The organism is Rhodococcus sp. OS5 (genome assembly GCF_056837585.1).
Map to the genome: position 1 here is coordinate 4,360,001 of NZ_CM166368.1, position 57,671 is coordinate 4,417,671.

46 protein-coding genes (2 of these 46 running past the window's edge) are annotated in these 57,671 nt (G+C 63.6%); 20 read left to right on the forward strand and 26 right to left on the reverse strand.

The annotated features are described in order from the left end of the window. Together ACVZUB_RS20185 and ACVZUB_RS20190 are read right to left on the reverse strand one after the other, a co-directional pair. A protein-coding gene (locus tag ACVZUB_RS20185) for a sigma-70 family RNA polymerase sigma factor (protein WP_003945115.1) crosses the window boundary here: on the reverse strand, window positions 1–778 show its 5' portion. The gene continues 197 nt to the left of window position 1, outside the view; the window shows 778 of its 975 coding nt (coding positions 1–778); the start codon lies at window positions 776–778; its stop codon lies beyond the left edge, outside the window. A gap of 53 nt (window positions 779–831) precedes the next feature. Beyond that, entirely contained in the window at window positions 832–1,563 is a 732-nt protein-coding gene (locus ACVZUB_RS20190; protein WP_007732221.1) for a GNAT family N-acetyltransferase, read from the reverse strand. Window positions 1,564–1,778: 215 nt separating this feature from the next. Here ACVZUB_RS20190 and ACVZUB_RS20195 point away from each other — a divergent pair, with 215 nt between their 5' ends. Next, on the forward strand, window positions 1,779–2,552 hold the full coding sequence (locus ACVZUB_RS20195; protein ID WP_482627699.1) for a hypothetical protein: 774 nt from the start codon (window positions 1,779–1,781) through the stop codon (window positions 2,550–2,552). A 559-nt stretch (window positions 2,553–3,111) separates the two neighbouring features. Further along, window positions 3,112–8,595: an ATP-binding protein gene (locus tag ACVZUB_RS20200; RefSeq protein ID WP_482628543.1), complete on the forward strand. Its 5,484-nt coding sequence runs from the start codon at window positions 3,112–3,114 to the stop codon at window positions 8,593–8,595. 69 nt (window positions 8,596–8,664) lie between these two features. Here ACVZUB_RS20200 and ACVZUB_RS20205 read toward each other — a convergent pair whose 3' ends face one another. Genes ACVZUB_RS20205 through ACVZUB_RS20215 form a run of 3 tightly spaced genes read right to left on the reverse strand, consistent with a single transcriptional unit; the run spans window position 8,665 to window position 13,486 of the window. Next, window positions 8,665–8,946 carry a hypothetical protein gene (locus tag ACVZUB_RS20205; protein WP_030536904.1) on the reverse strand — a complete coding sequence of 94 codons (282 nt, stop codon included), beginning with the start codon at window positions 8,944–8,946 and terminating at the stop codon, window positions 8,665–8,667. Between the two features lie 11 nt (window positions 8,947–8,957). Next, window positions 8,958–13,061: a cation-translocating P-type ATPase gene (locus ACVZUB_RS20210; protein WP_482627700.1), complete on the reverse strand. Its 4,104-nt coding sequence runs from the start codon at window positions 13,059–13,061 to the stop codon at window positions 8,958–8,960. Further along, window positions 13,061–13,486 (reverse strand): hypothetical protein, encoded by a 426-nt coding sequence (locus ACVZUB_RS20215; protein WP_042450317.1) that lies wholly within the window; start codon window positions 13,484–13,486, stop codon window positions 13,061–13,063. The genes ACVZUB_RS20210 and ACVZUB_RS20215 overlap by 1 nt, the downstream gene beginning before the upstream one ends. A gap of 183 nt (window positions 13,487–13,669) precedes the next feature. On the opposite strand from ACVZUB_RS20215, the gene ACVZUB_RS20220 reads away from it, so the two are divergent. Further along, complete coding sequence (locus tag ACVZUB_RS20220) at window positions 13,670–14,617, forward strand: aldo/keto reductase (protein WP_054781662.1); 948 nt, start codon at window positions 13,670–13,672, stop codon at window positions 14,615–14,617. Window positions 14,618–14,619: 2 nt separating this feature from the next. Here the strand turns inward: ACVZUB_RS20220 and ACVZUB_RS20225 are convergent, their stop codons facing one another. Further along, window positions 14,620–15,390, reverse strand: a complete 771-nt coding sequence (locus tag ACVZUB_RS20225) for a hypothetical protein (protein ID WP_003945109.1) — start codon at window positions 15,388–15,390, stop codon at window positions 14,620–14,622. A gap of 136 nt (window positions 15,391–15,526) precedes the next feature. Continuing rightward, the gene (locus tag ACVZUB_RS20230) at window positions 15,527–16,756 is read right to left on the reverse strand and encodes a hypothetical protein (RefSeq protein WP_050656661.1); all 1,230 of its coding nucleotides are present in this window, start codon (window positions 16,754–16,756) and stop codon (window positions 15,527–15,529) included. Between the two features lie 104 nt (window positions 16,757–16,860). On the opposite strand from ACVZUB_RS20230, the gene ACVZUB_RS20235 reads away from it, so the two are divergent. Beyond that, window positions 16,861–18,207 carry a DUF5691 domain-containing protein gene (locus ACVZUB_RS20235; protein WP_158171017.1) on the forward strand — a complete coding sequence of 449 codons (1,347 nt, stop codon included), beginning with the start codon at window positions 16,861–16,863 and terminating at the stop codon, window positions 18,205–18,207. Window positions 18,208–18,265: 58 nt separating this feature from the next. On the opposite strand, the gene ACVZUB_RS20240 is transcribed toward ACVZUB_RS20235, so the two are convergent. From ACVZUB_RS20240 to ACVZUB_RS20260, 5 genes are all read right to left on the reverse strand, one after another. Beyond that, the gene (locus tag ACVZUB_RS20240; protein WP_030536908.1) at window positions 18,266–19,396 is read right to left on the reverse strand and encodes an acyl-CoA dehydrogenase family protein; all 1,131 of its coding nucleotides are present in this window, start codon (window positions 19,394–19,396) and stop codon (window positions 18,266–18,268) included. Window positions 19,397–19,404: 8 nt separating this feature from the next. Continuing rightward, a complete protein-coding gene (locus ACVZUB_RS20245; RefSeq protein WP_007736177.1) occupies window positions 19,405–20,580 on the reverse strand; it encodes an acyl-CoA dehydrogenase family protein in 1,176 nt (391 codons plus the stop codon). A gap of 107 nt (window positions 20,581–20,687) precedes the next feature. After that, on the reverse strand, window positions 20,688–21,134 hold the full coding sequence (locus tag ACVZUB_RS20250; RefSeq protein ID WP_007736175.1) for a hypothetical protein: 447 nt from the start codon (window positions 21,132–21,134) through the stop codon (window positions 20,688–20,690). 68 nt (window positions 21,135–21,202) lie between these two features. Further along, window positions 21,203–23,737, reverse strand: coding sequence for an ABC transporter permease (locus ACVZUB_RS20255; RefSeq protein ID WP_058228428.1), 2,535 nt, complete (start codon window positions 23,735–23,737; stop codon window positions 21,203–21,205). A 4-nt stretch (window positions 23,738–23,741) separates the two neighbouring features. Further along, complete coding sequence (locus ACVZUB_RS20260) at window positions 23,742–24,515, reverse strand: ABC transporter ATP-binding protein (protein ID WP_003945134.1); 774 nt, start codon at window positions 24,513–24,515, stop codon at window positions 23,742–23,744. A 262-nt stretch (window positions 24,516–24,777) separates the two neighbouring features. Here ACVZUB_RS20260 and ACVZUB_RS20265 point away from each other — a divergent pair, with 262 nt between their 5' ends. The 4 genes from ACVZUB_RS20265 to ACVZUB_RS20280 all read left to right on the forward strand — a co-directional run bounded on the left by ACVZUB_RS20265 (window position 24,778) and on the right by ACVZUB_RS20280 (window position 29,411). Beyond that, window positions 24,778–26,340 (forward strand): long-chain-fatty-acid--CoA ligase, encoded by a 1,563-nt coding sequence (locus tag ACVZUB_RS20265; RefSeq protein WP_003945105.1) that lies wholly within the window; start codon window positions 24,778–24,780, stop codon window positions 26,338–26,340. Window positions 26,341–26,362: 22 nt separating this feature from the next. Then, window positions 26,363–26,773 carry a YchJ family protein gene (locus ACVZUB_RS20270; protein ID WP_064689334.1) on the forward strand — a complete coding sequence of 137 codons (411 nt, stop codon included), beginning with the start codon at window positions 26,363–26,365 and terminating at the stop codon, window positions 26,771–26,773. A gap of 56 nt (window positions 26,774–26,829) precedes the next feature. Further along, window positions 26,830–27,420, forward strand: a complete 591-nt coding sequence (locus ACVZUB_RS20275; protein WP_019749302.1) for an AMIN-like domain-containing (lipo)protein — start codon at window positions 26,830–26,832, stop codon at window positions 27,418–27,420. A 92-nt stretch (window positions 27,421–27,512) separates the two neighbouring features. Beyond that, window positions 27,513–29,411, forward strand: coding sequence for an ABC transporter ATP-binding protein (locus ACVZUB_RS20280; protein WP_482627701.1), 1,899 nt, complete (start codon window positions 27,513–27,515; stop codon window positions 29,409–29,411). A gap of 102 nt (window positions 29,412–29,513) precedes the next feature. On the opposite strand, the gene ACVZUB_RS20285 is transcribed toward ACVZUB_RS20280, so the two are convergent. After that, window positions 29,514–31,289: a DEAD/DEAH box helicase gene (locus ACVZUB_RS20285; protein WP_003945121.1), complete on the reverse strand. Its 1,776-nt coding sequence runs from the start codon at window positions 31,287–31,289 to the stop codon at window positions 29,514–29,516. A 102-nt stretch (window positions 31,290–31,391) separates the two neighbouring features. Here ACVZUB_RS20285 and ACVZUB_RS20290 point away from each other — a divergent pair, with 102 nt between their 5' ends. The 4 genes from ACVZUB_RS20290 to ACVZUB_RS20305 all read left to right on the forward strand — a co-directional run bounded on the left by ACVZUB_RS20290 (window position 31,392) and on the right by ACVZUB_RS20305 (window position 35,653). Then, window positions 31,392–32,219, forward strand: a complete 828-nt coding sequence (locus tag ACVZUB_RS20290; RefSeq protein WP_007736163.1) for a carbon-nitrogen hydrolase family protein — start codon at window positions 31,392–31,394, stop codon at window positions 32,217–32,219. A gap of 55 nt (window positions 32,220–32,274) precedes the next feature. Continuing rightward, window positions 32,275–32,901, forward strand: coding sequence for a phosphoribosyltransferase (locus ACVZUB_RS20295; protein ID WP_007736162.1), 627 nt, complete (start codon window positions 32,275–32,277; stop codon window positions 32,899–32,901). 126 nt (window positions 32,902–33,027) lie between these two features. Further along, complete coding sequence (locus ACVZUB_RS20300) at window positions 33,028–33,726, forward strand: hypothetical protein (RefSeq protein WP_003945151.1); 699 nt, start codon at window positions 33,028–33,030, stop codon at window positions 33,724–33,726. Window positions 33,727–33,865: 139 nt separating this feature from the next. After that, on the forward strand, window positions 33,866–35,653 hold the full coding sequence (locus ACVZUB_RS20305; protein WP_482627702.1) for an AMP-dependent synthetase/ligase: 1,788 nt from the start codon (window positions 33,866–33,868) through the stop codon (window positions 35,651–35,653). Window positions 35,654–35,709: 56 nt separating this feature from the next. On the opposite strand, the gene ACVZUB_RS20310 is transcribed toward ACVZUB_RS20305, so the two are convergent. The 3 genes from ACVZUB_RS20310 to ACVZUB_RS20320 form a co-directional block, all read right to left on the reverse strand. Further along, window positions 35,710–36,705 (reverse strand): NAD-dependent epimerase/dehydratase family protein, encoded by a 996-nt coding sequence (locus tag ACVZUB_RS20310; RefSeq protein ID WP_482628544.1) that lies wholly within the window; start codon window positions 36,703–36,705, stop codon window positions 35,710–35,712. Window positions 36,706–36,783: 78 nt separating this feature from the next. Next, window positions 36,784–38,154 (reverse strand): FAD-binding oxidoreductase, encoded by a 1,371-nt coding sequence (locus ACVZUB_RS20315; RefSeq protein WP_482627703.1) that lies wholly within the window; start codon window positions 38,152–38,154, stop codon window positions 36,784–36,786. Beyond that, window positions 38,151–38,852: a FadR/GntR family transcriptional regulator gene (locus tag ACVZUB_RS20320; RefSeq protein WP_030536920.1), complete on the reverse strand. Its 702-nt coding sequence runs from the start codon at window positions 38,850–38,852 to the stop codon at window positions 38,151–38,153. Before ACVZUB_RS20320 ends, ACVZUB_RS20315 begins: the two co-directional genes overlap by 4 nt. 92 nt (window positions 38,853–38,944) lie before the next feature. Here ACVZUB_RS20320 and ACVZUB_RS20325 point away from each other — a divergent pair, with 92 nt between their 5' ends. Further along, entirely contained in the window at window positions 38,945–39,562 is a 618-nt protein-coding gene (locus ACVZUB_RS20325; RefSeq protein WP_030536921.1) for a cysteine hydrolase family protein, read from the forward strand. 5 nt (window positions 39,563–39,567) lie between these two features. On the opposite strand, the gene ACVZUB_RS20330 is transcribed toward ACVZUB_RS20325, so the two are convergent. Then, complete coding sequence (locus ACVZUB_RS20330) at window positions 39,568–40,209, reverse strand: alpha/beta hydrolase (RefSeq protein ID WP_003945142.1); 642 nt, start codon at window positions 40,207–40,209, stop codon at window positions 39,568–39,570. A gap of 83 nt (window positions 40,210–40,292) precedes the next feature. On the opposite strand from ACVZUB_RS20330, the gene ACVZUB_RS20335 reads away from it, so the two are divergent. After that, window positions 40,293–43,736 (forward strand): TM0106 family RecB-like putative nuclease, encoded by a 3,444-nt coding sequence (locus ACVZUB_RS20335; RefSeq protein ID WP_482627704.1) that lies wholly within the window; start codon window positions 40,293–40,295, stop codon window positions 43,734–43,736. A 29-nt stretch (window positions 43,737–43,765) separates the two neighbouring features. Here the strand turns inward: ACVZUB_RS20335 and ACVZUB_RS20340 are convergent, their stop codons facing one another. Both ACVZUB_RS20340 and ACVZUB_RS20345 read right to left on the reverse strand, forming a co-directional pair. Continuing rightward, window positions 43,766–44,941, reverse strand: coding sequence for an amino acid deaminase/aldolase (locus ACVZUB_RS20340; protein ID WP_166502483.1), 1,176 nt, complete (start codon window positions 44,939–44,941; stop codon window positions 43,766–43,768). Between the two features lie 70 nt (window positions 44,942–45,011). After that, a complete protein-coding gene (locus ACVZUB_RS20345) occupies window positions 45,012–45,659 on the reverse strand; it encodes a TetR/AcrR family transcriptional regulator (RefSeq protein WP_020908434.1) in 648 nt (215 codons plus the stop codon). Between the two features lie 78 nt (window positions 45,660–45,737). Between ACVZUB_RS20345 and ACVZUB_RS20350 the strand changes: the two genes are divergently transcribed. Then, the gene (locus ACVZUB_RS20350) at window positions 45,738–47,051 is read left to right on the forward strand and encodes a D-arabinono-1,4-lactone oxidase (RefSeq protein ID WP_054781623.1); all 1,314 of its coding nucleotides are present in this window, start codon (window positions 45,738–45,740) and stop codon (window positions 47,049–47,051) included. Between the two features lie 3 nt (window positions 47,052–47,054). Here the strand turns inward: ACVZUB_RS20350 and ACVZUB_RS20355 are convergent, their stop codons facing one another. The 4 genes from ACVZUB_RS20355 to ACVZUB_RS20370 all read right to left on the reverse strand — a co-directional run bounded on the left by ACVZUB_RS20355 (window position 47,055) and on the right by ACVZUB_RS20370 (window position 50,930). After that, the gene (locus ACVZUB_RS20355) at window positions 47,055–48,020 is read right to left on the reverse strand and encodes an adenosine deaminase (protein WP_003945144.1); all 966 of its coding nucleotides are present in this window, start codon (window positions 48,018–48,020) and stop codon (window positions 47,055–47,057) included. Between the two features lie 7 nt (window positions 48,021–48,027). Next, on the reverse strand, window positions 48,028–48,789 hold the full coding sequence (locus ACVZUB_RS20360) for a crotonase/enoyl-CoA hydratase family protein (RefSeq protein WP_166502484.1): 762 nt from the start codon (window positions 48,787–48,789) through the stop codon (window positions 48,028–48,030). A 35-nt stretch (window positions 48,790–48,824) separates the two neighbouring features. Then, the gene (locus ACVZUB_RS20365; protein WP_058037452.1) at window positions 48,825–50,018 is read right to left on the reverse strand and encodes a class I adenylate-forming enzyme family protein; all 1,194 of its coding nucleotides are present in this window, start codon (window positions 50,016–50,018) and stop codon (window positions 48,825–48,827) included. A 93-nt stretch (window positions 50,019–50,111) separates the two neighbouring features. Beyond that, on the reverse strand, window positions 50,112–50,930 hold the full coding sequence (locus tag ACVZUB_RS20370) for an enoyl-CoA hydratase/isomerase family protein (protein WP_371746444.1): 819 nt from the start codon (window positions 50,928–50,930) through the stop codon (window positions 50,112–50,114). Between ACVZUB_RS20370 and ACVZUB_RS20375 the strand changes: the two genes are divergently transcribed. Beyond that, the gene (locus ACVZUB_RS20375; protein WP_209909298.1) at window positions 50,911–52,311 is read left to right on the forward strand and encodes an FAD-binding oxidoreductase; all 1,401 of its coding nucleotides are present in this window, start codon (window positions 50,911–50,913) and stop codon (window positions 52,309–52,311) included. The genes ACVZUB_RS20370 and ACVZUB_RS20375 overlap by 20 nt on opposite strands. Here ACVZUB_RS20375 and ACVZUB_RS20380 read toward each other — a convergent pair. Both ACVZUB_RS20380 and ACVZUB_RS20385 read right to left on the reverse strand, forming a co-directional pair. Continuing rightward, complete coding sequence (locus tag ACVZUB_RS20380) at window positions 52,271–53,755, reverse strand: DHA2 family efflux MFS transporter permease subunit (protein WP_003945132.1); 1,485 nt, start codon at window positions 53,753–53,755, stop codon at window positions 52,271–52,273. The two genes, ACVZUB_RS20375 and ACVZUB_RS20380, sit on opposite strands and share 41 nt — an antisense overlap. 2 nt (window positions 53,756–53,757) lie before the next feature. Then, window positions 53,758–54,381, reverse strand: a complete 624-nt coding sequence (locus ACVZUB_RS20385; protein WP_003945150.1) for a PadR family transcriptional regulator — start codon at window positions 54,379–54,381, stop codon at window positions 53,758–53,760. Between the two features lie 126 nt (window positions 54,382–54,507). On the opposite strand from ACVZUB_RS20385, the gene ACVZUB_RS20390 reads away from it, so the two are divergent. Together ACVZUB_RS20390 and ACVZUB_RS20395 are read left to right on the forward strand one after the other, a co-directional pair. Further along, window positions 54,508–55,197, forward strand: a complete 690-nt coding sequence (locus ACVZUB_RS20390; protein WP_003945114.1) for a GNAT family N-acetyltransferase — start codon at window positions 54,508–54,510, stop codon at window positions 55,195–55,197. A gap of 23 nt (window positions 55,198–55,220) precedes the next feature. Next, complete coding sequence (locus tag ACVZUB_RS20395) at window positions 55,221–56,255, forward strand: glutathione S-transferase family protein (protein WP_482627705.1); 1,035 nt, start codon at window positions 55,221–55,223, stop codon at window positions 56,253–56,255. Between the two features lie 11 nt (window positions 56,256–56,266). On the opposite strand, the gene ACVZUB_RS20400 is transcribed toward ACVZUB_RS20395, so the two are convergent. After that, window positions 56,267–56,677, reverse strand: a complete 411-nt coding sequence (locus tag ACVZUB_RS20400) for a VOC family protein (protein ID WP_003945129.1) — start codon at window positions 56,675–56,677, stop codon at window positions 56,267–56,269. Between the two features lie 154 nt (window positions 56,678–56,831). On the opposite strand from ACVZUB_RS20400, the gene ACVZUB_RS20405 reads away from it, so the two are divergent. Together ACVZUB_RS20405 and ACVZUB_RS20410 are read left to right on the forward strand one after the other, a co-directional pair. After that, window positions 56,832–57,581 carry a hypothetical protein gene (locus tag ACVZUB_RS20405; RefSeq protein ID WP_482627706.1) on the forward strand — a complete coding sequence of 250 codons (750 nt, stop codon included), beginning with the start codon at window positions 56,832–56,834 and terminating at the stop codon, window positions 57,579–57,581. A 68-nt stretch (window positions 57,582–57,649) separates the two neighbouring features. Then, window positions 57,650–57,671, forward strand: partial view of an ABC transporter ATP-binding protein gene (locus ACVZUB_RS20410; RefSeq protein ID WP_007736138.1) — the start only. The gene runs 980 nt beyond the window's last position; only the first 22 of its 1,002 coding nucleotides appear in the window; the start codon lies at window positions 57,650–57,652; its stop codon lies beyond the right edge, outside the window.

A 57,671-nucleotide genomic window follows, 5' to 3' on the forward strand; every position in this document is an offset into this window, starting at 1 on the left:
CGTCGGCCGGGCATTTGGTTCCGATGAGTTGCCCGATTGCCTCGGGGCCCTGGTACCAACCCTCGAACGGAGGCATCTCCCAGATGGCTTCGCGCGTGAACAGTTCGACGATGGCCTCGACGTCGTAGCTCTCGAAGCTGTGCACGTAGTCGCGAAGCAACTTCCGGGCAGCCTCGGTAGTCGGTTCCACGAGATCGTCCTCGGTGGGTCCGATGTGATTGATCTGCGCGCGAGCCCGCTGCAGCAGGCTGTTTACCGCAGTGGTTGTGGTGTCCAGCGCCTCCGCAACTTCCGACGCCTTCCACTGGAGAACGTCACGTAGAACCAGAACCGCACGTTGGCGCGCGGACAAGTGCTGCAAAGCGGCAACAAGGGCGAGCCTGACCGAATCGCGATTGACGACCATGACGGCCGGATCATTGACGTCGCCCAACGCAGAATCGGCAATCGGTTCCAACCAGGCAATCTCGTTGCGCTCGATCAAATCGTCGGCCGGGTCCGAACTAGGTGCGCCGAGGCCGGTCGGGAGGGGACGCCTCGATCTCCCCTCCAGCGCGGTCAGGCAGGTATTCGTCGCGATGCGGTAGAGCCAGGTCCTGAGAGATGACTGGCCCTTGTAACCGTCAAACCCGCGCCAAGCCCGGATGAACGTCTCCTGGACCTGGTCTTCGGCGTCGTGAATCGACCCCATCATGCGATAGCAGTGCGCCAGCAACTCGCGGCGGTACGGATCGGCAAGAGTGAGGAAATCACTGTCCAACGCCTGATCGACTGTCATTTGTTCAGACTAGTGGCCGAGCGCCCGAAACACAGGCGTCGGCGAGAATTCGATCAGGCAGGCGCCTGCACCGCAGTCAACCTGGATCTCTTCCGGAGAACGAACCCCAGCGATTCGTAGAGTCTGATCGCATTCGTATTCGATTGCACTGCATGGAGAAATGGCAACTCGCCGCGCTCGCGAATCCCGGCAGCGACGGCACGGATCAGCGTCGTACCCAGGCCTCGACCCCGAAAGTCGCTGTCAGTGCACACCGCACTGATTTCCGTCCATCCCGGAGGGTGCAACCGCTCCCCCGCCATGGCAACAAGTCTTCCGTCGACGCGAATGCCGTAGTAACTGCCCATCTCGACGGTACGAGGAAGAAACGGTCCTGGCTTGGTGCGCTCGATCAATGCCAGAATTTCGGGAACGTCGCCCGTTCCGAGAAGTTCGACCGACGGATCAACGGAGACTTCGAGTGCGGATCCGTCCATCTGCACCGAGCCGAACTGATCCACAATGCGCCACCCTTCCGGCGGGCGGTGATCAAATCCTCGCAAACCTACGGTGCCGCCAGGACCTACGAGTGTGAGTAGGTTCTCCCAGTCCTCGGCGTCCAACTCGGGCGGATGACCGACAAACGGCGCGACCGTCGGGTCGTATCGCGCAACTCTCCCTGCCCAGCGAGCGAATTGCGCATGATGTCCGCGAAGTCCTTGTCGCACAGGATCGTCCAGCGGATGGGTGTCGACATCCGTGTCAACTGTCTCGACAAACGACGCCAGGGTCGCCTCCGTGGTCATCGAACCTCTTCCTGCCCTATTTGCCTGTGATGGAGGCGAACGAACCTCCCCGCCCACCTCTATGACAACGCTAGGAACACTTGCTGTCGTAGTCGCCGGATAGAATCAAGATGATTCTGACCTCGACCTGTATTTCCGGCGTCAATCAGGGCTCGATTGCAGATCTGCACCAGGACATTCGTCGCGACGCCTCACCAACCGGAAGGCTATTTGGCATGAGCAACTCCGACCCGATCAGGTCTGCATTCGACCAGTTGCCCCTGAAGGAGATGGACGCTGCAACGCTGGTCTTCGCCATCGAGAGCGCCGTCGACGAGCTGGCGATCTCGGGTGAAACCCTACGGCTCGCCATGGAGGTCGCGACCCTTGCGCACCTCGATCAGTTCAGAAAGAACGGGATCAAGTCCGACGAGGATCCCTACATCGTTCATCCCCTACGAAATGTATTGCGGCTGCTTCGGTACGGGTGCTCCGATGTCGAGATCCTGAGCGCAACCGCGCTTCACGACACGGTCGAAGACCGACCACACGCCGTCATCGCGCTCCTCGGTGGCCAGACTGCAGACGACATGTCCGCATCCGAAGCGCAGGAACGTGCGTCAACACTCATCGCCTCGCGCTTCGGCCTCAGAATCTCCGAACTTGTTGAGGCAGTGACCAATCCAATCGACTACCCATGCGACAACACCACCGCCGGATATCAGGATCACGTCATCCGCGCGATAGCGGATCCCGCAGTGTTCCTCGTGAAGTTCAGTGACTTCGTCGACAACGCGGGAAGCGTGAAGTACCTGAGCGAGACCGACAGGCTGAGACTGGTCACGAAATACGAACCACTCGTGGAGCACTTCAAGCGGACTTCACTTGCTCTCGGCAACGGATTGCACCTCCCTCCCTCAGGACTCGACGCGATCGCAAAGCACATCGCAACCATCGAAGGCGATTTCTCGAATACGGTCCGACCGGACATAAAAAATACTCGCCAGTAGTACTGATCAGTAATAATCGAGCAACCCAGAGAATTCTCCGAATATGCGATTTTGTTACCAGTGAGTATTCACTTTCTTGCCGATTTCATTACCATCGTGATCCGTGTCACAAGTCCGAATTCGATTGCACCGCAATGATTTAACGCCATATGTGTAACCGTGGTTCACGTTGACTAATATTCTTCAATTCGCCCAGGTGACATGAGCGTCGACATACTGCATTCTTAGATAAACCAGGGATTCCCTGGAAGCAGACACAATATGTTGCTGATTCGTGATTGGAGCGGTTCTGAGTCCACGCCTGCAGGGTGGCGCACAAGGCACACAGTGCCTCAGAGCACACAGCGCTTCGGTGCACACAGTGCTTCCGCGCACACAGTGCTTCAGCGCAGGGGACTCGACGAACCGGAAGGGCAATCACTTGCCGACGCGCAACCGGGGGAAACACAGCGCATCGCGGCTTAGTTCACGAACCGGGGAATCCGGGTACGTGGGACACGGTCGGCTCATATCGCAACGTACGTGACGAAGAATCTCATCAAGGACGGTGGCAGTGACAATGTTCAAACGAATCGCAGTGGTCAATCGAGGTGAGGCCGCGGTCCGGCTGATCAGGGCTGTACGCGAACTGAACGCCGAACACGACTACGGCATTCGCGTCATTGCGCTGCACACCGAGGCCGAGCGCCGCGCCATGTTCGTCCGCCAGGCCGATGAGGGCGTGACCCTGCGCAGCACCGGCTCCGGTAGCCCGTACCTCGACTACGCCGAACTCGAGCGAGCACTGCTCGCAGCCAAGGCCGACGCAGTCTGGGTCGGCTGGGGCTTCGTGGCCGAGGATCCCGCCTTCGCGGAGATCGTCGCGAAACTGGGCATCACGTTCATCGGCCCGAGCGCCGACGCGATGCGCCTGCTCGGCGACAAGGTTGCCGCCAAGATCCTGGCCGAGAAGGTCGGCGTACCGGTCGCCCCGTGGAGCGGCGGACCGGTCGAAACGCGCGCCGACGCTCGTCGTCATGCTCAGTCCATCGGATATCCCCTGATCATCAAGGCCCGAAGCGGCGGCGGCGGACGCGGTATCCGCAAGGTCTGGGCCGAAGACGAACTCGAAGTTGCACTCGAGCGCACGCAGGGCGAAGCAGAGCGGTCCTTCGGCGACCCCGTCGTCTTCCTCGAACGCCTTGTCACCGATGCACGCCACGTCGAGGTACAGGTCATCGCCGACAACCACGGCAATGTCTGGGCTCCGGGCGTTCGCGACTGCTCGATTCAGCGTCGCAACCAGAAGGTCATCGAAGAATCCGCCTCCCCCGTCCTGACCGAAGAACAGTCGGACCACCTCAAGAAGGTGTCGGCCGAACTGGTCAAGGCAGCCGGGTACCAGGGCGCAGGCACGGTCGAATACCTCTACCAGCCCGAGAACAAGCTCTTCACGTTCCTCGAGGTCAACACCCGCCTGCAGGTCGAGCACCCGATCACCGAGGTCACCACCGGAATCGACCTCGTCAAACTGCAGATCCTGGTCGCCAGTGGTGACGAATTGGTCGGTGACTGCCCGCCCGCATTCGGCCACGCCGTCGAAGCCCGCCTCAATGCCGAGGACGCGGACAACGATTTCGCGCCGGCACCCGGCACCGTTCAACTCCTCAAGTTTCCGCTCGGCTCCGGCATCCGGGTCGACACCGGCATCGCTGCCGGGGACGTCATTCCGCCCGACTACGACTCGATGGTCGCGAAGGTCATCGCGTGGGGCCGCAACCGCTCCGAGGCACTTGCGCGTCTGCGCACTGCCCTTCGTGAAACCACTGTCGTACTCGACGGCGGCACTACCACCAAGTCGTTCCTCCTCGATCTACTCGATCGCGACGAGGTCATCTCGGCATCCGCGGATACCGGCTGGCTCGACCGCACGGGCGCCCTCACCGGCACCACTCGCCGCGCGGACGTCGCGCTGATCGCCACCGCCATCGATGCTTACGACGCCGAGGAGTCCCTCGAGCGTGCGGCCTTCCTCGCCTCGGCACGTGGCGGCCGCCCACGCGCCAATCACGCGATCGGCCGTACCGTCGAGCTCAACTACCAAGGTCAGGCATACAAACTGACCGTCGGGCGTATCGGCCCGCACCGCTACCGCGTCGACGGAGACGCCGGCGACATCGAGGTCGACGTCGATCGTCTCGGCGACTTCGAGTCACGGCTGGTGATCGGTGATCGGCGCTTCCACGTCGTTTCCGTCGTGAGCCCGGCTCGCTATCTCGTCGAGGTCGACGGCATCAGCCACCAGATCAGCCAGGACGACGCCGGAGTGGTCCGCGCGCCGGCTCCCGCCGTAGTGGTAGCAGTACCGGTCGCGGTCGGCGACGACGTCGAAGCCGGATCCACTCTGGTCGTGCTCGAATCCATGAAGATGGAGACCGCGGTTCGCGCTCCGTACGCGGGCAAAGTGCGTGAGGTTCTCGCTACCGTCAACTCCCAGGTCGATGCCGGCGCACCGCTCCTGCGCGTCGATCAGGTCAGTGAGGAAGCTGTCACGGAGAAGGCTCCGCGAGTCCAATTCGATCTTCCCGCAGCAACTTCCGGATCCGATACCCGCGCAGATGCATTGGCACAGCTGGAAGCACTGACCGCGATGATCAGTGGCTACGACGTCAGCGGCAAGCACGCAAACGCTGTTCTGGCCGAATACGACGCACTTCGCAGCGCACTCGAATCCGAGGACCGCGAACTGGTCCAGGCAGAACTGGCTGTGCTGACCACCTTCGCCGACATCTGCGAACTCTCGCGCAACAAGCCCACCTCGGGCGAGTCCGCGAAGGACGAGTCCGTCCACAGCCCCCGCGAGCACTTCCACACCTTCCTGCACTCACTCGACTCCGAGCGCGAAGGTTTGCCGGCGTCGTTCCGCACGAGACTCGAACGGGCACTTCGCCACTACGACGTCACCGATCTGGAAAATCGCCAGGCCGTCGAGGAAGCGGTGTACCGACTCTTCCTGGCTCTGCAGCGCATGGAAGCCCAGATCCCGGTCATTGCAGCACTTCTCGAAGGCTGGCTCGTCGGCGACAAGGCTCCCGGTTGCTCGGCGCAGGAGCTCAACGAGGTTCTCGATCGACTCATCGTCGCGACGCAGGTCCGCTACCCCGTCATCGGCGACGTCGCCCGCAACCTTCGCTTCCGGTTCTTCGACGAGCCGCGCATCCGCAAGGTTCGCGAAGACGTCTACGACGGAGTACGCGGCAACCTCGCCTACCTCGAAGAGCAGCCGGACGCTGCAGATTTCGACGAGCGAATCGCCAATCTCGTCGCCACTCCCGAACCGCTCCTGGACCTGTTGGGTCGAAAGATCGGCCTTGGCAACCGCGATGGCGGCCCTCTGCTCGAGGTCATCACGCGTCGCTACTACAAGATTCACTCCTTCGAAGACGTCCGCGTTTTCGAGCACGTCGACCGCCGTTTCGTGACCGGTAACTTCGACCTCAAGGGCGACGGGCTACATCTGGTCTCGACGGTGGCCGAATTCGACGCTCTCGGTACGGCTCTCGACGATGTCGCCACGATCGCGCAGGATGCTCCATCCGGTCGCGGGCTGGTAGTCGACATCTACCTCGACTGGCCTGATCAGCCCGCCGACGGCGACGCGCTCGTCGAGACGCTGCGCACCGAACTCTCGCGCAACGAGACGATCACCCGGTCTCGCCGCGCGACGGTGATCATCTGCAACCCGAACGGGGATCCGGTCCGGTGGGTCACCTTCCGCCCCGTCGACGGCGAACTGGTCGAGGACCACATCATCCGCGACATGCATCCGCTCACGGGTCAGCGTCTGGACATGTGGCGCCTGAAGAACTTCAACGGAAAGCGCCTCCCGGCTCCGGAGAACACCTACCTGTTCCACCTCTCGGCCAAGGAGAATCCGAAGGACGAGCGCCTGATCGCTCTGGCCGAAATCCGCGACGTGACACCGCAACTCGACGACGAAGGTCAGATGGTTGCACTCCCGGCCATCGAGCGCACGCTCGCTGCCTGCCTCGACGGTATCCGTCGTGCGCAGTCCCAGCGCGGCGACAAGCGTCGACTCGCAGCCAACCGCGTCGTGCTCTACGTGTGGCCGGTCGCCGACGTTCCCAGCGAGCGCTTCTCGGTGATCGCTCAGAACGCAGCCCGACTGACCGTCGGCGCCGGGCTCGAAGAGATCACGCTCATCACTCGGCTGAAGGACCGAAAGGGCGGCGCGCCCAAGGAAGTTGCGCTGCGATTCTCCTACCGCGCGGGTGCCGGTGTGGTCATCAACAAGACCACACCTCCCACCGAACCGCTGCTCCCCCTCGACGCGTACGCCCAGAAGGTCCAGAGTTCGCGGGCACGCGGAACTGTGTACCCGTACGAGCTGATTCCACTCCTGACCGGCACCAAGGGCACCTTCGTCGAGCACGACTTCGACGAAGCGGGCGTCCTGTCACCTGTCGAGCGTCCGTACGGTCTCAACAAGGCCGGCATCGTCGTCGGCCTCGTGAACACGCCGACGCCGCGCTATCCCGAGGGAATGACCCGTGTCGCGCTATTCGGTGACCCCACCAAGGCGCTCGGTACCGTCGCCGAGGCCGAATGCTCACGCGTCGTCGCTGCCATCGACCTGGCCGAGAAGTTGAACGCTCCGGTCGAGTGGTTCGCACTGTCCTCCGGTGCCACCATCTCGATGGAGAGCGGCACCGAGAACATGGACTGGGTCTCCCGCGGCCTGCGCCGAATCATCACCTTCACCCAGAACGGCGGCGAGATCAACATCGTCGTCACGGGCATCAACGTCGGCGCTCAGCCCTACTGGAACGCCGAAGCCACCATGTTGATGCACACCAAGGGCATTCTGGTGATGACCCCGGACAGCGCGATGGTGCTGACCGGCAAGCAGTCTCTCGACTACTCCGGTGGTGTGTCGGCCGAGGACAACTTCGGTATCGGTGGTTACGACCGCGTCATGGGCCCCAACGGCCAGGCGCAGTACTGGGCCCCCGACCTCACTGCGGCGTGCGAGATCCTGTTCCGTCACTACGCACACTCGTACCTCGCTCCCGGCGAACGGTTCCCGCGCCGCGCAGCGACGACGGACCCCGTCGATCGCGACGTGCGTAGCTTCCCGCACACCCACCCGTCGAGCGACTTCGAGACGGTCGGCGACATCTTCTCCTCGGCGAAGAACCCGGATCGCAAGAAGCCCTTCGACATTCGCACCGTGATGCGTTCGGTGGTCGACCAGGACCACTCTGTTCTCGAGCGTTGGGCCGACATGGCCGGCGCCGACACGTCGGTCGTTCTGGACGCGCACCTCGCCGGACATCCGGTCACAGTGGTGGGCATCGAATCCCGCGCGATCCCACGTAAGGGGCACTTCCCCGCCGACGGTCCCGACACCTGGACGTCGGGAACGCTGTTCCCGAACTCGTCGAAGAAGACTGCTCGCGCGATCAATGCTGCGAGCGGCAACCGTCCGATCGTGGTGCTGGCCAACCTGTCCGGCTTCGACGGTTCCCCGGAGTCGCTGCGCAACATCCAGCTCGAGTACGGCGCCGAGATCGGCCGCGCCATCGTCAACTTCGACGGACCGATCGTGTTCTGCGTCGTCTCCCGCTACCACGGCGGCGCGTTCGTCGTGTTCTCCGGTGCGCTCAACGACAACATGGAAGTTCTTGCTGTCGAAGGCTCGTTCGCGTCGGTACTCGGCGGCGCCCCCGCCGCCGCAGTGGTCTTCACCCGTGAGGTGAACACCCGCACCAACAACGACCCGAAGGTGCAGCAACTGGAGGCAGACTTGGCAGCAGCCAAGGATGACACGGAGAAAGCACATCTGCGCGTAGAACTGAACGCTCAGCGCATCGCCGTCCGCTCCGACAAGCTCGGCGAAGTGGCATCCGAATTCGAAGCGATCCACAACATCCAGCGGGCCCGAGAGGTCGGCTCGGTGGATGAGATCGTCCCTGCCGCAGAACTGCGTCCGCAGATCATCGCAGCAGTCGAACGCGGCATGAAGCGCGCACTCGCGCAGTAAGTTTCTCCGCACGTCGAGCGGTCCCGCGAAATGCGGGGCCGCTCGATTTGTGTCCAGGCAGCGCCTGCGTCAGACGCCCTCGAGCGCCTCTCCGATCTCTTCGAGGACGTGATTGTGCTGCTCTGTTGCGAGCAGATGCCCCGCTGCAATGGTGACTGCCACGGGCCACTCGATGATCTCGAAGGCGACCATCAGTCCCATCACCGCAAAGTAGGCGATCTGCTCGGGTCTCGGAACAGGGATGGCACCGACGATCGGTAGCTCCAACTCGAAGCTCCGTGCCGAACGGACGGATTCCACTACCGCGCGGTGATCGACGGGGTTCGTGTGGTCGACGGTGTTCTGGGACATGTCACGATTCCTCAGGATTCATCTCGGGTCGCCCGGGAGTTCGGCGACGTGTCACTTCCAGCAGCGACGCTCACAAGCGTGTCCGATTCACCGGTTTCCGCTTCTTTGATTTCCACGTCGCTGATTTCCACGCTGTCGCGGGCGCTGACTCCCCCGGTTCGGGAGGTGTACGCAGTGCTCGTTCGCGTCGGGATCTTGCGAATCGTCGATTGACTGTTCGCGTTCTCCTCAGTTGCGGCAATCCGCTCCAACACCCGCGGAGCCAGCGCCGCGAGCAGCGTCGCCGCCGACGCGCAGCCCACCGCTTGGCCCCAGGCGATGGGACCAAGCGGCGTGCAACCGAGAAATTGGCTCACCACGGGTGTGCTGACGAGCGTCGCCAGCGCCGCAGCGGATCCGGCAACGGTTGCGACCACCAGCGGACTGCGTGATTCGAGCAGCGTCTGCCCCAGTTGGGTGCCCACCAGGGCAACCAACGCCACCGTCGACGCTCGCCGCCTCCTACCGCTCGCCCGGGCCAGAAGCCACGCTGCCAGCGCACCGATTGCCGTGGCACCGCCGCGGACAGCGATCGTCTGCCACAACGCATGAGCGTCCATCTGTTCGGACTTCTCGGATCCGTTCTCGGACGGGGTGCTCACCGCAAGCGCAGCAGCGGGCAAGGCGTCCGTCATCAGATTGACCAGTAGCAACTGCCTTGCGTTGAGCGGTGATTCGCCGGACAACGCAGAACCGATCAGCGCGAATGCGACTTCACCCGCGTTGCCTCCGAGCAAAACCCCTACCGCTGATCTGACCCGCCGCCACAATTGACTGCCCTCGTCCAATGCGTCGGTCAGTCCGCCGACACGGCCGTCGAGGAGCACGATGTCTGCGGCGCCGCGCGCCGGATCACTGTCGGTCGACGCCACCCCGATTCCCACGCTGGAAACTCGGATCGCCGCAGCATCGTTCGCGCCGTCACCGACCATGGCGCACACCCGCCCGTCGGTCTCCAACGCTTGCACGATCTCGACCTTCTGCTCGGGTGTCACGCGCGCAAAGACGCTGCTGCCGCGGACCGCATCCCGTCTTTCGGCGCGAGAGAAGTTCTCCCAGTCAGGACCGGTGACAACATCCTCGCGTGCGACGTCCAACCCCAGTTCGGTGGCGACCGCGGCCGCTGTTGTCGGATGATCCCCGGTCAGCACGCGCACTTGCCGTCCGTCGCCTCGAAGTTCTCGAACAAGTTGCGTTGCTTCGGGTCTGAGCGTGTCCGAGAGTCCGAGAAGGCCGACCGCTTCCAACCCCTCGGAGCAACACTGTTCGAGAAATTGCGAGTCTTCGCCTGCGCGTCGCGCGTCGTGTTCCGACAACTCGCGCTGGGCGACGGCAACCACCCGCAGTCCGCGTCCGGCCATGCTTTGAACGTGCTTCGCCGACAAAGCATTCGGATCTCGTCCTGCTTCGGTCACGAATTCCGGCGAACCTTTGAGTGCGATCCGCCTGCCGAGCAAAGCTGCCGAGTACGGCCGCCCCGACCTGAACGGAACGAGGTTGTTCGCCTCGACGTCACCGAAAACCGAAGCATCGTCCAGAGCTTGCTGGGCTGCATCGACGACGGCGGCATCCGTCGAATGAAACACGCGATCGTCGCGACTTCCCAGGGCACTGCGCGCCGCAACTTCCAGAATCTCGCTTTCGTCCCAGCCGTCGACGCGTTCGACCGCGGCCACCCGTAGCTTGTTCTCGCTGAGGGTTCCGGTCTTGTCGAAGCAGACCACGTCGACACGACCGAGCGCTTCTATCGATCGTGGCGCACGAACCAACACTCCTGCTGCAGTGAGCCTTCGCGCTGCGGCCTGCTGAGCCAGAGTGGCAACCAGAGGCAGCCCCTCCGGCACGGCAGCCACAGCTACGGCCACACCTCCGGTGACGGCGCGGCGCAGACCGGTACCACGAAGCAGACCCGCGACTGTCACCAACGCCCCACCGCCGATACTGGCCGGCAGGGTCGCCCTCGTGAGTTCGCGAAGTCTGTTGGTCAGGCCCACAGCAGGTCCGGATCGGGACACACCGACATCGGCACGCCTGGTCACCGTTCGGGCTCCGATGGCCGTGACCACGCCACGACCGGATCCGGCAAGCACTGTTGTCCCTGCGTAGGCCATGCACCGTCGCTCGGCCAGTGGCATCCCAGGGGTCGGGTCGGTCTGCTTGTCGACGGGCAGGGACTCTCCCGTCAACGACGACTCGTCGACTTCCAGTGATTCGACGCTCAACAGGCGACAATCTGCGGGCACGATGTCCCCGGACTCGATTGCCACGACGTCACCGAGTTCGAGCGCGTCGGCCGCTGTCTCGACCGTGCCGTCGTTGGTTACTCGCCGAGCTACCGGTTCCTGAGTCCGCAAGAGCCGCTGCACCGCCCGCTCCGAATGAAGCCGTTGAACAGCGGACATCGCGGCATTGCCGACCAAGACCGAGCCGACCAGGACGGCGTCTACCGGTGAACCGAGGACTGCACTGGCAGCGGAGCCGGTCGCCAATACAGGCGTCAGTGGATCCGCCAATTCTGTTCGCAACGCCGATAATCCGTCACGGATCAACCTGAACCGTGCGGGCGCTCGCACACGAGCTTCCGCACGGTGCGGTGTATGTCGGATGGATTCGGATAGTTCGCGAACGACAGCATCACCGTCCATCTCATGCCAGGTATCGCTCGGAGTACCGACAGGGACGGGCGCTTTAATCACAGATCGGGACAAGGTGTATCCGGTCCACAGTCCCGCGGCCGAACCAGCCGTGACCGGCCCCGGCCCTGCCCCTCGAACTCCCGGAAGCATGATCAAGGCACCCAATGCCGAAGAACCTGAGGAGAGTTCGACACCGCGCCTCGTCGCTGTTCGAGCAGCCGGGAGCGCATGGACAACCCGCCACGCCCCGGCCAAGTCGGTGTGGATGTCGGCACTCACGTGCTCGCCACTCGGTGGTGAAATCCCGATGCGTAGCACTGCCTGTCCCGATATCGCCCTACTCGACACGATCGCAACTGTCCGACCCTCGGCCACCAACGCCGAGAGAGCCTCGCGCAGGCCGGCTTCGGCAGTCGATTGCGCCGGATAGAGCTCGTCGAATCCACTTCGCAGTGATCCGAGCCCGTCGTCGTCGATCGTGACGGCTGCAACCCCGGCCGCACGTATTTCGCCTATCAGTGTTTCCGCCAGACCTTTTCGCACGGGTCGCACGACCACTTCGGCGCCGCCGATGCGGTGCCTTCCCACTCCGACAGTTCCGTCGTTCAGAGCTTTCCTGGCTTGTTCCCACACTGCGACGCGATCCGACTCGGCCACCTCTCGTATGTCGGAAACCCGGAGCGAGTCGTCGAAGAGGACGCTCGGATCGACGAGGACGGTGTCAATACGATCGAGCATGCGTAGAGCCGCAGAGTCCGAAACGGCGGTGTGGTGCGTCCGCCACAGACCGTATGACACACCAGCAGCGAATGATTCGCGCGACATCCGAAGCGGCCGCGGCGCCGAAACCTTGATACTCGTCGCGACGGTGTCGCCGCCGGCAGAGACGGTAGCCAGTGCAGCCCCGGCCACCAACTGAACCCCTGCGATCCTGTCTGCGTAACGCTCCCCCGGACCACTCGGTTCAGGCCTCGTGGAAGAACCGCGACCGCCAGGTTCGAATGACCACACCCGCCGAGAGTTTCGCGCCGCCAGAGTTTCGCGCAGCAGCATCGTCCGCAGCCAGAAATCCACGCCCAATGACGCAGGCGCATAGGTCAGAACATCCGCGAACGACGTCGCCGACTCCAATGCGAAGTCGGTGAGCGAACGGCCAAGGCGCTGTTCGATTCGCCGACGCACCCGGGGTTGATAATTGATCGCCGACACCGCCGCCGAGACATAGGCGGAACCTGGGATTCGCGGGGCACCGAATATCGATCCCGCTGCTGCAGGAATCATCCCCACACCCGCCAACGCGAGGGTGCCGGTCCGCAACGCCACGTCACTGACAGCGGTTCGCGGAATCGTCGAACCGCCCACCAACGCGAGTCCCGACAACGCCAGGCGCGGCGGCAAAGTTGCCACCGACACCGCACGCCGGGCCATCGCTGAGAACATCAGTGAGTGGATCGAGTGTGCGAAGAACTGTGAGTTCGATCCTGTGACCGGCCGGCCGCCTTGTGGGAGTTTCCGCTCGATTCCTTCTTTACCTGTTCCGGCTTGCTCGTGCGGCCAACCGCCTTGACCTGGCGATCCGGCCGACCGCTCTTGCGATCCCATTCGTGGAGCACCAGGGCCGTGCCGCCGACTGCCAAGAGCACCGGCCATTCCACCAATCCCGCCGCACCCACGGCCGCCATCGTGAGAACCGCCGTCGGCGTCGAGGAACTACCCGCACGAATTCCGTCTCGGACGCCCTCCGCCGTTCCGCGTATCCCGCCCGTCACTCCACCGATCACTCCACCGCCGACGGCTCCGGCCACCGTCGTCGTTGCGTCTGCCACACCACGAACGACGCGGGTGGCTTCGTCCACAATCATCATCGGACGCTCCTATCAGCAGTCCATCGAAGAATTCAGTATTTGAGGCCATACCCAACGCTGACGGCGGCAATCACGATCCGATACATTTTTCGGCGAACCTGGCGAGGGCGCGCCATCGCCAGCGCCGTGAGAGGGTACGGTGCGGGATGCAGCGACCACCTTCATCGACGGGAGTTCCACACAGTGGCGATCATCGGAAATTCGGATCTCGACATCTTCCGAATCAGCTTGGGCGGCAACCCTTTCGGATGGACCGCGGACGAGAAGACGTCCTTCGAGATCCTCGACTCGTTCGCCGAAGCCGGTGCAAATTTCATCGACACCTCCGACTCGTACACGGCGTCGGCTCCCGGCAATTCCGGTGGGGAATCCGAAACGATCATCGGGAAATGGATCACCGATCGGGGACTGCAGAACGACATCGTCGTCGCCACCAAGGTCGGTAGCCATCCCGATTTCAAGGGCCTGAAGGCCGACAACATCGCGGCCGCAGCAGAGGCGTCGCTGCAGCGCCTGCAGACGGACTGCATCGATCTGTACTACGCGCATTTCGACGACCCGCAGACTCCGCTCGAGGAAACTCTCGAAGCCTTCAATGCGTTGGTCGTCGCGGGCAAGGTTCGCTATCTCGGAATCTCCAACTACAGCCCCGATCGCGTCCGGGAGTGGCTGCGAATCACCGAAGAGAACGGTTACGCCGCGCCGATCGCCCTGCAACCGCACTACAACCTGGTTCACCGCAAGTCGTACGAACCCGAACTTGCCCAGATCGCCACCGACAACAACATCAGCGTCTTCCCGTACTTCGCTCTCGCTTCCGGCTTCCTGACCGGAAAATACAAGACCCGCGCGGATATCGAAGGCAGCTCCCGCGAACGACTGACCGCCGGATACTTCAGCGACGCCGGACTCGACGTCGTCGCGGAACTGGCGACAATCGCGCAGGCACACGACAGCGAGATCTCGACCGTCGCGCTGGCCTGGCTGCTGACTCGACCGGGCATCACCGCACCGATCGCGAGCGTCAGCCGGCCCGAGCAGCTCCCGGCGCTACTGGACGCCCCGAATCTGGTGCTCTCGTCGAACGAACTGGACACTCTCGAACGGGTGTCGGCGGCAGTCGGAGCCTGAGATCAGGCAGTTTTGAGATGAGCGCCGAGGGCCGTGTTGTTGATCGTCCAGAACGACCAACCGTCATGGCTCTCGGTGTCGCCTGAGATGTGACCGGTGACGGCATTTGCGGCCGCGGTCGGATCAGGGAATCGGCGGCCTTCCATCGGTCCGCGCATGATCTCGACGACCTCGGTGGTTTCGTCGAAGCGCCCGACCCAGCGATATCCGTGGCAATCGGCTGTCATCTCGAGGCGATTGTCGACGACTTCGATCTCCTCGACACCGCTGGCGCGACGCTTCTTCGCGGCGACTGGCGACGTCTTACGCTTGGTCGCAACCGGGGTCTCGACGTAAATGCTCGGATCCTTGACCGCGGCCAAGCCCAGCGCATCCCAACGATCGTGACCGTGCACGACGCGCCCACGCGGAATCGCGTGATGGCCGGTGCGATTACGTCCGGGGCTGTCCATGATCCACAGGTCGACCTCGGCACGGATGTCGTCGGCGACCTCGTTGGAGGGCAACATGTAGAACTCGTGCGGATCTGCTGCCAGATCGACGAACACCCAGAACTCGGACCGGGTGTCGTCACTCTCGAGCGACTCGTCCTGACGCCTGGCCTGCCAGTCACCGTCGAGCTTGGAACGCACGCGGACGATTCGGCTGACACCGTCAGCGCCCGTCACCTCGACGGGATTACGACGTGAGTGCGTGAGACGGACAGCCTTGCCCCCACGCTGCGTAGCTTCGGAAATGAACGCATTGATGCCGCGGCTTGCGGTGTCTTCCATGATCGACCTGTCTCGAGCGGGTACGCCCGCATCACCGGATCGGCATCGGGGTCGAGCATTGAGCGAAATCCCGGCCTTTACTTCGATCGTGTGGCCGGTCAGTACCCCCGACCTTACAGCTCCGGCGACGGCCTGACTACGGCGCCCGACGCTCGTTCCCAGAGGTCAGCAGTGCAATGTCCCCGTAAAGCGCCGCCCGGTGAGCGAACATCAGCTCTTCCACACCGTCGAATTGATCCCCGACGTAGTGCGTGTTTGCAGCCGAAAGTTCACGTGAGCCGGAGCGCGCAAGTAGGTCGTCGATCCGGCTGTCGAGGCTCGCTGCATGCGCAACCGCGCGCTGCGAACTCAACTGATCCTCGGCCCGTGCGACCAGGTCACCGATCCGCGCGAGGGCCGCCACGCGCTCGACCAGCTGGTCCCAGACCGCGCCGAGCGCTTCCCTGCGCGAAGCGATTCCGGCTCGGGTTCCCTCGTCGCGTGCCAGTGCAGCCGCGTCGTCCAACTCCGCAAGAATCGAACGCAGCGCGACGGTGTCGACCGCGATCTGGGTGATCTCGTCGGCCAGGTCGAGTTGGTTGCGTTGAATGACGAAGTGGTCGGAATGCCACGCGCTGGAGCTTTCGATCCGGTCGAACAGATTCCCGGCGAGGTAAAGCAAGGCGTCGTACTCACCGGCGCGTCCCTCGGGTTCTGAATCGACCAGTCCGTCGAGGACTTCCGCGATGCGCCTTCCGGCATCGGCGATGACACCGGTTCCCTGGACCTTCCCGAACTGGGCGGCGAGTTTGTCGAGTGCTGCGTTTCCACTGCTGGCCACGACACCGAGCCCCACCGGCAGCTTGGCTGGAACCGGTGTACGGGTGAGCCCGGCAAAGAGAGCCTCGCGTTGCTCGACGTCGAGATGCAGGCCGTCGCGCCGGTCCTTGCGGATGGCACGGACACTGCTCGCGAAGTGACGATTGGAATGCACGATCGCCGATCGCATCGACTGAACGCGCTTCTCGAGCGCCTGCACCCGTCGTTCGAGGACAACCTGAACAGGGCCGATGCGAGTCGCGAGCAGTCGACGTCTGGTGCGGGCCAGCTCGTCGGTGAGATACCGCAACTCCGAGAAGCCGCCGATCTCCGGGAACGAACGTCCGACACTGCGCCGGTTCGCCAGGATCGATCGCGTCGACTCGTCCCCATACCCCCCGGCAATCAGCAGCGCGACATCATCGGACAACTCCGGCCGGTTCGACTCGACGGTTCCCGCCGCACACCACTCCCTCACTCGGGTGGAGATGAGCGTTCGCCGTTCGGTCACCGATGCCACGACAAAGACGTCGTCAGTTCCGTCTCTCATCTCACGGCCATCCGTCATCTCACGCCTCCTGCTGGGTGCCGGTTACCACTGTTCCAGAATCTGCCGACACGCGCCCGACCCCTGCGACCCAGCTCGACGCACCCCTGCCATACCGTAGGCGGGTGACCTCCCTGCGATCAGACGCGCACGCAGGTCACTCGCGCGCATCGAAGACTGATCCAGCAGTTCAACCGCTGCTTCCCGACCTCGCGATCGAACAACTTCAGTCCTTGTTGCAAGTACGTTCCTGGACTCTCGCGGAATGGTTCGCGATGGCCGACCAACGCGGATTCCTCGCGCCCGCGGCCAGTGTCCCGCTCTTCATGGAAGCCGCGCTGAAGTATCCCGAGCACCGCGAGGCGCTACTTCGCCTCGCCGGTCGACGCGGGCAGTACCTGGCGGAGCAGAACCCGGATTGGGCCCAGCTACGACGAATCGGATCACGCCGGGACGAGCTGTGGCTTTCGCCCGATCGGGACGACCGTACGGCCTGGTTCGATTACATACGTACGGTCGACCCGGAACTGGCGAGCGAAGAGCTCGAGATCGCTTGGGACGACGAGGCCACGGCAAGCCGGCTGCACTTCCTCGACCATCTCGACGTCGGGCTGGGTGAACACGACTACGCGCTCCTCGAGCGTGCACTCGACGATCCAGCCGTGCGGGTCCGTGAGCGTGCAATTCAACTACTACGGCAACTCCCCCGATCTCCGTTTGCCTCTCGAATGGTCACTCGGGCTCGGTCCTGGGTGCGGCTCGAGACGAAGCCCTTGCGGCCGCGCCTTGCCGTCCGATTGCCCGGCTCGCTCGACGACCTCGCATTTCGTGACGGCATCGAAGACGTCCACTACAAGAACAAGGGCATCCGGCGCTGGTGGTTACGGCAAGTCGTGACCGCCACTCCGCTGACGCTGTGGGAATCTATGGCCGGTTCGCCACGCGAGGCCCTCACCATCCCCATCGAGAAGCAATGGCGCGCAGTGATGATCGAATCATGGACTGCTGCAACCGTTCTCCAGAAGAACACCGCGTGGGCGTCGGCATTTCTGGAGCGGGACGGGCGCACGACCGACCGGAGAATCGTCGCCATCGCGGACCCACGCGAGCGCGTCGAGTACATCGTTGCCGGCCACGCGGACGAGTACCTTCTGGGCGTCGACGGCAGCGCACTACTCGACGGCATCGACCGCCCATGGCCCCTGGCCGTCGCCGAAAAGTTGTTGAATGCCTTGGAGAACGAAGCGATGGAGCATGCTGCGACGGGTGAGGACTTGGGCATCCACTCGCGTCACAGTCACTTTTCCACCCTGCGAAGCGTGCAGGCGCGCTTCCCTTTCGACGCCGTACCGCTCCTGCAGGACGCGGCGGCCCGAACGAGTGACCCCGGGTGGCAACACGCATTCACCGACAGCGCCGTCAACATCGAGCAGCGCCGACTCCGCTTGGACGTCCTGCGCAATCACCGCTGAACGACGAAGGGGCCGCATCCTTGGAACGGAATGCGACCCCTTCGTCGTTCGTGAAAGATCAGACCACGCTGACCATCTCGTGATCAGCCACACCGGCGGCCAACACCCGAAGGTGATCTTCGGTGCTGCCGAGGGTGTGCTCGATGGCGACGAGTCGGCTCACGTAGTGCCCCACCGGGTACTCTGCGGTCATACCGATACCACCATGCATCTGGATCGCCTCCTGGCCGATGAGCCGAGCCGAACGCCCGATCTGCAACTTCACCCGCGAAGCGATCACTGGATCGACGACGCCGTCGGCAAGGGACATCGTTGCGTACAGACTCATGCTGCGTGCCAACTCGAGCGAGACGTACAGGTCGGCGGCGCGGTGTGTCAGTGTCTGGAACTTTGCGAGGGGAACCCCGAATTGCTTACGCGTCTTGAGGTATTCGGTGGTCAGGCGTAGCGCCTCTTCCATCGCTCCGACAGCCTCGGCGCACAGCGCGGCCTGCTCACGGATCTGCGCGGCCTGGATCAGAGCAGTAGCGTCACCGCCCTCACCGAGTGCTTCGGCCGGCGTATCGGTGAACTCGATCTGCGCCCCGCGCAACCCGTCGTGAGTGGCGTAGGACTTGCGTACCAAACCGGAGGCATCGCTCTTGACGAGGAACAGTCCGACGCCACCGCCGGGGAGCGCAGCGCTCACGACCAAGATGTCCGCCGTCGCGCCGTGGCCGACGGGATTCTTGATACCGGTGATGGTCCAGCCGCCGTCGACCTGGGCCGCCGCGGTGGCCCGTTCGGTTGCCGGCCAACGGATTCCGGGTTCCTGGTCGGCGAACGCGAGGAACGTGGTGCCCTCGGCCACTCCGGGAAGAATCGACGAACGCTGCTCTGCACTGCCACCTTCGGAGATGAGGCCGCCCGGCGTCACGACCGCGTCGAGTAGCGGCTCGGGTGCCAAGCGTCGACCGATCTCGGTCATGACCGCGCCGATTTCCACTGGGCCGGCGTCCATGCCGCCGTCGTCCTCGGAGAATGTCAGGCCGAGCAAGCCGACCTCGGCCAACTGCTTCCAGACCTGCGGGCTCCACCCGGGATCGGAGTCGATGATCGCGTTGCGCTTCTCGGCGTCGTAGCTACGCGCGAGGAGATCCTTGGTGGTGTCGCGGAGAAGTTTTTGTTCGTCGTTGAGTTCGAAGTCCATGCCACGCCTCACAATCCGAGGATCGAGGAGGCGATGATGCTGCGCTGCACTTCGCTCGATCCGCTGTAGATGGATACCTTGCGGTAGTTCAGGTACGTCGGGGCAGTGTGCTGTGCCCAGCTCGCGGAGGCGATGTCGCTGCCCGCGTCGTACGGCAGTGAATCAGGGCCGGCCACGTCCATCAGCAGTTCGACGCTCGCCTGCTGCAATTCGGAGCCACGAAGCTTGAGCAGCGACGACGCCGGGTTCGGCTGGCCGTCAGCGGAACTGGCGACCACCCGGAGCTGAGTGAGCTCGAGGGCAAGCAATTCGTTTTCGAGTTCGGCGAGGCGCGCAGCGAAGAGCGGATCTTCGAGCAGTGTTCCGTTACCGACCTTGACCTCGGCAGCGCGAGCCTTGGCCTGGGCCAGACGAACCTTCGAGAAACCGACGCGGGTGACACCGGTTCGCTCGTTGCCGAGCAGGAACTTGGCGTAGCCCCAGCCCTGGTTCTCTTCACCGACCAGGTTCTCTCCCGGAACGCGGACGTCCTCGAAGAACACTTCGTTGACCTCGTAGCCGCCGTCGATCAGCTTGATCGGGCGGACCGTGACGCCAGGCGTCTTCAGATCGACAAGGATGAACGAGATGCCGGCCTGACGCTTGGGCGCATCGGGATTGGTGCGCACCAGGCAGAAGATCCAGTCGGCGTACTGTCCCAGCGTCGTCCAGGTCTTCTGACCATTGATGACCCAGTCGTCGCCGTCGCGGACCGCACGGGTCTTGAGCGAAGCGAGATCGGAACCGGCCTCGGGTTCGGAGAATCCCTGGCACCACCAGATGTCGAGGTTCGCAGTCGCCGGAAGGAACTTCTCCTTCTGCTCCTGCGAGCCGAAGGCCGCGATGACCGGACCGACCATGTTGGCGTTGAACGCCAAAGGTTCGGGAACCGACGCAAGCTGCAGTTCGTCGAGCCAGATGTTGTGCTGGACCGGGGTCCAGTCCTTGCCGCCCCACTCGACCGGCCAGTGCGGTACCGCCAGACCGTGAGCGTTGAGGATCTGCTGCGCCTCGACCATACGGTCGCGCCCCAACTCCTCGCCGTGGGCGTACGCCTCCCTGATGTCCGCGGGGATTTGCGTACGGAAGAACGTCCGCATCTCGTCGCGGAACGCTAGTTCCTCGTCGGTCAATGCCAGGTTCATCGGGATTCCTTCGCACTCGAAACCGGATTCATGTTCGGTTCGACCGTACCCCGACAGCTATGGAGGCGGAACAGGTACCGCAAAAGACGGCACTCGGGGCCGACCTCCTACACGGTTTTCAGGACCAACAGGTAACCCCCGCCCGCGGCGTCGATGCTTGTTTCGACATTCAACGCGGGAGCCAGACGCGACAACCGATCGATCAGCCAATCCGACGCTTCCTGGGCGTCGTCCTTGCCGGGGCAGCGAGCGACGGCGACGCGGCCACCCTTTCGCTCGAGCTGCTCCACGACCCCGATGATCGGAGCGGGATCCACGACGAACAGCCGATCCGGCCATTCCACAACAGGTTTGACCGCACCCTTCTTGGTGTTGCATGCGCGGTGCGCCAAGCGTTCGACGCCGCCTTTGGTCTTGCCACCCTTTTTTGCGGTGTTGATGCTGTCGATACTCGGGCCGCGCGGATCATTGACGGACATGTCGGGATCGACCGGTTCGTCACACAGCCAGCAGCGCCAGGATTCACGTTCGCCGACTTCTTGAAGGGTGCTCATGTGGCAACGGTACCGTGCGCACTTTCGGCTGCTTCCGCTACCAAAAGTGCGCACGGGGGCCGAAGGCCCTACATGTCTGCAATCGCCTCGAGCGGCTTCGTCTTGGCCGCTCGGTTGGCCGGCCACAGCGCCGCCAAGACACCCACCACACCCGAGCCGATCAGCATTCCGACCACCTGACCCCACGGGATCGTGATCTTGTCGAGGCCCTGATCCGCGAGAGTGCTCACGAAGGCCCAACCGAACGCGATGCCGAGAACAACTCCGACCGCCGCGCCGTACACCGCGATGAGCACCGACTCGAGGTAGATCGTGCGTCGCATCTGTCCGCGCTGCATGCCGACAGCTCGCAGCATTCCGATTTCTCGTCGCCGCTCGACCACCGACAGTGCCAGGGTGTTGATGATGCCCAGGATTGCGATCACGACCGCGAGTGCAAGCAGTCCGTAGAGGATCGCCAACAACGTGTTGATCTGCTGGCCCTGAGTTCCCTTGAACTCCTCACGATCCTGCACCTGGACGACGACGTACTTCTCCGTGGCCGTTTCGAGCTCGGATCGCAGTGTTGTCAGATCCGCGCCAGGCTTCGCCTTCACCAGCACCACGAAGTCCGGCAGACTCTCGGCCGGCATCAGCTTCCGATACGCCTCGTCCGAGACGATCCACGAGCCGATCAGCTGGTTGTCCTCGAACACTCCCGCGACAACCGTCTGGTACTCGACGCCGCCGGGACCGGTCAACGTCTGGGTCGAGCCGACAGTCCAACCCTTGTCGTCCGCAGTCGACTTCGAGACGAGCATGTTGTTGCCGGTCAGATCGACCGTGCCCTCGAGGATCTTGTATTCGAGCACGCCTTCGATCGGGCCGTCGAACGAAGCGCCCTGCTCGTCATCACCGTCGACCTTCGCACGCACTCCGTGCAACGACGTTGCGCTCTGCACGTCGGGCACTTGTCGGACCGCGTCGGCCGCACCTCGCGGCACGCCGATCGCGTTGGGACCGGTCAGGATGTAGTCGGCCGAAACACCCACGTCGACAAGAGCATTGATGCTCGCCTTGGCTGAGGAACCGAACACTCCGATGACCGTCACCAGCATCAGACCGAGAGTCAACGCGAATGCCGTTGCGGCCGTGCGACGGGGATTGCGCACCGCATTGGTACGGGCCAATCGCCCGATGGCACCGAACGGCTTGGCGAACACGGCACCGAGCGCGCCGACGATCGGCCGCGACAGCGCGGGAGCCCCGAGAAGCACCGCGATGATCAACGAGAACGCACCGAGCCCGACGATCAGCGCCGCGCCACCACCGGTACCGCGAGAGCCGAACACGAGCAGTGCCACACCGATCACGCCGAGAATCGCACCGATCAACGTCCGCACTCGCAGTGAGTCGCCGGTGGAGGCGAACTCCTCACGCATGGCCGCCACCGGCGGGATCTTCGACGCACGACGAGCCGGGGCGTAAGCGCTGAGCGTCGTGACGACGACGCCGACCACCAACGCGACGATGATCGTGCGGGCACCCACCTGGAGCGGGCCTTCCGGCAGACCGACGTCGAATGTGTTGAGGAGACTGCGCAATCCGTAGGCGAGACCGATACCGCCGAGCAGACCGATGATGCTGCCGATGAGTCCGACCACGAGCGCCTCGGTGACCACCGAACGGCCGACCTGCGCTCGGCTCGCACCGATCGCGCGCAGCAGCGCCAGCTCACGAAGACGCTGCGCCACGATCATCGAGAAGGTGTTGTAGATGATGAACGTTCCGACGAGTAGAGCAATCGCGCCGAACGCCAACAGGAAGTAGTTGATGAAGCTCAGCGCCGAGTCGACCTCGGCCTTGGTCTCCTCACGAACCTGGTCGCCGGTCTGCACCTTGAGATCGGGGAAAACCTGCTCGACGCGTTGCTGCAGTTCCGTCTGCGACACCCCGTCGCCCGCGACGTCGATGTACTCGACGTGTTGGCCGTCGGTGAAGAGTCCACGGGCCTGCTCGTCGGTGAAGAGCGCGCCGATGAACCCGCCGGTGTCACTGCCCGCCCCCTCGTAGATGCCGGACAACGTCACGTCCACGATTCCGCGGGCCGGTGCCAGAACCTTGGCGGAGTCCCCCACCTTCAGTCCGGCTCGCTCGGCGGCGCTGGTGTTCAGCGCGACCTGACCGGTCTGCGTCGGAGGCGCGCCCTCGACGAAGGTGTCGGGTTCGGCAATCGCCTGGCCCGGCGGTAGGTAGGACTGCCCGATACTCGGCGCACCGCCGGTCTGAACAGCGCCGCCGTCTGCGTTGATCAGGACGATCTGTCCGCTGACAGCCGGCGCCACCGCTCGGACACCGTCGACTGCGGCAAGTTTGTCGACATCCTCGACCGGAACGCCACTGGTGTTGCGCTCTTCCATCGATACCCGGACGTCGACGCCCTGGGCGGTGTTCTCGAAGATCGAATCGAAAGTCTTCTGGAGGGTGTCGGTGAAAACGAACGACCCCGCGACAAAAGCCGTGCCGAGCACCACGGAGAGAACCGTCAGCGCAAGTCGCACCTTGTGTGCCGCCAAGTTGCGCAGGGAAACCTTGCGCATCGGCGAGTTACTTACCGAAGCCATGTGCTCAAGCCCCGGCTTCCACGTTCACGACCGCCTGCGGAGCGTCCAGACGCTTCATCCGGTCGAGGACCGAATCCGCCGTAGGCTCGCGCAATTCGTCGACGATCTTGCCGTCCGCGAGGAACACCACCCGGTCGGCATACGCCGCTGCCCGCGGATCGTGCGTCACGATCACCACGGTCTGGTTGAACTCGTCGACGGCCGCCCGCAGGATCGAGAGCACCTCACCGGAGGACTTCGAATCGAGGTTTCCGGTCGGCTCGTCGCCGAAGATGATCTCCGGCTGACCCGCCAGCGCACGCGCACACGCCACACGCTGCTGCTGACCACCCGAGAGCTCTCCCGGCCGATGATCGAGGCGATCCCCGAGACCCAGCTTGGTCAGGACGCTGTTCAACCAGGTCGGGTCCGCTTTGCGTCCCGCGATGTCGAGCGGCAACGTGATGTTCTCGAGCGCGGTCAGGGTCGGCACCAGGTTGAACGCCTGGAAAACGAAACCGATGCGATCGCGTCGCAATTGGGTCATCTGTTTGTCGGAAAGCGTCGTGAGTTCCGTGTCACCGATGAGAACAGAACCCGAACTGGCGGAATCCAGACCGGCGAGGCAATGCATCAGCGTCGACTTACCGGAACCGGACGGCCCCATGATCGCCGTGAACTCACCGCGGGCGAAATCTGCGGACACCGAACTGAGGGCGTGCACCTGGGTATCTCCGGTGCCGTAGGTCTTGGACAGGCCGACTGCGCGGGCCGCGACATCCTGGGCGTGCGAACTCATGATCGCCTTTCCTGTTCACTTCGGTGCTACTTTGCGGGCGTGACGGGCGCCCGTGAAAACACGGACGCCCGCAATGGTTGGTTCCATCCTGTCGGGTGGCGGGCGCGCCCGCCATCGGGGACCACCCTGATATCTGCGGCCGAGCCGGTCAGGGTCGGGGGAATGCGACCCCTCCTGCTTGTGCGCATTGACTGGAAACAGCGATACGAAGACCGGGCGCACATTAACCTTGTGACACCAATCACACGAGAGAGGCGGCCGAATGTCCGACGCCACCGCTGGAATCATTTTCGATCGGCTAGAGCACTGGGCGACGGTCAAGCCTGATCAAGCAGCGATGACCTTCCAAGGGACCGAATTCACGTGGGCTCAGTGGCGGGACCGCATCTTGCGTATCGCCGCCGCCCTCGCCGAATCAGGCATCGGTGCCGGCGACACTGTCGCGTTCGTCGACAAGAATCATCTGTCCTGTCTCGAAGTCACCTACGCCGCCTCACTACTCGGCGCCGCGAATGTCGTTCCCAACTGGCGACTTTCGAGCGAAGAGCTGGATTACGTCCTCGCGGACTGTGGCGCTCGCATTCTGTTCGTCGGCAGCGAACTACTCCCCCAGGTCGTCGCGATGCGAGACCGCTTGACGGCCGTCGAATCGATCTTCGCCGTCGGCGGTGAACACGACGAATTCGAGCCGTGGATCGACGAGGTCACACCGCTGCACTCCCGCCCCGAGGTGAGCCCCGATGCCACCGCTCTGGTTCTCTACAGTTCCGGGACGACCGGTCGCCCCAAGGGTGTCCAGCTCACGCATCGAAACCTGTTCGCGCACAGCAACAATGTCCTCGAAATCCTGCCGGCCCACGAGGATCACCGATTCTTGATCGCGATGCCGATGTTCCACGTCGGCGGAACGTGCTACGCCATCATGGCAATTCACACCGGTGGCCGCTGTTACTTCACGAGAGAAGCCGACGGACCGTCGATCTTCGCCGGTCTCGCCGCCGGAGCCAACATCGCCTTTCTCGTCCCACCGGTCATTGCCGGAGTCCTGGCCGCAGGCGAGCAGGCGGTCGCCGCCTTCAAAGCATTCAAACGCATCACCTACGGCGCCGCCCCCATGCCGCTCCCACTGTTGCGCGCGGCACTCGCAGCGTGGCCGGACACCGAATTCGTGCAGGTCTACGGCATGACCGAAATGGCAGGCGTCATTACCGCGTTGATGCCGGACGTTCACCGCGACGAGTCGCAGGTCGAGCGCATGGCATCAGCAGGTACGGCGATCCCCGGCGTCGAGATGCGCGTGGTGGACCCCGTCACGCTCGAGGACGTGCCCACCGGAACGACCGGTGAACTGTGGTGGCGATCCGAACAGTGCACACCCGGATACCTGGGCAAGCCTGAGGCGACGGCCGAAACGATTACCGCAGACGGGTGGCTACGTAGCGGCGACATGGGCCGCGCCGACTCCGACGGCTTCGTCTTCATCGAGGACCGCCTCAAGGACATGATCATCACCGGCGGCGAGAACGTCTACTCCCCCGAGATCGAACGAGTACTGGTGGAGCATCCGGCAATCGCCGAGGTCGCGGTCATCGGCGTTCCCGACGACCGTTGGGGTGAAACCGTCAAGGCTGTCGTGGTTCTCACTGCCGAAGCGCAGATCGACGAAGCCGAACTGATCACCTATACACAGGAACGCCTCGCAAAGTTCAAGTGCCCGACCAGTATCGACGTCGTCGAGATTCTTCCCCGCAATCCCACCGGAAAGATCCTCAAACGCGACCTCCGCAAACCGTACTGGGAGAACCGCGAACACAAACTGGTCTGAGTTCGCGTGCTGTAATGGGGCGGTGACTTCGCGCCGCCCCACCACACCCAATCCGACCGATCCGTGCCCGTGCGGCACCGGCAACGCGTTGGCCGAATGCTGCGGCAGGTACATCAGCGGAGTAGCGCACGCACCGACCGCCGAAACCCTGATGCGTTCGCGTTACACGGCTTTCGCTGTGATGGACGACGAATATCTCACGCAGACTTGGCATCCCGACCATCGCCCAGCCCAACTCGATCTCGACCCCGACCAGAAATGGCTCCGGTTGGAGATCCTGGACACCGAACGGGGCGGGCTGTTCGATTCCGACGGCGTCGTGGAATTTCGCGCTCACTACACATTCGGACGCGAGCGGGGAATGCTCCACGAACGCAGTCGATTTGCGCGAACAGAGGGTAAGTGGCTCTATGTCGACGGCGATATCGGTTAGGTAACTCCGGGCACCGCCGCCGCGGATCCCGATAACGCGAGCCCTACGATCGAGTCATGACAACGAACCGGACGAGATCATTTGCCGCTGTCGCTGCCATCGCAGTGGGCGTGAGCCTGACTGCCTGTTCGCAGGACGCGGAGACCACTCCCACGGCAGCCACCTCGGCCGTCACCTCGACCTCGAGTGCAGCAGCGTCGACCACAGAACCAGTCCCGACGGACAGCTCCGACAAGACGTCGGCTGCGGGCACCGAATCCAAGCTCACCGTCGTCGACATCCGAGTGGGCGAGCACGACGGATTCGATCGTGTCGTCTACGAAATGGGCGGAACCGGCACACCCGGTTGGCGCGTCAAGTACGTCGACGCGGCGACGCAGGAAGGCAGCGGTAAGCCCGTGGACATCAAGGGTGCCGCAGTGATCCAGGTCCTGATCGACGGTTCCGCATATCCCTTCGACAGCGGAGTCGAGCAGTACTCCGGCCCCAACCCGGTCCCCGGCGTCGGCGGAGTCGTGACCGAGGTCAACGGGTCCAACGTCTTCGAGGGAGTCACGCAGTCGTTCATCGGCGTGACCGAGAAGCAGCCGTTCACGGTCACGACGCTCAGCGACCCTCCTCGCGTGGTGGTCGACGTGGCCCGCTGAGGCCGCACTTGACCTGAAGTTTGGTTGAGGTTCTACCTTCGTGTCGTACCGGCCACGTAATCTTCGTGGCCGGCGACCGGAGGGGCGAAGTCATGAGTATGGAAGTCACCGCGTGGAACGCGATGTACAACGCGATGCACGCGCAAGAAGATCGGCGCCCGTTCTCGAAGGCGACACTGAAGCGGATCGCGACGTTCGCAGTTCCACAGAAACGCAACCTCAGCTGGTACCTCGTACTGAGTGTCGTCACTGCTGCGCTTGCCGTGGCAACACCTGTCCTGGCCGGGCGCGTGGTCAACGCGATAGTCGGCGGCGACGCCGTCGACGTGGTCGTCAAACTTGCCGCCCTGATCGCACTGGTTGCACTTCTCGAAGCCGCTCTGGGACTGTTGACCCGGTGGCTCTCGGCCAGCATCGGCGAAGACCTGATCCTGCATCTGCGCACCACCGTCTTCGATCACGTCCAGAAGATGCCCATCGCGTTCTTCACCAGAACTCGAACCGGAGCACTGGTCAGCCGTCTCAACAACGACGTCATCGGCGCTCAGCGCGCCTTCAGCGACACCTTGTCCGGAGTGGTCAGCAATCTGGTCACCCTGGTGATCACGCTGATCGTCATGCTCGGGATCTCCTGGCAGATCACCGTCCTCGCGCTGCTACTTCTCCCGATCTTCGTCATCCCCGCACGGCGCATGGGCGCAAAACTTGCAGCACTCAATCGTGAAGCAGCCAACCATAATTCGCTCATGAGCACCCAGATGACGGAGCGGTTCTCCGCTCCCGGCGCGACTCTGGTCAAGCTGTTCGGCCGCCCGTCGCAAGAATCTGCGGAGTTCGCGGTTCGCGCCAGGCGTGTGCGCAACATCGGAGTCCGGACCGCAATGCTGCAGTCCGTCTTCGTCACAGCACTGACGCTGGTCTCGGCCCTTGCTCTTGCCCTCGTCTACGGACTCGGCGGCTTCTACGCGCTGCGCGGACAGTTGGACGCCGGCGCCGTCGTGGCGATGGCACTGTTGTTGACGCGGCTGTACTCACCGTTGACCGCACTGGCCAGCGCCCGGGTGGACGTCATGAGCGCCCTGGTCAGCTTCGAGCGGGTATTCGAGATTCTCGATCTGGCGCCGCTCATCACCGAGAAGCCCGATGCACGCACGGTGCCGCAGGGCCCGGTGTCCGTCGAGTTCAAGAACGTCACTTTTGCTTACCCATCCGCGGACAAGGTGTCTCTCGCGTCCCTGGAGGAAGTCGCGATCCTCGACACCCGCGGCGGCGAGGACGTGTTGCACGACCTGTCGTTCCGCACCGAAGCAGGACAGATGGTCGCCTTGGTCGGCACGTCCGGTGCCGGAAAGTCGACCGTGGCGCAGATGATTCCGCGCCTCTACGACATCGACTCCGGTTCGGTCGAGTTGGGCGGCGTCGACGTCCGCGACCTCAGTGCCGATTCCATCCGGGAGACCGTCGGCATGGTCACGCAGGACGGGCACCTGTTCCACGAGAGCCTTCGATCCAACCTGCTCCTTGCGCGACCGGATGCCACCGAAGAAGATCTGCGTGAGGTTCTGGAGCGCGCACGGCTCACCGACCTGGTTGCGTCGCTGCCCGACGGACTGGAGACCGTGGTGGGTGAACGCGGTTACCGCCTCTCGGGCGGCGAGCGTCAACGCCTGACCATCGCACGCCTGCTCCTGGCCCAGCCTCGCGTCGTCATCTTGGACGAGGCCACCGCGCATCTCGACTCGACGTCGGAAGCTGCGCTTCAGGAAGCACTCGGCGAAGCACTCGCCGGGCGGACTGCGGTGGTGATCGCTCACCGATTGTCGACGATCCGTTCCGCGGACCTGATCCTTGTCGTCGAGGCAGGCCAGATCGTCGAGCGCGGCAACCATGAGGAACTGCTCGCGCGCGGCGGCCGCTACGCCGAGTTGTACCGCACGCAGTTCGACACCAACGCCCGGAAGAACGGCGCCCTCGCACCGACGCCGATCTGATACCGCGCAGCGCCTTGCCCCCCCACACAGAAAACAGGCGCTGTCCTCCTCGCGGAGGGCAGCGCCTGTTTCAGTCTTCATGACAGTCGTTGAAGCTGTATGTCAGTCGTTGTAGCGATCGCGTCCGCCACCGCGGCGGTCGTCACGTCCACCACGATCGTCCCGGCCACCACGGTCGCCACGGCCACTCGGACGACCCTGCGGCGGCCCGAAATCAGGCTGCAGCTGGATCAGGACGCCGGAGATGCGTGTGCGACGCAAAGCTTCGAGAGTCTCGTTGGAGAGGTCGGCCGGCAGCTCGACGATGCTGTGATCCGGGCGAATGCTGATGTGCCCGAAGTCGCTTCGACGAAGCCCACCCTCGTTGGCGATGGCACCGACGATGGCACCCGGAACGACGCGGTGACGCTTGCCGACTGCAATGCGGTACGCGGCCAGCTCCTGGCCCTCGGGCCCACGCGAGCGCGGGGCCGGGCCATCGTCGAAACGACGGGGAGGACGTGGTTCACGAGGCTCGCGCTCACGACGCGGCGGTGCCGGCGGCTCGGGAGAAAGCAAGAATGCTTCGCCGTCGCGCGACTGCAACGCCAGAGCGGCAGCGATGTCGATGAGCGGAACGTCGTGTTCCTGGTCGTAGTCCTCGATCATCTTGCGGAACATCGCGAGATTCTCCGAGGCCAGGCTCTCGGTGATGGAGTCACCGAACTTGGCCACGCGCTGGGCGTTGACGTCGTCGACACTGGGAAGCTGCATCTCCGCAAGCGGCTGACGGGTCGCCTTCTCGATGGACTTGAGCAGATGACGCTCACGCGGGGCGACGAACAGCAACGCGTCACCCTGACGACCGGCGCGGCCGGTACGACCGATGCGGTGGACGTACGACTCCGTGTCATGAGGGATGTCGTAGTTGACGACGTGGGAGATTCGATCCACGTCGAGGCCTCGAGCAGCAACGTCGGTCGCGACGAGGATGTCGAGGGCGCCGTTCTTGAGCTGACCGATGGTCCGCTCACGCTGGGCCTGGACGATGTCACCGTTGATCGCGGCAGCCGAGTGCCCGCGGGCGCGCAGCTTCTCCGCCAGGTCTTCGGTGGCCTGCTTGGTACGGACGAAGATGATCATCGCCTCGAATGCCTCGACCTCGAGGACTCGGGTCAGTGCATCGAGCTTGCGCTGATGAGCAACCTGAATGTAGCGCTGCGTGATGTTCGAGGCGGTCGACGTCTTGGACTTGACGGTGATCTCGACCGGATTGTTCAGGTACTGCTTCGAGATCCGGCGAATCGAGCCGGGCATCGTTGCGGAGAACAGGGCGACCTGCTTGTCGCCGGGGGTGTCGCGGAGGATGCGCTCGACGTCCTCCTGGAACCCCATCTTGAGCATCTCGTCGGCCTCGTCGAGAACGAGGTACTTGAGATTGGTCAGATCCAGGGTGCCCTTTTCGAGATGGTCGATGACACGACCCGGGGTACCGACGACGACGTGTGCGCCGCGGCGCAGGCCCGACAGCTGGACGCCGTAGCTCTGGCCACCGTAGATCGGCAGGACGTTGAGTCCGGGGATGTGCGCGGAGTACTTGCCGAAGGCCTCGGCAACCTGAAGCGCCAGCTCACGCGTGGGAGCAAGCACCAGCGCCTGGGTCTGCTTGATCGACGTGTCGATCCGCGACAGAACGGGAACTGCGAAGGCTGCGGTCTTGCCGGTACCGGTCTGTGCGAGACCGACGACGTCCTTGCCTTCGAGCAGTGGCGGAATGGTGGCAGCCTGAATGGGCGAGGGCGACTCGTAGCCCACGTCTGACAGTGCCTTCAGTACCCGATCATCGATGTCGAGGTCGGCAAATGTTGGGGGTTCGGGGTCACGCTCAATATCACTCATTTGACCAGCAGTTTAGCGGATAGAGTATAGACACGACGACATACCGGGGGTGCTTTTACGACAGATCCACCCTCCCAGCGGGTTTCGCCTAGCGTAGGAAGCATGACCGCAGCCACCGCAGCCACCCCCTCCCAGACCGTTGTCGCGATTGCCCAATTCGCCCCGGGGACGGACAAGAAAGCCAACCTCGAATCACTGCGATCACTGGCTTCCGATGCAGCAGCACGCGGCGCGAAAGTTGTCGTGGCGCCGGAATACTCGATGTTCACCGCACCGAAGACGGATGAGCGTTTGATCGAGTCCGCGGAGGACCTGGACGGCGAATTCGGTTCGGCGCTGGCGTCGGTCGCCGCGGAGTTCGGAATCTTCCTCGTGGCAGGAATGAACGAGCGGATCGACGACGTGAGCAGAATCTCCAACACCCTCGTCGCGATGGACCCGAACGGCGAACTGGTGGCGACCTACCGGAAACTGCATCTCTACGACGCTTTCGGTTACCAGGAGTCGGCCGTGATCCGCGCGGGCGAGATCACCGAACCGCAGACTTTCGGGTGCGACGGCCTGACCTTCGGCCTCCAGACCTGCTACGACCTGCGCTTCCCGGAAGTCACCCGGCGCATCGTCGACGTCGGCGCAGACATCTTGCTCCTGCCCGCCCAGTGGGTGCCGGGTCCGCTCAAGGAAGACCACTGGACCACTCTCGTGCGCGCCCGGGCCATCGAGAACACGATGTACATCGCAGCGGCAGATCAGAGCGCGCGCGGCGGCGCGGGTGCCAGCATGATCGTCGACCCGATGGGCGTCGTGATGTGTTCACTTGGCGAGCAGGTCGGGGTCGCCACCGCACTCGTTTCGGCTGCTCGCATCGCCGAGGTACGCGAGAAGAATCCCGCTCTCGCGCTGCGGAGGTTCACAGTCTCGTCGCGGTGACCTGCAGCGAGTAGCGTCGAACTGGTCGGGGTTCGAGCTTCTCGAGGACAACGCAGTGACCCAGTATCGGGATCGATCTTCCGCCGGCAAATTTCTGGCCGGGCGGCTCGAGACCTTGCGTATCGACAAGCCCGTCGTTCTCGGACTCCCGCGCGGCGGAGTTCCGGTCGCAGCCGAGGTGGCTGCGGCATTGAACGCTCCGCTCGACATCGTGGTGGTGCGCAAGCTCGGCAGTCCGTACAACCCGGAACTGGCGATGGGCGCCATCGGTGAGGGCGGCGTGCGGGTCCTCAACCACGACGTCATCGCAGCGGTTCGCGTCTCGAAAAGAGAACTCGTCGCCGTCGAACGCGACGAGCGAACCGAATTGGAACGGCGGGCGCATCTCCTGCGCGAGGGGCGGACCCCGGTTTCCCTCCACGGACGCACTGCGGTGATCGTCGACGACGGAATGGCTACGGGCGCGAGTGCCGCGGTTGCCTGCCGATGCGCGCGCACCGCGGGTGCTGCCGCCGTGATCGTCGCGGTCCCAGTAGCGTCCCCCGAAGCCATGAGAGTGATCGCGTGCTCCGCCGATCGGGTCGTCTGCCCCTTCGTTCCTGCCCTGTTAGGCGGCGTCGGTGCTGCATTCGAGGACTTCCATCAACTCAGCGACGACGAAGTACTGTCCTTCCTCGCCTGAGTGCACACCTCTCCAGCCTGAGCACAGTCCAAGAGATCTCTGAGAATTTGTGATGTGTGCAACATTTCGCTCCTCGGTGCCGATAGCCCAAATGGAACAAAAAGAATTCGGCTTTCTGGAGGAACCGTGACCATCTCGACCGATACCGTCGACGCCGTCGCAGCTGCGTGCCGTGACCGCCTGGGCGACCCTTCCGCCTGGGTTGCGTCAGACGCTTATCGACAGAGCCTCGCCCTGTGCATCATCGAATCCGTTCAGTCCACGTCGGGCCACAGCGAAGTGACCGTCGTCGATCGCTACCTGGCGTACCGGAAAGCCCGCGAGGACAAACCCGTCACGGATGGCGCACGCGAACTACTCCGCACCTTCGAGGAAGCCGGCAGTTCGGACCAGTGGGCAGGCAAGATCGGCTCGTACAAGCGTCGCTACACGGCGACGGGTGTCCCGATCGAGGCACGGCACATCCAACAGGTCGCCGAGAAACTCCATCACTTGCGGATCAACAGCGTCGAGGACCTGCTGTCGGCCGCCGATTCCGACAACGCTCTCGAAGCCGTTCACCATGCCTGGGTGGACGCGTGCGGAGACGGTTCCGAAGTGACCTGGGCCCACCTGTTGATGTTGGCCGGAATTCCGCACACCGATCTGGGGACCGCTGCCGACACCTTCATCAGCGCGACACTCGGCACCACCGAGTTGCCGGGAGACACCTCGGAGATCCTTGCAGCTACTGCAGAGCAACTCGGAGTGGACCCGGACCGATTGGACTACGCAATTCGGCGGTGGCTGTCCGTGCACGGTCGCACGCTCCAACACGTCGCCTGAGTACCTGTAAACAGGCGGTCACACTAAACTGCAGGTCAGCGCCCGACCAGTTCTACCGAATAGTAACGACAGTGCAAAATGACGACTAATGTGATGCAATGCACATCAGAAATGTCAGTAGTCACTGGAGGGGTCAATAGTGCGCGAGTTCTCAGTTCCACAGTCGTTCTCAATTCCGGAGAACGTATCCATGGCCGACTCCGTGTTCCGTCACGCCGAAGAAGACCCCACATTCGTGCCTTTCAAGAGGCCGTCGAACGGTGGATGGGTCGACGTCACTGCAGCTGAATTCGCGAAGCAGGTCTCCTCAGTTGCCAAGGGCCTGATCGCTTCGGGCGTCGAGCTCGGCGACCGCGTCGCTATCCTGTCAGCGACTCGCTACGAGTGGGTCGTTCTCGACTACGCCATCTGGACTGCAGGCGGATGCACCGTCGCGATCTACGAGACCTCCTCCCCTGATCAGGCGCAGTGGATCCTCGAGGATTCAGCGACGACACTTCTGGTCGTCGAAACGGCCAAGCACGCGGAGACTCACAAGGAAGTCGCCGACGGCGCAGAAGCCCTCCGCGAGGTTCTTGTCATCGAGTCGGGTGCGATCGACGAGCTGTCCAGTCGCGGTTCGGCAATCACCGACGAAGAACTGCACACTCGTCGTCACCAGGTCACCGCTGCCTCGCCCGCGACCCTGATCTACACCTCCGGGACCACCGGACGCCCCAAGGGCGTCCAGCTGACGCACTCCAACTTCTACGCCGAGTCCAACGCCTGCCGCCTGGCGATGCCGGAGTCGATGGTCCCCGGCAAGAAGACTCTGATGTTCCTGCCGCTTGCCCACGTATTCGCGCGGGCGATCTCCTTCGGCGCTTTCGACGCCAAGGTCACCGTCGCCCACACGTCGGACCTGACGACGCTGCTCGAGCAGTTCGCCGGCTTCAAGCCCAACTTCATCCTCTCGGTGCCCCGCGTGTTCGAGAAGGTGTACAACTCGGCTCGCCAGAAGGCAGTCGACGGCGGTAAGGGCAGCATCTTCGACAAGGCTGCTGCCACCGCCATCGAATACAGCGAATCCCTCGAAAAGGGTGGCCCCGGCCTGGCACTCAAGCTCAAGCACGCGGTATTCGACAAGCTCGTCTACTCGAAGTTGCGCGCAGCTCTGGGTGGCGAGTGCGAGCGTGCAGTCTCCGGTGGCGCAGCCCTCGGCGCGCGTCTCGGCCACTACTTCCGCGGCGTCGGCATCCCGATCTACGAGGGCTACGGACTCACGGAGACCAGCGCCGCAATCACCGTCAACACCTCGAGTGCGCAGCGCGTCGGCACCGTCGGCAAGCCGATCAACGGCCATGCAGCACGGATCGCCGAGGACGGCGAACTCCTCCTGCAGGGCCCGGTCGTGTTCGCCGGCTACTGGCACAACGAGAAGGCCACTGCCGAATCCATCGTCGACGGCTGGTTCCACACCGGCGACCTCGGCTCGATCGACAACGAGGGCTACGTCTCCATCACCGGACGCAAGAAGGAAATCATCGTCACCGCGGGCGGCAAGAACGTCGCACCGGCAGGCCTCGAAGATTCCCTGCGCGCGCACGCTCTGATCAGCCAGTGCCTCGTCGTCGGCGACGGTCAGCCGTTCATCGGTGCACTGATCACCCTCGATCCGGAGACTCTGCCCGGTTGGGTCGAGCGCAACGGCCTGCCCGCCGGCACCCCGATTGCCGATCTGGTGAAGAACGCCGACCTGATCGCCGAGATCGACTCGGCCGTTGCCGACGCGAACAAGAAGGTCTCCAACCCCGAGCAGATCAAGAAGTACACGATCCTCGAGGTCGACTTCACCCAGGAGACCGGTGAATTGACGCCGACGCTCAAGCTCAAGCGCAACATCATTCACGAAGCTCACAAGACCAAGATCAGCGACCTGTACGCCTGATCGATCGTCTTTCACGGGTCTGGCCCGGTTCGAATGCGAACCGGGCCAGACCCGTTTCACTGTCCGGCGGAGAGTAGTTCCTTTTCGATCTCGGATGGAAGGCCGTGCACCGCACGATCCTCCCGCTGAGTCGGCAGAGTTTCCCGCTGCATCCACTCCCAGGTATCGCGCACGGTGTCTTCGACGGGCCGGCACCGCAGCCCTGCTTGCCCCGCCTTGGCGGTGTCGGCTTCGAGGAAGCCCGCGAACTCGCCTTCTTGCGGAACCCAACACGGAAGTTGTGTCCACGGCTGCACTCCCGCAGCGGCCAGCCTGTCCTCGTCGATCCACACGAGTTCAGCGTCCGAACCGGTGGCAACCACGCACGCCTGGAGGAGTCCGGAGGTAGTGGTGTGGCCGGACGGGCTGATGACGTCGTATGCCCCGCTGATCCCGGCGGCCAGTCCGGCCAGGACAAAGGTTGCGATGTCGCGGGCATCGACGTACTGCAACGGTCTGGTCGGCACTCCGGGAGCAACGACACGTCCGCCCGCCGCGATACGCTGCAGCCACCACGGCAACCGCCCGATGTCCTCGCGCGGGCCGAGGATCAACCCTGCCCTCGCGAGTAACGCGTCCGGGAAGGATTCCAGGACAGCGAGTTCGGCCCCGCGTTTGGCGGACGCGTAATCGCTGTAGTCATCGGAGGTCGCGGATGCGGCCACCACTGGTGAGGTCTCGTCTACGTGCAAGCCCCATTGGTAGACGGATCCACTGGAGATGTATGCGTACCGGTCGACGTGACCGAGTAAGACGCGCGCATTTTCCCCGATCACTCGGGGGCTACCCGACCAGGTGTCGACGACAAGATCCCATCGACGATCACCGAGCGCATCAACCATCGCACGCTGATCGGTGCGATCCGCAAACAGGACCTCCGCTGTAGGTGGTGGCGCTCCGGTGAGCCCACGATGGAGCACTGTCACCTCCCAGCCCCGGACCAAAGCGTCATCGACGAGAGCGTGGCCGAGGAACCGTGTTCCTCCGAGCATCAACAGCTTCATGAGGGCCATCGTCACTTGAAAAGCGTCGTGCGGCAACACGTTCGTCTGGTAGCGCAATTTCCGGCGACTGAGGCACGGACGAACCGCTCAGATACCTCGTCCGGGATTGAGAACGTTCTTCGGATCGAATGCGGCCTTGACTGCAAGCATCATTTCGCGTTCGGTCTGGCCGACCATGTCCGCCATGTACGGCGCTTTGAGAACCCCGATACCGTGTTCACCGCTGATCGTTCCGCCCAACGCCAGTGCGCCGGCAACGATGTCGTCGAAAGCTCCGCGCGCACGATCCTGCGCACCCGATTCGGCAGCGTCGAACACGATGGTCGGGTGGAGATTGCCGTCGGCGGCGTGACCGAAGGTTCCGATCGTGACGCCGTGGCGATCGGCCGCTTCACGAATGCATTCCAACATGGACGGCAACGCCGGCACTGGCACCGCGACGTCGTCGAGAAGTACCGTGCCCAACGCCTCGAGAGCCGGCAAGGCCATGCGGCGCGCGGCGGTGAACTCTTCACCTTCCACCGGATCGTCGGTGTGGAAAACCTCTCGGGCCCCGGCGCTTTCGCACGCCGCGGCGCAGTCCGCTGCCTCGGCGGCCGCCGACCTACCGTCGCACTGGATGAGCAGCATCGCCCCGGCCGATTCGTCCAGCCCCATCTTGGTCAGCCGATTGACGGCGCCGATGGTGACGTCGTCCATCAACTCCATCTGACACGGTTCGGCCACTGCCGACACGGCGAGGACGGCATCGATCGCGGACTCCGCGGAATCGAAGAAGGCGACCACAGTGGTCGCGGCAGTGGGCGCCGTACGCAACCGCATCGTGGCTTCGACGATGACCGCGAGAGTGCCCTCCGACCCGACGAGCAGATGTGTCAGGTCCAGCCCCGCAACGTTTTTGCGCGTCCGTGCACCGGTACGGATCACACGCCCGTCGGCGAGTACCGCCGTCAGGGCCGCAACGTGATCACCGGTGACGCCGTACTTGGTGCAACAGATGCCGCCTGCATTTGTCGCCAGATTGCCGCCGATACTCGAGATGGACCGGCTTCCCGGATCCGGTACGTACCAAAGACCCTGCTGTGCAGCAGCTTCCGCCAGGTCACCGTTGATCACTCCGGGCTCCACCGTGGCGGTGCGCGCGGCAGGATCGATCTCGAGAATTCGATCCATGCCCGCGACGCTCAAGACGATGCATCCGTCGAGTGCGTTGGCGGCGCCGGCCAACCCGGTACCTGCCCCTCGTGTCACCACCGGAACGGCGAGTTCGTGGGCCACCGCCATGACCGCAACGACGTCGTCGACCGTCTTCGCCTTGACCAGCGCGGCGGGCCTTCCGGCTGCGGTGAGCAGTGATTGATCCCGGACGTACGCACCCATTCGGTCGGGATCGGTTGTCGCCCTGTCCCCCACCGCTTTCTGCAGACGCTCGCCCAACAGATCGATACTCGTGGTCATTGTGTTCGTCCTTCGTAGAATCCGCGCACATGGCGCTCGACCAAAACGGCAGCCTCGTCAACTGCACCGCGCTCGATCGCGTCGGCGATACCCTCGTGCTCTGCCAGCAGTGCGCCGAGCGTGGCCGCCGAGTTCTCGCGCGAGTCGAGTTCACTCAGCAGGTAGCCGGCGATGCTGTCGCGGAGAACCGTCATGACCAACCCGAACGCCTTGTTCCCGCCGGCTCCGGCCAGCGCAACGTGAAAGTCGACATCGGCGTCGTGGAATGCGACCGAGTCGTCGGCAAGGGTTGCGACGCGCATCCGCTCGATCGCATCCCGGGCGCCGTTCGGCACCGCGACGACAGTGCGCAGCGCAGCAGCTTCGAGCAGCACTCGCAATTCGACAAGATCGCCCAATGGAACTGCACCCACCTGCAACGCCGTGCTGAGAGCTGTGGCCGCGGAATCGGCCGTATGCTCGTGCGTCACCCGAGGCCTGGCAGTAGAAGTGGTGTCCGCGCCGGTCAACAATCCCTGCGCTTGCAGGACACGAAGCGCCTCACGGACCGTCGATCGCCCCACCGAGAACGTCTGCGCGAGTTCCTGTTCGGTCGGCAATGCCTCGCCGACGGGAAGCGAGCCGTCGAGTATGGCAGCACGGATTCTTCCCGACACGGCAAGGCTGAGCGGCATGCGCGACAACGGAGTCGTATCCATGCCGCGACGCTACCACCCCTTGCCTGCTTGTCTGACAAACTGTTTAATTGAGGAGATTCGTGACCCGGACCACAACAGAGAAGGTGCCGACCATGACCGACAAGCTCGAATTGGATCCCGCGACCACCGCCGTCGTGCTCATCGAGTACCAGAACGACTTCACCACCGAGGGCGGTGTCCTCCACGAGGCCGTCGCACCAGTCATGGAATCGAACGGACTCCTCGCGAACACCGCCGCGCTGGTCGATGCGGCCCGGGCGGCGGGTGTCACCGTGATGCACGCACCGATCACCTTCGCCGAGGGGTACAACGAAATCACCTCGCATCCGTACGGAATCCTCAAGGGCGTCGTCGACGGAAAGGCTTTCGTGAAAGGTTCGTGGGGCGCCGCTATCGTCGACGACCTCACTCCGAAAGACGGCGACATCGTCATCGAGGGCAAGCGCGGACTCGACACTTTTGCCAGCACCAACCTCGATTTCATTCTGCGCAGCAAAGGAATTCGCACGATCCTTCTCGGCGGCTTCCTGACCAACTGTTGCGTCGAATCGACCATGCGCACCGGATACGAGAACGGTTACCGGGTCATCACACTCACCGATTGCGTGGCAGGCACTTCGGTCGCCGAACACGAGAACGCAATCACCTACGACTACCCGATGTTCTCGCACCCCGTCACGTCGAAAGAGGTGCTCGGCGCGCTCTCCTGAGAGGACTACCTGGAATGCGCGAGAAGGAATTCACGGCTGACGTTGGTGACACTGGCGTGAACCTTCTCGTGCAGCAGGTCGTGACCGGCGTCCTCGAACTCGCGCATCTCGACGTTGCGCAGCGTCCGCGCCCAGTCCCGGACGGGATCGACCGGGGCGATCCGGTCGTCGGTACCGTGAACGACCAGGACTGGGATGCCCGCGTCGGAGAGTTCCGCCCACCCGTGTTGCTCGACCGCACTGCGCGGGATGCCGCACAGCACTGCGGAGGCAAAATCGTGATCGCGATGAGCCAGCATCGTCAGCGCCGTCACGGCACCTAACGAATGACCCATCACCGCCTGCGGAACTTCGGGCAGTTCCGCCAAGGCGATGTCAGCCAGCGCGGCTGCATCGGCAGCAAGATCGGAGAGCGGAGCCCCGACTCCCGGATCACCCTCCGACAAACCGTGCCCGGTGTGATCGATCGCCCACACGTCGATCCCCGACGCCGTCATTGCGCCCGCGAAGCGGTGATACTGGCCGCTGTGCTGGCCGAGACCGTGCAGAAAGACCAGTGACACCGTGGGCACCGCACCCCCTGCCGCCGGCCAATGCCGAAAGTGCACCTGACCGGTTCGTCCGTCGAAGAAAGGCATGATCGTCATTCTGCACGCCGCTACCGGTATCCGCGGCTCGTGAGCGATTACTGGTGGGTTGCCTTGTCGGTGAGCGATGGCACAATCGCCCTGTGTTCCTACTCGATGATCAGATCGTCTACAGCGCCAGCGACCTCTCGGCTGCGGCCTCGTGCGAGTTCGCACTGCTGCGGCAACTCGACGCCCGTACCGGTCTGATCGCGGCCGAGGCCGCCGAGGCGGATCCGATGCTCGAACGGACGTCGAGCCTCGGCGACTCGCACGAGCGCGAACAGCTTCAGAAGTTCATCGATCAGCACGGAGACGGCGTCGTCGTCATGCCGCGACCGGAACACTCACGCGCAGGCCTGACCGCTGCCACGTTGGCCACCGTCGAGGCAGCACGATCGGGCGCGCCAGTCATTTATCAGGGAACCTTTTTCGACGGCCGATTCCTCGGGTTCTGCGATTTCCTCGTCCGCGAAGGCGACACCTACGCGGTCTACGACAGCAAGCTCTCCCGGCACGCCAAGGTGTCGGCACTTCTACAACTCGCCGCATACGCGGATGCGTTGGAGCGCAATGCAATCGCCGCCTCCGATCAAGTTCATCTACTGCTAGGCGACGGCAGCACGTCGTCGCACGACATCGGAGACATCGCGCCGGTATTCGCGGCACGTAGAGCTGAACTCGAACGAGTCCTCGACGAGCACCGCGCCGAGGGGAAACCGACACAGTGGCTCGACGATCGGTACCTGCGTTGTGGTCGATGCGACACCTGCAGCGTCGAGGTCGAAAGCCATCGAGACCTGCTGCTGGTTGCGGGTGTCCGCGGCAATCAGCGTGAACAGCTGATCGTCGCGGGGATCACGACAATTGACGAACTCGCCGCGAGCACCGGCCCAGTCGAGGGAATCCGCCGGGAAACACTCGACAAGCTCCGTGCACAGGCAGCGGTTCAACTACGCCAGGAAGTGTCCGGCGACGCCGAATTCGAGGTCTACGAACCCTCGGCGCTCGGCGGACTCCCCATCCCCGACGACGGCGACATCTTCTTCGACTTCGAGGGCGATCCGCTCTGGGCCGAGGACGGGTCCACCGATTGGGGGTTGGAGTATCTGTTCGGTGTGGTCGAAGGGCCTGCGGACGACTACGTGTTCAAGCCGTTCTGGGCACACGATCGCGAGGGTGAGCGCCAGGCGCTCCTCGACTTCCTCGATTACGTCACCGCGCGTCGAGAAGCTCATCCAGGCATGCACATCTACCACTACGCCGCGTACGAGAAATCGGCGCTGTTGCGCTTGGCCGCACGTCACGGTGTCGGCGAGCAAACGGTGGACACCCTGCTCAGCGAGAACGTGCTCGTGGACCTGTACCCGATCGTCCGTGCCTGCCTGCGGATCGGACAACGCTCGTACAGCATCAAGAAACTCGAGCCGCTCTACATGGGTGAGCACGGCCGCGACGGCGACGTGACCAATGCCGCCGCTTCGGTTGTCGCTTATGCCGATTACTGCGAATTGCGCGACGGCGGACAAGCCGACCAGGCCAGGGAACTTCTTCAGGGCATCTCCGACTACAACGAATACGACTGCGAATCCACTCTGCGCCTGCGCGATTGGCTTGCCGAGCGCGCCGCAGAACACGGCGTCGAACTTCGTGAGCCGACCGGGCAGATCAAGATTCCACTCGAGGAGCTCACCGAATCGGAGATCGCGCTCCGCGAATTCGCAGGACACAAGGCAGGTTCGGCGCGTACCCCCGATCAGCAGGCAGCTGCTCTACTGGCTGCTGCGGTGGGGTACCACAATCGCGAGCGGAAGCCGTACTGGTGGGCCCACTTCGACCGATTGGTCACACCGATCGAAGACCTGGTGGACATCCGCGACGTCATGGTGGTCGAACAGTCCGAAATCGAAGCGGACTGGCACAAGAGCACCGCGCGGCAGAAGAAGTTTCGTCGCCACATCCAATTGACCGGAAGTTTCGGCACCGGAACATCTTTGAGTCCGGGCAGTGATTTGTTCGCTCTCTACGCAACCCCCTCCCCCGATGCCGTTGCAAGCGAGAACCCCACCCAACGCGGCACCAGCAGCGTCAAGGTCACCGCCGTGGTCAAGTCCGAAGGGCTCGACGTGGTCACCGTGGAAGAACTGCTCAGCGGTGACGAATACATCGATTCCCCGGTCGCGTTGGCACCTGGTCGTCCGATTCCCACCGGACGCATGGAGAAGTCCATCGCCGCTGCCGCGTCCGACGCCAGCGAGAGCCTGCCCGAACTGCCACACATCGCGGCAGTCGACATTCTCAGGCGCAGCACCCCGAGAACCCTCTCGGGTTCACCGCTGCCACCTGTCGGCACCGACAACAACTACGCCGACGCCATCACCGCCGCACTTCTCGACCTCGACGATTCCTACGTGGCGGTGCAAGGTCCTCCCGGTACCGGCAAAACCTACACGGGCGCTCGTGTCGTCAAGACACTGATCGAACAACACCATTGGCGAATCGGCGTGGTGGCACAATCACATTCGGTGGTCGAGAACATGCTTGGCGGCATTCTGAAGGCCGGCGTGGACCCCGCACTGGTCGCAAAGAAGGGCAGCCGCAGCAAGACCGCGGAATGGCAGGACATCGCGTCCGAGGAATACGCCGGATTCATCGCCGAAGCGGAAGGCGTCGGCTGCGTCATCGGCGGCACTGCATGGGACTTCGCGAATACCGATCGTGTTCCCGCCGGCAGTTTGGACTTGCTCGTGGTCGACGAGGCAGGTCAATTCGCGCTGGCGAACACCATTGCCGTCGCGATTTCCGCGCGAAACCTGTTGCTGCTGGGCGACCCGCAGCAGTTGCCGCAGGTGAGCCAAGGTACTCACCCCGAACCTGTCGACGAATCGGCACTCGGTTGGCTCGCCGAGGGACACGGCGCACTGCCACCCGAACTCGGCTACTTCCTCGAGAAAACGTGGCGGATGCACCCGGATCTGTGTGCGCCCGTGTCCGCATTGTCGTACGAGGGCAAGCTGCGTTCCCAGGAAACCGTCAGTGCGGCAAGGAAGCTCGACGGACTCGCTGCCGGAGTACACACGGTGTTCGTCGATCACCGCGGCAATTCCACCTACTCCCCGGAAGAGTCCCAGGAAATCGCTCGCCAGATCCAGGGCCTTCTCGGCACGCCTTGGACCGACCCGAGCGAGTTCGAGGGAACCAGGCCGCTGGAGCAGTCGGACATTCTCGTGGTCGCGGCGTACAACGCCCAGGTGGGCACCGTCGAGCGCGATCTCACCGAGGCCGGTCTCACGGAGGTCGAGGTCGGGACCGTCGACAAGTTCCAGGGCCGCGAGGCTGCGGTGGCAATCGTGTCGATGGCCGCATCTGCCGTCGAGGACGTCCCGCGAGGGATGTCGTTCCTGCTGTCGCGAAACCGTCTCAATGTTGCTGTCTCACGCGGCAAGTGGTGCGCGATCATCGTTCGATCGCACGCGTTGACGCAGTACATGCCCAGTACGCCTGCGGGATTGGTCGAACTGGGCGCGTTCATGAGGCTGACGAGCTAGCCGAAGCCTGTCTTACCCGAAGCACTGCCTTACCCGAAGCACTGCCCTTCGCCGCGATAGGTGGGAACCGAGGTTCGGGTGCCGTCGGCTTCGACCACGTACACGCGGTCGAAGCGCTCGCACAGCTCGCCGGCCTTGGCGTGACGGAACCACACGCGGTCGCCGATCGCGATGTTTCCGGCTTCCTTCCCGGTGACCGGCGTCTGGACTTCGCCGGCTCCTTCGTTGCGGAGCAGTTTGAGACCAGCGGGCCAGACCGGTGACGGAACGCGGGTGTCTCCGGCAGGTCCCGACGCGATGTATCCGCCGCCGAAAAGGGTCGTGACGGACGGCGTCGGCTTGCGCACGGCCGACAGTGCGAAGAACAGCGCCGGATCGGGACGGAAGGCACGGTAGCGGTCGAACAGGGTCGGTACGTACAGTCCGGAGCCTGCTGTTACCTCGGTCACCACAGGATCGGCCGAGCTGACCTCCAGCGACCCCGTACCGCCGCTGTTGACGATCTCGAGTGCACCCACGGCATCGGTGACGGCCGCGACCACAGCGCCCCTTCTGGACGCCAGTTCGCGGGCAGAGGCCTTCTTGACCCAACCGATCGGAGCGCTGGTGTCCGGGAGGCCGGCGATCTGGGCTTCGTAGAACATCACTCCGACGACGGAGAATCCGCGTTGGCGCGCACGCGCCGCGAGTGCGGCGACCGCGGCAGGTTCGCGCAGCGGCGAGCGTCGTACACCCAGATGGATCGGGCCGATCCGCAGTGACGCGTCGACGTCGAGACACACGCGGACAGGCGCATCCCCCGTCGACGCCGAACGAATGAGGTCCAACTGCGCATCGTCGTCGACCATCAAGGTGATCGATGCGAGAGCGGTGTCGTCGGCAGCGAGATCCGCGATGGCGCCACGATCGGCGGTCGGGTACCCCATCAGGATGTCCCGTGCGCCGAGCCCGACCAGCCACAGAGCCTCGCGCAGTGAGTACGCCATGATTCCGCGGAATCCGCCGGACGCGGTCAGTGTGTCGCCGAGAGTTTCAGCCAGAACCGTCCGACAACGAACCGATTTGCTCGCCACTCGCACCGGGGTTCCACCGGCGCGGCGCACCAGGTCGGCTGCATTACTGCGCAGTGTGGTCAGATCCAGAGCAGCCAGAGGCGGGTCGAGTTCTCGCGTGGCAGCAGTGAGTCGATCAAGGGTCCTGGTCACAGATGATCCAATCGTCGCGGCGTGCGACCAGTCAATCACCAATCCTGGACGTATGTCCAGGATGGCGGTTCTACTGAGGCGCGACCACGGCTTTGTTGGCGATTACCTGAACCATTTCTCCGAACTCGGCAATAGTCGCGTCGGAGTCACGATCGACCAGCCATCGCAGAACAAGGCCGTCGATCATCGCAAGACTCAGTCGCGCAATCGAACTCAACGGCTCCGTCCACACCGTGCCCGATATCTTGGCGCACTCTTCGAGAAACGACACCGCGAGCTCATCCATGATTCGGTACTGCTCAAATGCAACCGCCCCAGCACGTTCGGCTCCGAGATTGCGACTACGCAGTGCTTGCGCGGTAATTTCGTAGGTCAACAACTGGCGATCCGGGGTTGCCTCGATGGTCGGCCACATTCCGGTCAGGCCGATGTGCAGCAATTCCCTGAGCCCCTGCACGCCACTGAGATCCGGCGCATGGCGGACCTGCGCGAACGCATACTGCATCGACGCACTGAGCTGCAGAATGAGCGTTTCACCCATTGCCGCGATCAGCGCTTCCTTGCTCTCGAAGCAGTAATGAACGACGCCGAGCGATACCCCGGCCTCCTCTGCCACCGCCCTTACCGTCACAGAACTGACACCGCGCTGTTCCGCAATAGACAAGGCGGACTCGACCAATTGTGTGCGGCGTTCGTCCGCCGGGAGCCTGTTCAGCATCCAATGATCGTAGAACGCAAATGACAAAATCTTCGCGCAATACTTGCCTGGACGACCGTCCAAGTACATTATTGCGTAATGGCTTCGGACACTTGGCAGAACTGGGCGGGCACTCAAAGCGCCGCGCCGCGTCGCTTTGCGACGCCGACAAATACCCGTGAACTTTCGTCGTTGGTCGCCGAGGCCGCTTCGCGTGGCCAACGTGTGAAGGCCGTCGGCGCCGGCCACTCGTTCACCGGTGTCGCGGTCACTGACGGTGTCCTCGTCAGCCTGGACAACTTGAGCGGAATCGACTCGATCACACCGACCGACGACGGTGCGCTGGTCACTGTTTTTGCAGGCACTCGCCTTCATGCTCTCAACGACGCCTTGTGGCAACGCGGATATGCGATGGCCAATCTCGGTGACATCGACGTCCAGTCACTGGCCGGCGCGACGTCCACCGGCACACACGGCACCGGCGCACGATTCGGCGGTATCGCCACGCAGATTCGCGGAATCGAGATCGTTCTCGCCGACGGATCCGTCGTTACCGCAAGCGCCGACGAAAACGTCGAATTGTTCGAAGCAGGCCGCCTCGGATTGGGCGCAATCGGCATCATTTCGAAGATCACTCTCGCCTGCGTCCCGCGATTCACACTTCGCGCAATCGAGGAACCCGACACGCTGTCTCACATACTGGACACCCTCGAGAGCGATCGTCTGGGCTTGGACCACTTCGAGTTCTACTGGTTTCCGCACACCGACCGTGTCCTGACGAAGAGCAATACGCGACTGCCCGGAGATACCGAACCCGATCCAGTGGGCAAGGTCCGCGCGTTCGTCGACGACGAACTCCTCTCGAACACACTCTTCGAAGGCGTCAACCGCGTTGCCACCCTGGCGCCGGCCGCGATCCCGAGAATCAACAACGTGTCGTCTCGATTGCTCGGCGCCCGGGAGTTCACCGATCGCAGCTACCGAGTATTCGCGTCTTCGCGCCGGGTGAAGTTCAAGGAGATGGAATACGCGATCCCCCGCGAACACGTCACCGAGACACTCCACGAAATCGACCGCTGGATGAAGAAGTCCGGAACCAACGTCGCATTCCCCGTCGAAGTACGTTTTGCTGCCGCCGACGACCTCTGGCTCTCCACTGCTCACGGACGCGACACCGCATACATCGCCGTACACCAGTACCACCGCCGACCCGAAACGGAGTACTTCGCCGCGGTGGAAGCCATCGCGCGCGCCGTCGACGGCCGGCCGCATTGGGGAAAAATGCACAACCGGACCGTCGACGACCTGCGTCCGACGTACGACCGACTCGACGACTTTGTCGCCGTTCGAGACAAGTACGACGCGAATCGTGTGTTCGACAACGAATACTTGCGTCAGGTGCTCGGCGACTGACGGTCAGTGCCGCAGTAGTTCCGCTTTTCGCGCATCGCTCGCAAACGAGGCCTTGATCGAGTTCCGGGCGAGGGTGTCTCGCTCGGCCTCCGTCAGACCCAGGGCTCGGCCCAGTTCGGTGAAATTGTCGTCGACATATCCCCCGAAGTAGGCCGGGTCGTCGGAGTTGACCGTGACGATCAAACCCATCTCGAGCATCGATCGAAGCGGATGATCCGACAGCGAATCGAACACCCGCAGACGAACGTTCGACAACGGGCAGACCGTCAGTGGAATCTCCTCGTCGACCAGACGCTCGATCAGGGCAGGATCCTCGAGTGCCCGGACTCCGTGGTCGATCCGCTCGGCGCCGAGAATGTCGAGCGCCTGCCAGATGTACTCGGGCGGTCCCTCTTCACCGGCGTGAGCCACAACGTGCAAACCCTCGGCACGCGCGCGGGCGAACACGTCCTCGAACAGTGACGGCGGGTTGCCGACCTCCGCGGAGTCGAGTCCGAGCCCGACGATCGGAGCCTGCAGGCGAATTATCTCGGAGAAGATCTCCTCGGCGTCCTTGACGGGCTGATCTCGGAGGATGGCGGCGATTGCCGCGCTGCTGAGCCCGAACTCGCGCTCACTCGATGCCACCGCATCCATGATCCCGTCCAGGACCTCGGTCAGCGGAACACCACGGACCACGTGCGCCTGTGGATTGAAGAAGAACTCGGCATGCGCGACGCCGGCGGCAGCCGCGCGGCGGAAGTACGCTCGCGTCAGGTCGGCAAAATCCTCCGCGGTGCGCAGGACGGCCATGTTGGCGAAGTAGAGATCGAGGAACGACTGCAGATCGGTGAACTCGTACCTCGACTTCAGATCGTCGATGTCCTTGTACGGCAAGTCCATTCGATTGCGCTCGGCAAGTCGGTAAATCTGTTCGGGTTCCAGAGAACCCTCGATGTGCATGTGCAGCTCTGCGACAGGTGTAGCCATGTCGGTGTTACCGCCCCTTCCAGACCGGGGCGCGCTTCTCGGCGAACGCCGTCGCGCCCTCGCGTGCATCTTCGGACGCGAACACCGGCGCCATGACCTGCAACTGCTTCGCGAAAGCTTCGTCGTCGGACCAACCGCCGGCCTTGACGATGATCTCCTTGGTGACCGCAACCGCGAGCGGTCCGTTGCGGGTGATGCGATCAGCCAGCTCCAGCGCGCCTTCGAGCGCCTTACCCGGCTCGGTCATCGTGTTCACGAAGCCGTAGCGGTAGGCCTCCTCGGCTGTGAAACTGTCACCGGTCAGGGCCAGTTCCAATGCCTTCTGGTACGGAATCCGCTTGGGCAGGCGCAACAATCCGCCTCCACCTGCGACCAGCCCTCGCTTGACCTCCGGGATACCGAACTTCGCTTCGGACGACGCGACCACCAGGTCGGTGGCAAGCACGAGTTCCGTGCCGCCTGCCAACGCGAAGCCCTCGACCGCCGAAATGATCGGCTTACGCGGCGGCCCTTCCGTGAATCCGAGACCGCGTCCCGGCACGAGTACGTTCTCGCCGGCCACGAATGCCTTCAGATCCATACCGGCACAGAAGTTTCCGCCGGCTCCTGTCAGCACCGCCAAGGACAGATCGTCGTCCGCATCGAGCTCTTCGACCGCAGCGGCCAATGCGTGACTGACCGCCGAGTTGATGGCGTTACGCGCCTCGGGCCGGTTGATGGTGATGATCAGTGTCCGCCCGCGCCGCTCGGTGAGAACCTCGTCCGCCATGATGTCCCTCTCGTTTGTCGACCACGCTCGCGTGACTACGCGACGTTGCGTTCGACAATACGGACGAAGCCATCGGGGTCGATCTGCGCGGTGTCGTGAGTGCAGAACCACCCCTGGGTGAACCTCGTCGAGGTCGCTTGCGGCGAGTTCCAATACCGACGCGTGACACTCGGTCCACGGCACAGCAACTCACCGAAACCACCTGGAGCATCCGGGCCGTACAACGCCACTTCCATTCCACCGAAAGCGATTCCGACGCTTCCGAGGTGGGTGGGTGCCGACTCGGTTGGCAGAATGAGACCAGCCCCACAGGTCTCGGTTTTGCCCCACCCGATCACATGCCGAGCAGCCGGGAACAGGGTCAGCAGCTTGGCTTCCTGTTCGGCCGTGATCGGCGACCCGCTGCAATCGATCCACTGCACCGACCTCGAACCGGCACGCGCCGCCGGCCCGAGGGTGAGCAACCGAGGCTCGAGCAGGTCCTCGGGCCGCCCGGTCACGATGTCGACGGTATGCACACTCTCACGCCAGAAGTCGCCGGCGAGGACCACCGTTCCACCGACCACCAACGTCGCGAGCACGTGCACGAACTGCCGTACCGACTTGAAGTCATTGTCCACCAACAGATTGCGCACACCTTCGACGCCGTAATCGCGCGAGTGCAGAATGCCGACGATGGCGGAGAGCACGTTCTCGTTGCTCAACTCGACGCCCAGCATTTCGCCCGAAGAATCGGCGGTGTACGCGAGGATCGCCATCTCCTCCGGGGCGGCACCGTCGTCGATGAACGGAACACCGTGTGGGAGTTCCCCGTCGAGCACCAACACCGAGCCACTGTCCGCGATGACGAAGTCCGCCGCGTCGTCGCTCAGATGAACACCCACGGAGACTGGAACACCGCCGGCGAGAATGACGCCGAGGCACGCCTCCATCCACCTCACCCCGGCGGCGACGCGAATGGCCACACGGTCACCGATCTCGACGCCTCGCGACTTCAGCCCGCCTGCGACCCGCGACGCCTCGGCCCACAACTCCGCGAAGGTGACCTGCTCGCCGTCGACCTCCTCCACCGCGATGCGTGAGGAGAATCGATGAACGGCGATATCGAGGAGTTCGGACAGCGACGGGTCGAGTTGGCTGTACCGAAGCACCCCGTCACCCGCACGGGTGACACGGGCGTCGGCGAGGAGCTGAGTCGAACACGGGTATTCCACAAGCGTCGACCGCATCGATACCTCCACGTCACTGACAACCCACCGGCCATTCGACTATATGACGTGGATCACAGTTCATGGAGGTCTCTGGCGATAATCGTCGCAAACTTACTTTCCGGAGTAGACCGCTTTGCCCGGTCCGACCTCGAGGAAACTGCGGACAGCGCCGCGTAGGTCATCGGTGGCGAACAGCGCACCGGACACCCCGGGAGTCACCGAATCCGCGTGGGCGATCCCGCCGGAACGCCAGGCCGCCACGATCTGCTTGGTGGCGTCGTGGGCTCGCGTGGGCCCGTCCGCCAACCGGGCCGCCAGGGCACGCGCCGCAGCATCGACATCGTCGTGAACTGCATTGACGACGCCCCACGAGTGCAGGGTTGCGGCGTCGTAGAGATCGCCGGTCATGACCAACTCCCGAGCCCGTCCGGAACCGGCGCGCTCGGCCAAACGCTGCGGTCCACCCATGGACGGCGTCAGACCGACCACTGTCTCGACCAGTCCGAACTTCGCCTTCGGCGCCGCGAGGATGATGTCGCAGGCCAAAGAGATCTCGAAGGCAGCAGTCAGCGTCAGCCCGTGCGCCGCGTAGATGACCGGGCACGGCAACGCCTCGAGCGGATGGCAGATCTGGGCGAACAGTTCGCGCCACAATTCCGCTCCCTGCTCCGGGTTCAGTCCGTCGAACACATGGACGTCGACGCCGGCCGAGTTGACCTTGCCCTCGGCGCGCAGAAGCACAGCGCGCGGTGGGTTTTCGGTCAGCGCTGCAACATCGGCGATGACGGCGTCGAACATGGCTTGATCGAACAGATTGAGTGGTCCGTGCGCGAACGTCAGGACAGCCACCTCGGCACCACCATCGGTGGTGAAGCGCTCGAGACGGGTGGGATTCGATTCGGGAGCAGTCATGCCGCCACACTGCCACATCGAACCGGCCTACGATCGTCGGGTGGACGGTCTGAGAAATGCACTCGCGGACGTTGTGGGACACCGGTTCGTCGTCGACGACGCCGACGTGTTGGCGACCCGTTCCACCGACCAGACAGGGCGCTACAGCGGGCGCGCCAGCGCTCTGGTCCGACCCGGAAATACCGCCGAAGTCTCGGCAGTGCTGAACGTGTGCCGCTCGCGCGGCGTACCGGTCACCATTCAGGGCGGGCGAACCGGTCTGGTCGCCGGGACGGTGCCCGAGCACGACGACGTCCTGCTCTCCACCGAACGCCTCGAGGCGATCGGCGAAGTCGATGTTGCCGCCGGTCGGGTCGCCGCCGGTGCGGGAGCGACACTCGCGCAGGTACATTCGGCGGCCGCCGCCGCCGGTTTGAAGTTCGGTGTCGACATAGCCTCGCGGGACACTGCGACGATCGGCGGCATGGTCTCCACCAATGCCGGTGGCCTGCACACGGTTCGATACGGGAACATGGCCGAACAGGTGCTCGGCCTCGAGGTGGTGCTCCCCGACGGGACCACGGTGCGTCGGTCACCGAAAGTGTTGTCCGACAATTCCGGATACAACCTGCCCGCACTGTGGGTGGGCAGCGAGGGAACTCTTGGTGTGGTCACGGCAGTCGATCTGAAACTACGACGGGTACCGACTCACCGGGTCACGACGCTGACCGGTTTCGACCGACTGCAAGACGTCGTGGACGCGGGGCGCACGTTGCGCACTCTCGACGGCGTCGACGCACTGGAGTTGGTGGACGGCCGTGGACTCGAATTGGCCGCACGCCATTTGAACGCCGCGGTGCCGACGGGGCGACCGTGGTACCTGCTCGCCGAGGTGTCCGCGGCCCACGATCCGCTGGAAGACCTGGCCGAGCTGCTCGAACGCATCGACCCACCGCAGACCCCGGCAGTGGCGGTCGACGATCCCGGCTCGACGCGTTTGTGGGCGGCGCGGGAGTGTTTCGCCGAAGTGGTCGGACTGTTCGGTCCCCCACTGAAATTCGACGCGGCGCTGCCGCTGGACTCGCTTGCCACCTTCGCCGAGGACGCCGCGGCGGTGATCGCGAGTCGTGCCCCCGAGGCAATTCCGATCCTCTTCGGACATGTCGCCGAGGGAAACATCCACCTCAACGTCCTGAACTGCCCGAACGCCGACACCGTGTACCGCAGCATCCTCGAACTGGTTCGCGATCACGGCGGAAACGTCAGTTCCGAGCACGGGGTGGGCTCGCTCAAACGCAACTATCTGAACCTGGCCCTCTCTGCGGAGGACATAGCCACGATGTGGGCGATCAAGCGAGCCCTGGACCCGAGCGACTATCTCAATCGTGCAGTGATGTTTCCCGACGCGCTTCGGCACTGACGGCCATCGCGTCGTCGTGTGCGTCGCCGCGCAGAGGCCGAGCGAAGCACACCGAAGCGACGAAGCCGATGAGCAGCACGCCTGCGGGCAGCCAGATCGACTCCGACATCGCCGTGCTGAACGGTTCACGGACGAACTCGGGTAGGTGACCCACTCCGGCTTCGGAACTGCCGCCGGTCAGACCCTGAGCCGCCAATCGTGCGGTGATCAGTGCTCCGATCGCGGCACTGCCGAGAACCGCACCCACCTGCCGGGTGGTGTTGTAGACGCCGGCGCCGGCGCCGGCCTGCATCGGAGGCAGGTTGTGTGTGGCGGTGGCCGCGAGCGGTGACCAGATGCATGCGTTGGCGAAGCCGATCAGGCCGATCGGCAGGAGCAGTTCCCAGATCGCGACGTCGGGAGACATCACCAGTGCGAGCCAGCCCAGGGCGATCGCAAACAGCAGGAAGCCGGTGCCCGCGATGTAGCGCGGATGCGTCTTGTCGACGAGCTTGCCGATGATCGGCGCAAAAATGCCGGTCAGCACGGCCATCGGAACGAGGAGGAGCGCCGACTGCGTCGGGGAGAGTCCGCGAACTGCCTGGGTGTAGAACATCAGCGGAAGGACCATCGACGTGATCGCGAAGCCCATCGCGGTGATGGCGACGTTGGCGAGCGAGAAGTTGCGGTCCTTGAAGAGTTCGAGTGGAAGCAAGGGCTCGTTCTTGTTGCGCGACTGGTAGAACACGAACACCGCGAGCAACACCACACCGGCACCGATCAGGCTCCAGACGAATCCGTTCCAGTCGTACGAACTGCCTTCCTGGATTCCGAACACGAGCAGGAACATGCCTGCGGCGCTGAGAATCACGCCGGGGATGTCGAACTTGTGCTCGCTGGTCGGCAACGACGGAACAAGCTTCCACGCGAGGAGGAAGGCGATGACACCGACCGGGACGTTGACGATGAAGATCCATTCCCAGCCGAGATTGTCGACCAACACACCACCGGCAAGCGGACCGACCAGCGTCGCAACACCGGCAACCGCGCCCCACAGGCCCATTGCGGCGCCACGCTTGTTCGGCGCGAACGTGCGTGTGATGACGGCCATCGTCTGAGGCGTCATCATTGCGGCGCCCAGACCTTGGAAAGCCCTTGCCACGATGAGCATCTCGACGCTGCCGGACAGACCACACCACAGTGAAGCGCCGGTGAACAGTACGAGGCCGATCATGTACAGGTTCTTCGGTCCGAACCTGTCACCGAGCCGGCCGGTGACGAGCAGCGGCACCGCGTACGCCAGCAGGTACGCGCTGGTGACCCAGACGACCTTGTTGATGTCGGTGCCGAGGTCCTCCATGATCGCAGGGTTGGCGACAGCGACGATGGTGCTGTCCACCAGAATCATGAAGAACCCGATACACAGCGCCCACAGCGCGTGCCAGGGATTGACCTGCTTTTCCATCTTCAGTCCTTAGGTAGTGCGGACGAGCCTGCGGAGCCGGCCAGCCGGTCGAGAAGTTCTTGTGAGAGCCAGGGCATTTCGCCGCTCTCGATGTCTGTCACCAACGCGCCGATCCACTCTCTTTCGGCGACGGTCAGTGCGTGGGCGTAGTCCGCGCCCACCGTGAAGATTCGTGGTTTTTCCGCCGCCTTCACCGCTTCGTAGTCGACCTCGAATTTCGCGATCGTCTTGTCGAGGTGCGCGAGACGAATTCGAAGCATCTGACACGCGGTGGACGCGGAGAGGTTGTGCATTTCAGCGAGCGCGAGCGGCAACCGCGGATACTCCCGCACCGGAACCGCCAACATCTCACGTAGTTGATGCTCGAGGGCCTCACGGCCCCGGGCGGTGATCTCGTACGTCGTCCGTTCGGGCCGGTTGCCCTCACGATCGGTCCCGATCGAAGCCAGAAGTTCCTGCTTCTCCAGCCGGGAAACCGTGTGATAGAGCGATCCCGGCTTGATCTTCACCAACTGATCGCCCCGGCGAACCGAGGCAAGTTGATACATCTCGTACGGATGCATCGAACGCTCGGACAGCAGGCCCAGAACGGTGATTCCCAGAGGCGTCAGTGACACGTCACCCATGAGTCCCCCTCCCTGACAAGCCGCAATTGACTATTTCTTGACTATTCCACCTGAAATAGTCCACATGGAATATACGACCTCTGTCCATCTCGATCAACCCGTTCGAATCGGACTAGCCTGTAGCGAGTGGACGAACATCACCTCGACATCATCCGACTCGCTTGGGCACGTGAACTGGGCCTCGGCGACTCGGCACTTCGGCCGGCACACACGGCCCGCGTCGTCGGCGACGACATCCACGTTCTCGATCTGGCAGGCTCAGGTGCGATCGTCGGGCCGCAGTGGTTCATCGAGCGCACCGAGGACATCTCCGTCGACGCCCTGCTGCAACCGGCGCGTCTGCTCGAGATCGCCGGCGATCACGGCGGCCGAATCACCGGCCCCGTCGATCTCGCTTTCCTCGGCGACTACACGGACGCGCCACCCGACGAGCAACTACTGATTTCCCACGACATCGACGATGCCCTCGCCGTCGCTGCGCTCTGCCCACCCGACGACAGCACCACAGCCGACCTCGGGAACCGGACGCGGTGGTTCACCGCCCTCACCGATTCCACCGAGGTGCTCGGATGCGCGGCGTACTCCGAATTTCAGGGATTCGTGGCAGATCTTACGACCCTGACTGCTCCAGCGCATCGCCGTCACGGAATCGGCTGCGCAGTAACGCTTCTCGCTGCGGAGGACGCTCTCGATTCCGGCTTGATCCCGCAGCTACGCACAAGTCGCGGCAGTGCGATCGGCGCGACGCTTCCGCGTAAAGCCAAATTCGACGTTCTGGGGGCATACGCTCGGGTACACGTGCACCTGCCCAGTTGACACTCGAACGAGAGGGACCGCAGATGAGTACGGAAGACGGCGCGAGCGAACCGACATTCGTCGAAGAGGGTCGTGAATTCAAACGCGACACCAACTACATCCCGACCCGGATCACCGAGGACGGCCGCGACGGTTACCCCGTCGAACCCGGGCGATACCGGTTGATCGTGGCACGTGCCTGCCCGTGGGCAAACCGCGCCATCATCGTCCGCCGCCTACTCGGCCTCGAAGACGTACTGTCGATGGGCATCTGCGGTCCGGTTCACGACAAGCGAAGCTGGACTTTCGATCTCGACCCGGGCGGCGTCGATCCCGTACTGAAGATCCCGCGACTGCAGGACGCATACTTCGCCCGAAATCCCCACTACCCCAGGGGAATCACGGTGCCCGCCATGGTGGAGATCGCCACGGGCAAGGTGATCACGAACGACTACCCACAGATCACCCTCGACTTCTCGACGCAATGGAAGAAGTACCACCGCGAAGGCGCACCGGATCTGTACCCGGAGCCTCTGCGAAACGAAATCGACGAAGTGGCCGAGTACGTTTTTCGCGACGTCAACAACGGCGTCTACCGCTGCGGTTTCGCCGGTTCACAGCAGGCGTACGACGAGGCATACGACACGCTGTTCGCTCGCCTCGACTGGCTCACCGAACGTCTTGCCCGGCAACGTTTCCTGGTGGGCGACACCATCACCGAAGCCGATGTGCGCCTGTTCACCACGCTGGCGCGGTTCGATCCCGTCTATCACGGCCACTTCAAGTGCAACAGAAGCAAACTCAGCGAGATGCCGGTGCTGTGGGACTACGCGCGCGATCTGTTCCAAACCCCCGGATTCGGTGACACCATCGACTTCACACAGATCAAAGCGCACTACTACATCGTGCATTCCGAGATCAATCCCTCCGGAATCGTGCCCAAGGGACCGGAATTGACACACTGGCTCGAACCGCACGGACGCGAACAGTTGGGTGGCCGACCGTTCGGGGACGGCACACCACCTCATCCGCCCATCCCGTCGGAAGTGGTTCCGGCAGAGCACTGGGCCACCAGGTAGGTCGCGGGGGGCTACTCCCCTGCGTACGTGCCGAAACTCCAGTACACACCTTCGGGATCACGGCAGGTGAACCCCCGCGAACCGTAGTCCTCGTCGCGCAATCCCTGCGTGATCGTGGCGCCCGCCGCGACAGCGCGTTCGTGGAGTGCATCGGCGGCGTCCGCGTCGTCCACGACGATGTACACCGAACCGATTCCAGGCGGCAGGCCGGCGATCGCAGAATCGGTGCGCGGCGAACCCAACATGATGCCGCCACCGCCCGGCCAGTCGAGTTGGGCGTGGTCGACCACGTCTCCCTCTCCGTAGACGGCCTTCTCCACGAAACCGAAGGTGCTCACCAGAAAGTGGATTGCCGCACGGGCGTCGAGGTAGCGCAGCGTCGGCCAGATGGTCGTCGAACGAGATTCCGAAGTGGCGGTCATAACACTCGAACTCCTGCCTGGGAAAACTCACGAAGAAAACCGAGTCTCGTACGAGCCTATGGCCCCGGTGATCACCGCCGCCAGCGAAAACTTCACCTATTCTCGAGATACGGTCCACCTCGCTTCAGAGGAGGACAACTGTGGAGGGGCAGCAATGAGCAAGTCGACGAACAACGACAGCGGGCGTATCGAGAAGGTCCTCGTTTCCGTTCTCGACAACGGAAGCCGCCTGCAAGCGCCCGCAGTGGCCAAATACGTCAACCATGTCCGTAAGGCCCACCCCGACGAGTCACCTGCTCAGATCGTCGAGCGGATGGAGAAGATGTTCATTCTCGCCGTGACCGGCAGCGGCAGTGCCGTCGGCGCCACCGCCGCGGTGCCGGGCGTCGGAACGGTCGCGTCCATCGCTGCCGTCGGTGCGGAATCGGCTTTCTTCCTCGAGGCGTCAGCGCTGCTGACGTTGGCAATTGCGTCAGTGCATGGAATCTCCGTACAGGATCACCAGCAACGACGTGCCCTGGTCCTGGCAGTCGCCCTCGGCGAATCCGGTACGGAGATCGTGCAGAAGGCCACCGGAATCACAGCCAAGAACTGGGGAACGGCAATCACGAGCAAGATTCCCGGACCCACGATGAGGGGAATGAACAGCACCCTCGTGCGGAAATTCGTGACCAAGTACGCCGCGAAGCGCAGCGCACTGATCCTCGGCAAGCTCGTTCCGGCCGGAATCGGTGCGGTCATCGGCGGTGCGGGCAACCGTGCAATCGGCAAGGGCGTCGTCAAGAATGCGCGCGAAGCCTTCGGACCGGCACCGGCCAGGTGGACCGACCACCTGATCGTGATGCCTGCCGACGATGCCGCAGTGCTTCCCCAGACGGAGACACGCCGGGCCATCCGCAGATAGCCGTCCGGGCCGTAGGCTCGCATCACGTATTCGCCGCCGACCCGGGAGCAGCATTGACGAACACCGCAATGGGATCCTTCTCTGCCCCCA

Coding starts and splice junctions, on each gene's coding strand:
- ACVZUB_RS20190 (WP_007732221.1), bottom strand. CDS start 1,563: ATGACCACGGAGGCGACCCTGGCGTCGTTTGTCGAGACAGTTGACACG.
- ACVZUB_RS20195 (WP_482627699.1), top strand. CDS start 1,779: ATGAGCAACTCCGACCCGATCAGGTCTGCATTCGACCAGTTGCCCCTG.
- ACVZUB_RS20200 (WP_482628543.1), top strand. CDS start 3,112: ATGTTCAAACGAATCGCAGTGGTCAATCGAGGTGAGGCCGCGGTCCGG.
- ACVZUB_RS20205 (WP_030536904.1), bottom strand. CDS start 8,946: ATGTCCCAGAACACCGTCGACCACACGAACCCCGTCGATCACCGCGCG.
- ACVZUB_RS20210 (WP_482627700.1), bottom strand. CDS start 13,061: ATGTTCTCAGCGATGGCCCGGCGTGCGGTGTCGGTGGCAACTTTGCCG.
- ACVZUB_RS20215 (WP_042450317.1), bottom strand. CDS start 13,486: ATGATGATTGTGGACGAAGCCACCCGCGTCGTTCGTGGTGTGGCAGAC.
- ACVZUB_RS20225 (WP_003945109.1), bottom strand. CDS start 15,390: ATGGAAGACACCGCAAGCCGCGGCATCAATGCGTTCATTTCCGAAGCT.
- ACVZUB_RS20230 (WP_050656661.1), bottom strand. CDS start 16,756: ATGACGGATGGCCGTGAGATGAGAGACGGAACTGACGACGTCTTTGTC.
- ACVZUB_RS20240 (WP_030536908.1), bottom strand. CDS start 19,396: ATGGACTTCGAACTCAACGACGAACAAAAACTTCTCCGCGACACCACC.
- ACVZUB_RS20245 (WP_007736177.1), bottom strand. CDS start 20,580: ATGAACCTGGCATTGACCGACGAGGAACTAGCGTTCCGCGACGAGATG.
- ACVZUB_RS20250 (WP_007736175.1), bottom strand. CDS start 21,134: ATGAGCACCCTTCAAGAAGTCGGCGAACGTGAATCCTGGCGCTGCTGG.
- ACVZUB_RS20255 (WP_058228428.1), bottom strand. CDS start 23,737: ATGGCTTCGGTAAGTAACTCGCCGATGCGCAAGGTTTCCCTGCGCAAC.
- ACVZUB_RS20260 (WP_003945134.1), bottom strand. CDS start 24,515: ATGAGTTCGCACGCCCAGGATGTCGCGGCCCGCGCAGTCGGCCTGTCC.
- ACVZUB_RS20265 (WP_003945105.1), top strand. CDS start 24,778: ATGTCCGACGCCACCGCTGGAATCATTTTCGATCGGCTAGAGCACTGG.
- ACVZUB_RS20275 (WP_019749302.1), top strand. CDS start 26,830: ATGACAACGAACCGGACGAGATCATTTGCCGCTGTCGCTGCCATCGCA.
- ACVZUB_RS20280 (WP_482627701.1), top strand. CDS start 27,513: ATGAGTATGGAAGTCACCGCGTGGAACGCGATGTACAACGCGATGCAC.
- ACVZUB_RS20285 (WP_003945121.1), bottom strand. CDS start 31,289: ATGAGTGATATTGAGCGTGACCCCGAACCCCCAACATTTGCCGACCTC.
- ACVZUB_RS20290 (WP_007736163.1), top strand. CDS start 31,392: ATGACCGCAGCCACCGCAGCCACCCCCTCCCAGACCGTTGTCGCGATT.
- ACVZUB_RS20310 (WP_482628544.1), bottom strand. CDS start 36,705: ATGGCCCTCATGAAGCTGTTGATGCTCGGAGGAACACGGTTCCTCGGC.
- ACVZUB_RS20315 (WP_482627703.1), bottom strand. CDS start 38,154: ATGACCACGAGTATCGATCTGTTGGGCGAGCGTCTGCAGAAAGCGGTG.
- ACVZUB_RS20320 (WP_030536920.1), bottom strand. CDS start 38,852: ATGGATACGACTCCGTTGTCGCGCATGCCGCTCAGCCTTGCCGTGTCG.
- ACVZUB_RS20325 (WP_030536921.1), top strand. CDS start 38,945: ATGACCGACAAGCTCGAATTGGATCCCGCGACCACCGCCGTCGTGCTC.
- ACVZUB_RS20330 (WP_003945142.1), bottom strand. CDS start 40,209: ATGACGATCATGCCTTTCTTCGACGGACGAACCGGTCAGGTGCACTTT.
- ACVZUB_RS20345 (WP_020908434.1), bottom strand. CDS start 45,659: ATGCTGAACAGGCTCCCGGCGGACGAACGCCGCACACAATTGGTCGAG.
- ACVZUB_RS20350 (WP_054781623.1), top strand. CDS start 45,738: ATGGCTTCGGACACTTGGCAGAACTGGGCGGGCACTCAAAGCGCCGCG.
- ACVZUB_RS20355 (WP_003945144.1), bottom strand. CDS start 48,020: ATGGCTACACCTGTCGCAGAGCTGCACATGCACATCGAGGGTTCTCTG.
- ACVZUB_RS20360 (WP_166502484.1), bottom strand. CDS start 48,789: ATGGCGGACGAGGTTCTCACCGAGCGGCGCGGGCGGACACTGATCATC.
- ACVZUB_RS20365 (WP_058037452.1), bottom strand. CDS start 50,018: ATGCGGTCGACGCTTGTGGAATACCCGTGTTCGACTCAGCTCCTCGCC.
- ACVZUB_RS20375 (WP_209909298.1), top strand. CDS start 50,911: ATGCCGCCACACTGCCACATCGAACCGGCCTACGATCGTCGGGTGGAC.
- ACVZUB_RS20370 (WP_371746444.1), bottom strand. CDS start 50,930: ATGTGGCAGTGTGGCGGCATGACTGCTCCCGAATCGAATCCCACCCGT.
- ACVZUB_RS20380 (WP_003945132.1), bottom strand. CDS start 53,755: ATGGAAAAGCAGGTCAATCCCTGGCACGCGCTGTGGGCGCTGTGTATC.
- ACVZUB_RS20385 (WP_003945150.1), bottom strand. CDS start 54,381: ATGGGTGACGTGTCACTGACGCCTCTGGGAATCACCGTTCTGGGCCTG.
- ACVZUB_RS20395 (WP_482627705.1), top strand. CDS start 55,221: ATGAGTACGGAAGACGGCGCGAGCGAACCGACATTCGTCGAAGAGGGT.
- ACVZUB_RS20400 (WP_003945129.1), bottom strand. CDS start 56,677: ATGACCGCCACTTCGGAATCTCGTTCGACGACCATCTGGCCGACGCTG.
- ACVZUB_RS20405 (WP_482627706.1), top strand. CDS start 56,832: ATGAGCAAGTCGACGAACAACGACAGCGGGCGTATCGAGAAGGTCCTC.